At 42.6% G+C, this 57,671-nt stretch carries 47 protein-coding genes, 14 tRNA genes, 3 rRNA genes, 1 pseudogene and 1 CRISPR repeat array (2 of these 66 only partly in view); of the genes and pseudogenes, 7 read left to right on the top strand and 58 right to left on the bottom strand.

Annotation, left to right across the window (positions count from 1 at the left end; translation table 11 throughout):
* The 26 genes from M9H69_RS01280 to tgt all read right to left on the bottom strand — a co-directional run.
* Positions 1–667 carry the 5' portion of an ABC transporter permease gene (locus M9H69_RS01280; protein ID WP_198006247.1) on the bottom strand. Its footprint begins 635 nt before the window's first position, so the window shows 667 of its 1,302 coding nt (coding positions 1–667); it begins with the start codon at positions 665–667; its stop codon lies beyond the left edge, outside the window.
* The gene (locus tag M9H69_RS01275; RefSeq protein WP_009730765.1) at positions 636–1,319 is read right to left on the bottom strand and encodes an ABC transporter ATP-binding protein; all 684 of its coding nucleotides are present in this window, start codon (positions 1,317–1,319) and stop codon (positions 636–638) included. The genes M9H69_RS01280 and M9H69_RS01275 overlap by 32 nt, the downstream gene beginning before the upstream one ends.
* A gap of 175 nt (positions 1,320–1,494) precedes the next feature.
* Positions 1,495–2,415 (bottom strand): helix-turn-helix domain-containing protein, encoded by a 921-nt coding sequence (locus M9H69_RS01270; RefSeq protein WP_250315708.1) that lies wholly within the window; start codon positions 2,413–2,415, stop codon positions 1,495–1,497.
* A 123-nt stretch (positions 2,416–2,538) separates the two neighbouring features.
* Complete coding sequence (gene adhE, locus M9H69_RS01265) at positions 2,539–5,190, bottom strand: bifunctional acetaldehyde-CoA/alcohol dehydrogenase (protein WP_250315707.1); 2,652 nt, start codon at positions 5,188–5,190, stop codon at positions 2,539–2,541.
* A gap of 298 nt (positions 5,191–5,488) precedes the next feature.
* Positions 5,489–5,899: an MORN repeat-containing protein gene (locus tag M9H69_RS01260; protein WP_250315706.1), complete on the bottom strand. Its 411-nt coding sequence runs from the start codon at positions 5,897–5,899 to the stop codon at positions 5,489–5,491.
* The gene (locus M9H69_RS01255; protein WP_250315705.1) at positions 5,886–6,329 is read right to left on the bottom strand and encodes a low molecular weight protein-tyrosine-phosphatase; all 444 of its coding nucleotides are present in this window, start codon (positions 6,327–6,329) and stop codon (positions 5,886–5,888) included. Before M9H69_RS01255 ends, M9H69_RS01260 begins: the two co-directional genes overlap by 14 nt.
* Positions 6,330–6,376: 47 nt before the next feature.
* Positions 6,377–6,697 carry a preprotein translocase subunit YajC gene (gene yajC / locus M9H69_RS01250; protein WP_001069056.1) on the bottom strand — a complete coding sequence of 107 codons (321 nt, stop codon included), beginning with the start codon at positions 6,695–6,697 and terminating at the stop codon, positions 6,377–6,379.
* A 118-nt stretch (positions 6,698–6,815) separates the two neighbouring features.
* The gene (gene tkt / locus M9H69_RS01245; protein ID WP_250315704.1) at positions 6,816–8,792 is read right to left on the bottom strand and encodes a transketolase; all 1,977 of its coding nucleotides are present in this window, start codon (positions 8,790–8,792) and stop codon (positions 6,816–6,818) included.
* Between the two features lie 118 nt (positions 8,793–8,910).
* A complete protein-coding gene (locus M9H69_RS01240; protein ID WP_250315703.1) occupies positions 8,911–9,534 on the bottom strand; it encodes a ribonuclease P in 624 nt (207 codons plus the stop codon).
* A 55-nt stretch (positions 9,535–9,589) separates the two neighbouring features.
* Entirely contained in the window at positions 9,590–10,576 is a 987-nt protein-coding gene (gene jag, locus M9H69_RS01235; protein ID WP_250315702.1) for an RNA-binding cell elongation regulator Jag/EloR, read from the bottom strand.
* Positions 10,577–10,590: 14 nt separating this feature from the next.
* Positions 10,591–11,418, bottom strand: a complete 828-nt coding sequence (locus tag M9H69_RS01230) for a membrane protein insertase YidC (RefSeq protein ID WP_250315701.1) — start codon at positions 11,416–11,418, stop codon at positions 10,591–10,593.
* Positions 11,393–11,764 (bottom strand): ribonuclease P protein component, encoded by a 372-nt coding sequence (gene rnpA, locus M9H69_RS01225; RefSeq protein WP_000748120.1) that lies wholly within the window; start codon positions 11,762–11,764, stop codon positions 11,393–11,395. Before rnpA ends, M9H69_RS01230 begins: the two co-directional genes overlap by 26 nt.
* 148 nt (positions 11,765–11,912) lie before the next feature.
* Complete coding sequence (locus M9H69_RS01220) at positions 11,913–13,103, bottom strand: acetate kinase (RefSeq protein ID WP_250315700.1); 1,191 nt, start codon at positions 13,101–13,103, stop codon at positions 11,913–11,915.
* Between the two features lie 57 nt (positions 13,104–13,160).
* Positions 13,161–14,108 carry a class I SAM-dependent methyltransferase gene (locus M9H69_RS01215; RefSeq protein WP_250315699.1) on the bottom strand — a complete coding sequence of 316 codons (948 nt, stop codon included), beginning with the start codon at positions 14,106–14,108 and terminating at the stop codon, positions 13,161–13,163.
* Positions 14,109–14,166: 58 nt separating this feature from the next.
* Entirely contained in the window at positions 14,167–14,757 is a 591-nt protein-coding gene (locus tag M9H69_RS01210; RefSeq protein WP_250315698.1) for a class I SAM-dependent methyltransferase, read from the bottom strand.
* A 32-nt stretch (positions 14,758–14,789) separates the two neighbouring features.
* Complete coding sequence (gene comGG, locus M9H69_RS01205; protein WP_195217483.1) at positions 14,790–15,203, bottom strand: competence type IV pilus minor pilin ComGG; 414 nt, start codon at positions 15,201–15,203, stop codon at positions 14,790–14,792.
* Entirely contained in the window at positions 15,181–15,642 is a 462-nt protein-coding gene (gene comGF / locus M9H69_RS01200) for a competence type IV pilus minor pilin ComGF (protein WP_000250702.1), read from the bottom strand. The genes comGG and comGF overlap by 23 nt, the downstream gene beginning before the upstream one ends.
* Positions 15,605–15,907, bottom strand: coding sequence for a competence type IV pilus minor pilin ComGE (comGE, locus tag M9H69_RS01195; protein WP_167266658.1), 303 nt, complete (start codon positions 15,905–15,907; stop codon positions 15,605–15,607). Before comGE ends, comGF begins: the two co-directional genes overlap by 38 nt.
* Positions 15,870–16,304, bottom strand: a complete 435-nt coding sequence (comGD, locus tag M9H69_RS01190; protein WP_250315697.1) for a competence type IV pilus minor pilin ComGD — start codon at positions 16,302–16,304, stop codon at positions 15,870–15,872. Before comGD ends, comGE begins: the two co-directional genes overlap by 38 nt.
* Positions 16,267–16,590, bottom strand: coding sequence for a competence type IV pilus major pilin ComGC (gene comGC, locus M9H69_RS01185; RefSeq protein WP_000735798.1), 324 nt, complete (start codon positions 16,588–16,590; stop codon positions 16,267–16,269). Before comGC ends, comGD begins: the two co-directional genes overlap by 38 nt.
* Position 16,591: 1 nt before the next feature.
* Positions 16,592–17,608, bottom strand: coding sequence for a competence type IV pilus assembly protein ComGB (comGB, locus tag M9H69_RS01180; RefSeq protein WP_213988901.1), 1,017 nt, complete (start codon positions 17,606–17,608; stop codon positions 16,592–16,594).
* The gene (gene comGA / locus M9H69_RS01175; RefSeq protein WP_213988900.1) at positions 17,556–18,497 is read right to left on the bottom strand and encodes a competence type IV pilus ATPase ComGA; all 942 of its coding nucleotides are present in this window, start codon (positions 18,495–18,497) and stop codon (positions 17,556–17,558) included. Before comGA ends, comGB begins: the two co-directional genes overlap by 53 nt.
* Before the next feature lie 64 nt (positions 18,498–18,561).
* Complete coding sequence (locus tag M9H69_RS01170) at positions 18,562–18,927, bottom strand: DUF1033 family protein (RefSeq protein ID WP_000286396.1); 366 nt, start codon at positions 18,925–18,927, stop codon at positions 18,562–18,564.
* Between the two features lie 153 nt (positions 18,928–19,080).
* Positions 19,081–20,232: an N-acetylglucosamine-6-phosphate deacetylase gene (nagA, locus tag M9H69_RS01165; protein ID WP_084876957.1), complete on the bottom strand. Its 1,152-nt coding sequence runs from the start codon at positions 20,230–20,232 to the stop codon at positions 19,081–19,083.
* A gap of 140 nt (positions 20,233–20,372) precedes the next feature.
* On the bottom strand, positions 20,373–22,190 hold the full coding sequence (locus M9H69_RS01160; protein WP_250315696.1) for an acyltransferase family protein: 1,818 nt from the start codon (positions 22,188–22,190) through the stop codon (positions 20,373–20,375).
* 131 nt (positions 22,191–22,321) lie between these two features.
* The gene (gene tgt / locus M9H69_RS01155) at positions 22,322–23,464 is read right to left on the bottom strand and encodes a tRNA guanosine(34) transglycosylase Tgt (RefSeq protein ID WP_250315695.1); all 1,143 of its coding nucleotides are present in this window, start codon (positions 23,462–23,464) and stop codon (positions 22,322–22,324) included.
* A gap of 116 nt (positions 23,465–23,580) precedes the next feature.
* Here tgt and M9H69_RS01150 point away from each other — a divergent pair, with 116 nt between their 5' ends.
* Positions 23,581–24,438 carry a DUF975 family protein gene (locus tag M9H69_RS01150; protein ID WP_250315694.1) on the top strand — a complete coding sequence of 286 codons (858 nt, stop codon included), beginning with the start codon at positions 23,581–23,583 and terminating at the stop codon, positions 24,436–24,438.
* A gap of 179 nt (positions 24,439–24,617) precedes the next feature.
* On the opposite strand, the gene M9H69_RS01145 is transcribed toward M9H69_RS01150, so the two are convergent.
* From M9H69_RS01145 to M9H69_RS01010, 28 genes are all read right to left on the bottom strand, one after another.
* The gene (locus M9H69_RS01145) at positions 24,618–25,832 is read right to left on the bottom strand and encodes a LysM peptidoglycan-binding domain-containing protein (RefSeq protein WP_250315693.1); all 1,215 of its coding nucleotides are present in this window, start codon (positions 25,830–25,832) and stop codon (positions 24,618–24,620) included.
* Between the two features lie 165 nt (positions 25,833–25,997).
* Complete coding sequence (locus M9H69_RS01140) at positions 25,998–26,618, bottom strand: HAD family hydrolase (RefSeq protein ID WP_250315692.1); 621 nt, start codon at positions 26,616–26,618, stop codon at positions 25,998–26,000.
* 3 nt (positions 26,619–26,621) lie between these two features.
* On the bottom strand, positions 26,622–27,902 hold the full coding sequence (locus tag M9H69_RS01135; protein WP_250315691.1) for an MATE family efflux transporter: 1,281 nt from the start codon (positions 27,900–27,902) through the stop codon (positions 26,622–26,624).
* A 60-nt stretch (positions 27,903–27,962) separates the two neighbouring features.
* Complete coding sequence (gene thrC / locus M9H69_RS01130) at positions 27,963–29,447, bottom strand: threonine synthase (protein ID WP_250315690.1); 1,485 nt, start codon at positions 29,445–29,447, stop codon at positions 27,963–27,965.
* Between the two features lie 74 nt (positions 29,448–29,521).
* Positions 29,522–30,799, bottom strand: coding sequence for a gamma-glutamylcysteine synthetase (locus M9H69_RS01125; protein WP_250315689.1), 1,278 nt, complete (start codon positions 30,797–30,799; stop codon positions 29,522–29,524).
* Positions 30,800–30,979: 180 nt separating this feature from the next.
* Positions 30,980–31,063: transfer RNA gene (locus M9H69_RS01120), tRNA-Leu, on the bottom strand.
* A gap of 9 nt (positions 31,064–31,072) precedes the next feature.
* Positions 31,073–31,144 (bottom strand) — tRNA-Gln (locus tag M9H69_RS01115).
* 13 nt (positions 31,145–31,157) lie between these two features.
* Positions 31,158–31,230 (bottom strand) — tRNA-His (locus M9H69_RS01110).
* A 14-nt stretch (positions 31,231–31,244) separates the two neighbouring features.
* Positions 31,245–31,315: transfer RNA gene (locus M9H69_RS01105), tRNA-Trp, on the bottom strand.
* An 11-nt stretch (positions 31,316–31,326) separates the two neighbouring features.
* Positions 31,327–31,407 (bottom strand) — tRNA-Tyr (locus M9H69_RS01100).
* 17 nt (positions 31,408–31,424) lie between these two features.
* A tRNA-Phe gene (locus tag M9H69_RS01095) sits at positions 31,425–31,497 on the bottom strand.
* A 3-nt stretch (positions 31,498–31,500) separates the two neighbouring features.
* Positions 31,501–31,574: transfer RNA gene (locus M9H69_RS01090), tRNA-Met, on the bottom strand.
* An 11-nt stretch (positions 31,575–31,585) separates the two neighbouring features.
* A tRNA-Ser gene (locus tag M9H69_RS01085) sits at positions 31,586–31,675 on the bottom strand.
* Between the two features lie 6 nt (positions 31,676–31,681).
* Positions 31,682–31,753 (bottom strand) — tRNA-Glu (locus M9H69_RS01080).
* Positions 31,754–31,764: 11 nt separating this feature from the next.
* A tRNA-Ile gene (locus tag M9H69_RS01075) sits at positions 31,765–31,838 on the bottom strand.
* 34 nt (positions 31,839–31,872) lie between these two features.
* A tRNA-Gly gene (locus M9H69_RS01070) sits at positions 31,873–31,943 on the bottom strand.
* A gap of 5 nt (positions 31,944–31,948) precedes the next feature.
* Positions 31,949–32,021 (bottom strand) — tRNA-Val (locus tag M9H69_RS01065).
* 4 nt (positions 32,022–32,025) lie between these two features.
* Positions 32,026–32,141 (bottom strand): 5S ribosomal RNA (rrf, locus tag M9H69_RS01060).
* Positions 32,142–32,217: 76 nt separating this feature from the next.
* Positions 32,218–35,120: ribosomal RNA gene (locus tag M9H69_RS01055) — 23S ribosomal RNA — on the bottom strand.
* A gap of 122 nt (positions 35,121–35,242) precedes the next feature.
* A tRNA-Ala gene (locus M9H69_RS01050) sits at positions 35,243–35,315 on the bottom strand.
* A 51-nt stretch (positions 35,316–35,366) separates the two neighbouring features.
* Positions 35,367–36,915, bottom strand: a 16S ribosomal RNA gene (locus M9H69_RS01045).
* Together the 16S, 23S and 5S rRNA genes with 14 tRNA genes alongside form the textbook arrangement of a ribosomal RNA operon.
* A gap of 244 nt (positions 36,916–37,159) precedes the next feature.
* Positions 37,160–37,231, bottom strand: a tRNA-Glu gene (locus M9H69_RS01040).
* A gap of 116 nt (positions 37,232–37,347) precedes the next feature.
* Positions 37,348–37,782, bottom strand: a complete 435-nt coding sequence (locus tag M9H69_RS01035) for a cytidine deaminase family protein (protein WP_250315688.1) — start codon at positions 37,780–37,782, stop codon at positions 37,348–37,350.
* A 12-nt stretch (positions 37,783–37,794) separates the two neighbouring features.
* Entirely contained in the window at positions 37,795–39,255 is a 1,461-nt protein-coding gene (gltX, locus tag M9H69_RS01030) for a glutamate--tRNA ligase (RefSeq protein ID WP_250315687.1), read from the bottom strand.
* Between the two features lie 134 nt (positions 39,256–39,389).
* On the bottom strand, positions 39,390–40,739 hold the full coding sequence (locus M9H69_RS01025; protein ID WP_000018247.1) for a glucose-6-phosphate isomerase: 1,350 nt from the start codon (positions 40,737–40,739) through the stop codon (positions 39,390–39,392).
* A 169-nt stretch (positions 40,740–40,908) separates the two neighbouring features.
* Positions 40,909–41,598, bottom strand: a complete 690-nt coding sequence (locus M9H69_RS01020) for a gamma-glutamyl-gamma-aminobutyrate hydrolase family protein (RefSeq protein ID WP_250315686.1) — start codon at positions 41,596–41,598, stop codon at positions 40,909–40,911.
* Between the two features lie 139 nt (positions 41,599–41,737).
* Entirely contained in the window at positions 41,738–43,504 is a 1,767-nt protein-coding gene (locus tag M9H69_RS01015) for an ABC transporter ATP-binding protein (protein WP_250315685.1), read from the bottom strand.
* A gap of 1 nt (position 43,505) precedes the next feature.
* Positions 43,506–45,212, bottom strand: coding sequence for an ABC transporter ATP-binding protein (locus M9H69_RS01010; RefSeq protein WP_250315684.1), 1,707 nt, complete (start codon positions 45,210–45,212; stop codon positions 43,506–43,508).
* Between the two features lie 206 nt (positions 45,213–45,418).
* Between M9H69_RS01010 and M9H69_RS01005 the strand changes: the two genes are divergently transcribed.
* The 6 genes and pseudogenes from M9H69_RS01005 (at position 45,419) to csn2 (ending at position 54,036) form a co-directional block, all read left to right on the top strand.
* Positions 45,419–46,435 (top strand): NAD(P)H-dependent glycerol-3-phosphate dehydrogenase, encoded by a 1,017-nt coding sequence (locus M9H69_RS01005; protein ID WP_250315683.1) that lies wholly within the window; start codon positions 45,419–45,421, stop codon positions 46,433–46,435.
* Between the two features lie 22 nt (positions 46,436–46,457).
* Positions 46,458–47,357, top strand: coding sequence for a UTP--glucose-1-phosphate uridylyltransferase GalU (galU, locus tag M9H69_RS01000; protein WP_250315682.1), 900 nt, complete (start codon positions 46,458–46,460; stop codon positions 47,355–47,357).
* 681 nt (positions 47,358–48,038) lie between these two features.
* Positions 48,039–52,154, top strand: coding sequence for a type II CRISPR RNA-guided endonuclease Cas9 (gene cas9 / locus M9H69_RS00995; RefSeq protein WP_250315681.1), 4,116 nt, complete (start codon positions 48,039–48,041; stop codon positions 52,152–52,154).
* A complete protein-coding gene (gene cas1 / locus M9H69_RS00990) occupies positions 52,154–53,020 on the top strand; it encodes a type II CRISPR-associated endonuclease Cas1 (protein WP_000539863.1) in 867 nt (288 codons plus the stop codon). The genes cas9 and cas1 overlap by 1 nt, the downstream gene beginning before the upstream one ends.
* Positions 53,017–53,361, top strand: a complete 345-nt coding sequence (gene cas2 / locus M9H69_RS00985; protein ID WP_002876413.1) for a CRISPR-associated endonuclease Cas2 — start codon at positions 53,017–53,019, stop codon at positions 53,359–53,361. The genes cas1 and cas2 overlap by 4 nt, the downstream gene beginning before the upstream one ends.
* Positions 53,351–54,036, top strand: a pseudogene (gene csn2 / locus M9H69_RS00980) (type II-A CRISPR-associated protein Csn2). Before cas2 ends, csn2 begins: the two are co-directional and overlap by 11 nt.
* An 89-nt stretch (positions 54,037–54,125) precedes the next feature.
* A CRISPR array of direct repeats spans positions 54,126–54,888; the repeat unit is 37 nt; unit sequence TGTTTTAGAGCTGTGTTGTTTCGAATGGTTCCAAAAC.
* A gap of 41 nt (positions 54,889–54,929) precedes the next feature.
* Here the strand turns inward: csn2 and M9H69_RS00975 are convergent.
* From M9H69_RS00975 to dapD, 4 genes are all read right to left on the bottom strand, one after another.
* Positions 54,930–55,610 carry a rhomboid family intramembrane serine protease gene (locus M9H69_RS00975; protein WP_250315680.1) on the bottom strand — a complete coding sequence of 227 codons (681 nt, stop codon included), beginning with the start codon at positions 55,608–55,610 and terminating at the stop codon, positions 54,930–54,932.
* Positions 55,594–56,133 (bottom strand): 5-formyltetrahydrofolate cyclo-ligase, encoded by a 540-nt coding sequence (locus M9H69_RS00970; RefSeq protein WP_061599199.1) that lies wholly within the window; start codon positions 56,131–56,133, stop codon positions 55,594–55,596. Before M9H69_RS00970 ends, M9H69_RS00975 begins: the two co-directional genes overlap by 17 nt.
* A gap of 11 nt (positions 56,134–56,144) precedes the next feature.
* Complete coding sequence (locus M9H69_RS00965) at positions 56,145–57,275, bottom strand: N-acetyldiaminopimelate deacetylase (protein ID WP_195216995.1); 1,131 nt, start codon at positions 57,273–57,275, stop codon at positions 56,145–56,147.
* Positions 57,276–57,344: 69 nt separating this feature from the next.
* Positions 57,345–57,671, bottom strand: partial view of a 2,3,4,5-tetrahydropyridine-2,6-dicarboxylate N-acetyltransferase gene (gene dapD, locus M9H69_RS00960; RefSeq protein WP_250315679.1) — the 3' end only. The gene runs 372 nt beyond the window's last position; only the last 327 of its 699 coding nucleotides appear in the window; its start codon lies off the right edge, out of view; its stop codon occupies positions 57,345–57,347.

Below are 57,671 nucleotides of genomic sequence, written 5' to 3'. Positions count from 1 at the left end.
CACGCACAATATAAGTTTGAAAACCTGCCAACTTGCTACCTTCAGCAGCATTTTCTACAATGGTTGCCGATACTGGTTTTCCAATAACATCACTAGCCGTCAGATTGTTTCCTGTTTGTTCGTTCCAATTTTTGAGCAAACTCATCGGAATCGTCAATCCTTGTTCGTTAACATCCGTATAAAGGGAGCCTGCTAGCACTTTTTCTTTTTCATTGCTACTAACAGAAATACTTGTGTCTTCATACAAACTCACGACTTGAGCATAAGACGGCATGGCTTGGCTAAAATCTACTTCGTGTCCGTCTATGCTAATTTTTGACATGGTCATGCCAAAAGGACTTTCTAGATATTTAATATTTTCTTTCCCAATCGTATCCACGATATAGTCCTTATCATCTTGGTTCAAAAAACCTCTGCCAGCAGCACTAGAATTCAGCGCAATCTGAACTTGAGAAGGGAGCTTCCCCCCGTTGGTATTTTCATCAATCATCGAAATCAAGGCATTTCCTAGCCCAAACGAAACCAATACACCTACAAAACCAATCGAGGTCGCTACTGCAATCAGTAAGTTACGCCATTTTCTTTCCATAAAGTTACTTAAAGAAAGTTTGAATTTGTTTTTAAAGGACAATCCTTTATTTTTTGACTTCTTCAACGACTTCACCATCCTTCATTTTGATAATCACATCTGCATATTCAGTAACCTCTGGGTTATGAGTAACAATCAGTACTGTTTTCCCGGCTTGGGCCAAATTTTTGAACACTTCCAAAACCATCTCCTGAGATTGAGAATCGAGTGACCCAGTTGGCTCATCAGCTACAATCATATCTGGTTGATTTACCAAAGCACGTGCAATGGCTACACGTTGCTTTTGCCCGCCAGAAAGCTGTTTTACATTCTTAGCTATAAAAGGCTCCATCCCTAAACTATGAAGTTGCTCCTGAGCGATCCTTGTCATTTCTTTATCCGATAAATCTTTGACATAGAGAGGCAACTTGACATTATCCAGAACAGATTGATGGGGGATGAGATTGAAATTTTGAAAGACAAACCCAATGTTGTCTTTGCGAAATTGAGTCAATTCAATCTCCGATAGTTCTCTGAGAGACTCCCCTTTAAAATCTAAAACTCCCTCGTACTCTCTATCTAAACCGCTGATAATATTTAATAGACTGGTTTTGCCACAGCCTGACGGACCATAAATCGCTGTAATTTTCCCCTCAGCAATCTGCAGGTTAATATTTCTTAGAGCCTGCTCTTTATGTTTGCCGTCCAAAGCGTAATATTTTGAAATATTTTTCATGGATAAAATGGACATTATAATCTCCTTTAATCACTTGTGATATCGTGTACCGATACAAACTACAATAAACATTGCTAATATAAATTAATCTAACAGAATCAGATTCAAAAAAATTTCTTCTTTTTTCGAATCCATTGTAACAAAAAAGCGACATTTCCCCAATGACAGAAATGTCACTCCTATAAACTCTTTAAAGATATCTTTCTAGATCCTCGGCCCATTCATTATCTAAACTAACGAGTAACTTCTCATTGCCAAACATCCTTGCCATCATTTTTGCTTCTTCATACTTTTGTTTGGCTGTTTCATAATCCGTCTGAATATAATATTTCCACTCCACCATCAAGACAATCGGTTGTTTTTGAAAATCTCGTGTTTTTTGCCCTATTTTATTTAAGGTCTCGACTGCCCTCTTAAAATAATGAAGCAACCCCATAATCTCTATACAAGTTAAAGAAGCTAACAAGGAGTCTCTAAGTAAGTCCAAACAATCGAACCCTATCTTATCAACCTGAGAACTTAATTTGTCATGAAAATAAAGAATGGTTTCATGCTCAGATTCTTTTATCTCACCCACATTTAAACCATCCATTAACTGACAGTTGAAATACAGTCTCAATTTCAACAAGTCCTCGGCTTTATATACATCTCTGGATAGTAAGTCTCGTAAACCATTCTCAAGCACACTATCACCATACAAGGAATTACCAGTCGCTCTCACTGCATCTATAGCTTGAAGACAATCCACTACCACTTTCTCATCACGTGGCAAATCATCATAAAAATATTCAAAAATCTCATCAAAATATTCTTCCTTCTGTTCCTGTAACTCTTTATCTCCATAGTCAGGATGATGAAGAAGAAAGTATTTTAATTCTTGGTAACGCTTGGGTAATTCCTTATAGTCTGGCATCAGAATATAGGTTGGAATATCTAGCCTATTCGCTATATATTCTAGTGTTTTTATCGTAGGACGAAATTCTCCCTTTTCAATGCGCACCAACTGACGAACGGATAATTCAGACTCATCCCCGCAAAAGACTGGACGACCAAGCCCTTTCTCCTCTCTAAGGATCCGTACCTTCTCTCCTAATTCATTTACTTCTCTCATTTTTCCCTCGCATCACAACAAACACTTTGATATTCAAACAAACATATGCCTTTATTATAACATTTTTCAAAAAATGTACAAAAAAAGAGACAGGATTTCTCCTGTCTCTAGGCTGATAAACGATTATTTGCGACGTCCTGGACGTTCTGCATAACCATAGTAAGCATCTGCCATGATTTCTTCCATGTCAGCTACCATTGGCAAGCGAGGGTTAGCAGGTGAACATTGATCTTCATAAGCAAGCAAAGCAATTTCATGCAAGCTGTCTTTCCAAGCTTTTTCATCAATTCCTTGATCCTTGAAGTTCATCTTGATACCTACTGCAACACCAAGTTCGTAAACAGCTTTAGCGTATGCTTCAACTGCTTCTTCTGGAGTTGAGTGAGGCAAGCCAAGCATTTTCGCGATGTCTTGGAATTTCTCATCAGCTTTCCAGTAGTTGTATTTAGGCCATGTAGTCGTCTTAGATGGACGAGTACCATTGTAACGGATAACATATGGAAGCAAGATAGCGTTTGTACGTCCGTGAACAGTATGGTGAACCGCACCGATCTTGTGGGCCATTGAGTGGCTCATACCAAGGAAGGCATTGGCAAAGGCCATACCAGCCATTGTAGATGCATTATGCATTTTTTCGCGAGCTTCTGGATCAGCTGTCTTAACAGATTTTTCCAACCATTCAAAGACAAGTTTGATTGTTTGAAGGGCGATACCGTCTGTATAGTCGTTAGCGAAGTTTGAAGTGTAAGCTTCAGTCGCGTGAGTCAAGACGTCCATACCTGTATCCGCAGCGATGAAGTCTGGAACTGACTCAACCAAAGCAGGGTCAACAATGGCAATAGTTGGTGTCAATGAGTAGTCAGCCAATGGGTATTTGCGGTTGTTTTTCTTATCAGAGATAACGGCAAATGGTGTTACTTCTGAACCTGTACCTGAAGTTGTTGGAATACCGATATATTGTGCTTTTTTACCAAGTGATGGGAAGCGGAAGGCACGTTTACGGATGTCCATGAATTTTTGAACCAAGTCACGGAAGTCGATTTGTGGTTGTTCGTAGAAGAGCCACATTACTTTCGCTGCATCCATTGGAGAACCACCACCAAGAGCAATGATTGTGTCTGGTTCAAATGCTCTCATTACTTCAGTACCACGTTCTACAGTTGTGATATCTGGGTCTGGTTCAACGTCTGAGAAGACTTGGACAGTTACACGGTTGCTGCGTTTGTTCAATTGGTCAATAATGCGTTGAACAAAGCCAAGTTTTTCGATAGATTTATCTGTAACAATCATAACGCGTTCAATATCTTCACATGTTTGAAGGTATTGGATAGAATTGCGTTCGAAGTAAATTTTTGAAGGAACTTTAAACCATTGCATATTATTTCTACGTTTCCCTACTTTCTTGATGTTTAGAAGGTTGATCGCACTCACGTTATCACCAACTGAGTTGTGTCCATATGAACCACATCCAAGTGTCAATGATGGAATGAAGGCATTGTATACGTCACCGATACCACCGAAAGTAGATGGAGAGTTCCAGATAATACGCATTGCTTTGATTTCTGTACCAAAGCGTTTAGCAAGAGCTTCGTCTTTTGTATGGATGGCTGCTGAGTGACCAAGTCCGTTAAACTCAACCATTTGACGAGCTTTTTTAAGACCGTCTTCTGTATCTTCAGCTTTTAGGACAGCGATAACTGGTGATAATTTTTCACGAGTCAACGGTTCTTTTGGTCCTACTTCTGCGCATTCTGCAGCCAAGATGTTTGTTCCTTCTGGAACACTAAATCCTGCTTGTTCAGCAATCCATGCTGCTGGTTTACCAACGATGTTTGCATTTAGTTTAGCGCCTGCACAGTTTTTGCTGTTTGCTTTAGCTCCGAAGCAGAATTCTTCAAGAAGAGCTTTTTCTTTCTTGTTTACAAAGTAAGTGTGGTATGATTTGAATTCTTCTACAAATTCGTCATAGACTTCTTTATCAATGATAACTGCTTGTTCTGACGCACAGACCATACCATTGTCAAATGATTTAGACATCACGATGTCATGAGCAGCTTGACGAAGGTCAGCAGATTTTTCTACATAAGCAGGAACGTTTCCGGCACCTACTCCAAGAGCTGGTTTCCCACATGAGTAAGCCGCCTTAACCATGGCATTCCCACCAGTTGCAAGGATAGTCGCAACACCTTCGTGGTTCATAAGAGCTCCTGTTGCTTCCATAGATGGCTCTGTAATCCATTGAACACAGTTTTCAGGTGCACCGGCTGCGATGGCTGCATCACGAACGATTTGTGCAGCATGAGCAGAAGATTCTTGAGCTGATGGGTGGAAGGCGAAAACAATTGGGTTACGTGTCTTCAAAGCAATGAGTGATTTAAAAATCGCTGTTGAAGTTGGGTTTGTTGTTGGAGTGATACCACAAATAACTCCGACCGGCTCCGCAATCTTCGTCAAACCTGTAATTGGATCATCTTCGATAACTCCAGCTGTTTTAACTCCACGCATATTGTTCACTACGTGTTCACAGGCAAATAGATTTTTTGTCGCCTTATCTTCAAATACACCACGACCAGTTTCTTCAACTGCGTGTTGTGCAAGGATACCGTGCGCATCAAGTGCTGCAACAGACGCTTTTGCTACGATGTAGTCAACTTGCTCTTGGTTCAACTTACGCATTTCATCAAGCGCAACCAAGGCTTTTTTCACGAGACCGTCGACATGCTTTTCAGCAGCAAGTTGTTTTTCCTCTGGTGTTACTGTTTTTTTATCAGCCATATTATCCTCCATAGCCTTTAAGGATGTTATCCTTTGTTAATTTTTTCACAAGTTCATTATAACTCTTTTTTTATACTTTGTAAACAGTTTCATAAGCATTTCACAAAGAAATTTCTTAAATTTGTGATTTTTTTCTCAACCCACCTGTGCAATAGAGTTTTATCTGGATGATTGTGAAATTATGAAAAATATTTTTTTATTTCACAAAGTTTTTCTAGTTGATAGTTATTTACCGAATTTAATCACAGAAAGCGCTTTCTTTCTCGCTTTTAAAAATAGCCTCCTCATCTGGAGACTACTATTTTTGTTGGAAAACGCCTTGTTTAAAGGTTCCTTCATAGACAACTTCTTGCTCTGTCGTCAACTTTCCTTGACCTTCAGCCTGGCCATTTACAAAATCACCTTCGTATTTCCAGCCATCTTTTGATTGGAACATTCCTTTTCCATTAAAGGCTCCATTATTGAAATCACCTGTATATTGGTCCCCATTTTCAAAGGTCATGGTCCCCTGACCATTCATTTTCCCTCGTACCAGGGTACCATCATAAACAAGTGCACCACCATCAAGTGTCAGGACACCCTTTTTGGGTGTATTTAGTAGAAATACCGAAAGGGCACAGAGTGCAATTACGACTACTGCAATGAACTCTAGCCTAGGGCGAGTTAGGTAAACTCTATACTTTTCATAGATTTGTTTAAGCTTTTCCATTGTCACTCTCATTTTCTAATCGATCTAGCCAGCTTTTACAGCCACTTGTGATGCGAGCATAGGTTTCCTCAAAATCTCCTGTATACCAAGGATCTGGAACACTTTCAGATGCAAAAGGGTAGATCTTATGCTGCAATTCCTGAGGACACATTTGACGCAGATCTGAAACGTTTGAAGCATCCATCCCGATAATGTAATCAAATGACTCAAAATCTTCTCTACGAACCTGGAGTGATGTTTTGTCTTTGTCATAAGGAATCTGATATTGCTGGAAAATCCCTTGCGTTCCCTCATGAATCGGATTGCCATGTTCCCAAGACGAAGTCGCACGACTCTCAATCTGGTAATCGCTCGTCATGGATTTCATCACAAACTCTGCCATGGGGCTACGGCAGATGTTTCCTAGGCACACAAATACTATTTTTCTCATCCCTTTTCCTCTTACTTCATAGAAAAACGGGAGTGACAGGTCCCGTTTTATTCTTCGATTGCTCCACTTTCGTCAACAACTGTTCCTTCTGGTGTCACAGCCTCTTTGAGCGGCAAAACGGTCTTGATAGCAGCCAATTCAAAAGTCAAATAAACGCCATCTACATCAAGTACGATTGTTCTCTTCTCAGTGTCTACTTCATCCACTGTTCCGTAAAGGCCGCCAATTGTAATAACTTCATAGCCTTTTTGAAGCTTGTTCAAGCTTTCCATACGCTTTTGCGCTTGTTTCTTTTGAGAACGTTGCATAAAGAACATCAAGGCCATCATACCTACAAGCATGATTAAAAAAGTAATATTTGGATTCATTGTTTTCTCCTTTGTCTTTTACATAGGACTACTATATCAAATTTCAGCTACTTTTACAAGGTTGTGCCTTACTTTTATGATGATAAAAAAATCAGAGCTTTCACTCTGATTTCTGCGATTATTTCAAGTTTTGAACAACTTTGACTAGATTTTCAACTGTAAATCCGTACTCCGCCAATACTTTTGGTGCTGGGGCAGATGCTCCGAAGGTATCAATTCCAAGAACTGCACCATCAAGACCGACATATTTGTACCAGTTTTGAGTTGCACCCATTTCGACTGCAACACGACGGCGGACTGCATTTGGAAGGATTTCTTCCTTGTAAGCTGCATCTTGTTTATCAAAGACATCTGTAGATGGCATGCTGACTACGCGGACTTTTGCGCCTTGACTAGCCAATTCTTTGGCAGCTGCGACAGCCAGATTGACCTCTGAACCTGTCGCAATCAAGATCGTGTCAAAATCTACTGTATTTTCATAGACAACATAGGCACCTTTTGCAACTTTATTAAAATCTGTCCCTTCTTCAACAGTCAAGTTTTGACGTGTCAAGACAAGGGCAGTTGGTGTTTTCTCACTTGTCACTGCAAGGTACCAAGCCGCTTGAGTTTCACGCGCATCTGCTGGGCGGAAAACATTGAGATTTGGCATGGCACGAAGACCTGCTAAGTGTTCAACTGGTTCGTGAGTTGGACCATCTTCCCCGACTGCAATAGAATCGTGGGTAAAGACATAAGTCACAGGAAGTCCTTGTAAGGCTGACAAGCGGACAGCCGCCTTCACATAGTCAGAGAAGACGAAGAAAGTACCACCGTATACACGAAGTCCACCGTGAAGGGCCATCCCGTTCAAGATCGTTCCCATTGCAAATTCACGAACACCAAACTGAATGTTGCGGTTCAAGCGATTAGCGTCGTCTTGAAGTCCGTCCGTTTTGATATAAGTCATGTTTGAGTGAGCAAGGTCAGCTGATCCACCTAAGAAAGTTGGTAACTTGGCAGCTACAACATTCAAGGCATCCTGACTTGAATTACGAGTGGCTTGAGAGAAGCCGTTTTCTAGAGCTGGGAAGTCTGCTGGAGTAACTTTAACTGGATCACGTCCGTCGATAATAGCTTCTACTTCTGCAGCCAGTTCTGGATGCGCTTCTTTATAGTCAGCAACTAATTTTGTCCAAGCTTGATAAGCTGATGCGCCACGATCTGCAACATTTTCTTTGAAATCAGCATAAACTTGCTCTGGGATTTCAAATGGTTCATAGTCCCAACCAAGCGCTTGGCGAGTTGCTGCAGTTTCATCTGCTCCAAGAGGAGCACCGTGTACCGCATTGGTTCCTTGTTTGTTTGGAGAACCGTATCCAATAACAGTCTTCACTTCAATCAAAGATGGTTTGCCTGAAGCTTTAGCTGTTTCGATAGCAGCATGGATAGCTTCCAAGTCTGTTCCATCTTCAACCAAGGCTGTATGCCAACCGTAGGCATTGTAACGGTCACGAACACTTTCTGTGAAGGAATCTTTTGTCTCACCATCCAAGTTAATGTCATTTGAATCATAAAGAACAACCAACTTGTCAAGTTTTTGCAAACCTGCATATGAAGCTGCCTCGCTTGAAACACCTTCCATCAAATCTCCGTCGCCACAGATCACATAAGTATAGTGGTCAAAGATATTGAAGCCTTCGCGGTTATACTTGGCTGCAAGGAAACGTTCTGCTTGGGCAAAACCAGTAGCAGTAGAAATCCCTTGTCCTAGAGGACCAGTTGTAGCGTCAACTCCTGCAGTATGGCCAAATTCTGGGTGACCTGGTGTTTTTGAACCCCATTGGCGGAAGTTCTTGACTTCATCCATGCTAACATCTTCAAAACCAGAAAGGTGAAGAAGGGCATAAAGAAGCATAGAGCCGTGACCTGCTGAAAGAATAAAGCGGTCGCGGTTGATCCAGTTTGGTTGAGCAGGATTGATACGAAGTTGTTTTGTAAAGAGGCTATAGGCCATTGGAGCAGCCCCCATAACCACCCCTGGGTGACCTGAGTTGGCTTTGTTGATGGCGTCAATACCTAGAAAACGAATTGCATTAACAGATAGATTTGACATAGAATTTCCTTTCTCTTTGAGGTGATTAATGAATCACACATCCTATTTTACTATTATATGAAAAAATGCATAGAATAGCAATAAAACAATTTGCGTTCATCTGACACATTTGATTTGTCTATCCCCTCGTCACCTCATAGTACGGGAGCAAACGAGTATAAGCGTCTTCTAGCTCCTCCAATATCGCTTCTACTGACTGATTTTCAATGAAGGAAACATCTGACTTGACTAAGACTTTACGAACTTCTTGATTTCTCAGCTTCTCTCGTAAAGTACGGCGATTCTCCCCAGTAGCCTCCACCTTATGACTTTCTCCATTTGAGTAGACTAGATAATAAATTCCTTCTACCGCTGGAAGCTCTAAAACCTTGGCTTGCTTGTCTAAGGTCTGTTCATCTTTCTTTCGCTCGATGAAACTGACTTCCAAAGAAATCCCAAAGTCAGCAGGTGTTCCATACAAACGAAGAGCCATCATAGGTTCTGTCACTTGTCCGTCTCTCTGTAGATAGACCCAGAAATGTGGCCTTAAGCGTTGTGCTTGATTCATCCACTGGCTAGTCTGTTGGAGTTGCCATTCTGAATGACTTGCTTGAAAGGTTTTGGCCAATTCTGTAAAAGACTTCCGAGCCTCTTGGCCTTTGTGACGCAATTCCAGCATCTTCTCTCTTTCATCACCAGCTTTATCAGGATTACGATACTGGACCCCTGCAAATGATAGATATTCTCTAACTGCTTTCAGCATATCTGAATCTTTCCTTTCCTAGCAAAAAATCAGGATGAACCTGATTTTGCTTTGCTTATTCTGCATCTACGACAACATAGCGATTTGGCTCGTCACCTTCAGAGTAACTCGTCACGCCATCCATGCGTGAAATAATGCGATGGATAATCTTGCGTTCGCTATTTGACATTGGATCTGTTTGTTGGCTACGTCCTTCTTCTAAAACGCGAGTCGCCAATTTTTGAGCGTAGGTTTGCAAGACTTCTGCACGGTGTTCAACGTAATCATTGACATTGATTGTGATGTAGAACGTTCTCGAATAGCGATTGTAAAGGTAATTTTGCGCTAATAATTGGAGAGCTTTCAAAACTTTTCCATGGTAGCCGATAATACGACCTGGTTCGTTGGTATCAATTTGAAGATTGATAATGCGACGGTTATAGTCACTTGAAATGATACCTTCGACATCTATATCATTCAAAATCGTTTGAACATAACTAGCGACCTCAGCTACTACTTGTTCGATGTCATAACTTGGTTCTACTTTCAAGCCTAAATCCTCCAAAGATTGGCTTGTTGCTTCCTGCGTTTCAGTTTCTTTTTCTGGAGCAGATTCCACTTCCTCGGTAGTATCCTCTGGTTCCAAATCATTTAAAATTGAAATATGACCTGTTTCTTCCAAAATCGTGTTGGCATGCTTTTCATTTTTCAGGATTTCAGCCTTGACCTCTTCAGAAACACCTTGACCTTCTTCTTCAATCTTCTTAATCGCTTCAACTACATGTCCCAAATCAACAGTTGCTTCACTTACTGTTTTCACGGGTTCATTCTTTTCATTGACTTCTTTTGGAACCCCTTTAATAGCCTGCTGATTGGCTTTGATCACTGTCGTTTCACTAATCGCTTCGATATCAACTTGAGCTGGCTTCTTACCAAACAAGCCTAAGAATCCTTTTTTCTCTTTCGAAACGACCTTGATGTGGGCCTTCATTCTTGGAATGTCTAATTCTTTCAATCCTTTTTGGATTGCTTCTTCAACCGTTGAACCTGTAAATAATACCATTACCAGATTCCTCCTTATTTTTTCTTTTTCTGTGCTTTCTTCAAGGCTCTTCTCTTCTTGCCTTCTAAATCTCTTTCTGCTTGGACTACCGCTTCTCTTTCAGCAATAATCTTGAAAGGATTGTTCAAGAAATAGGTTTGCAAAACTTGATAAGCATTGGATACTGCCCAGTACAAGGCGACTCCACTAGGCGCAGAGATGGCAAAGATAAAGATCAGTACCGGCATCCCGTACATCATCCCTGTCGTAGCCCCACTTTTTTCAGACAAAGCTTTATTCGATAACCAGCTACTCAAGAAGGTAAAGACCGCCGCCAAAATCGGAAGGACAAAACTTGTATCTACTCCTCCCAAATTAATCCATAAAAAGTGACCTGTTTTCAAAAAGTCTACTCGACTCAAGGCTTGAAAGAGTGCCAAGAGGACCGGCATTTGTATTAAAATCGGCCAGAGAGAGGATGAATGCTTGATCCCTAACTCTTTATAAACCTTGCGCATCTCCTGGTCTAGCTTGGTTCTACTTTCCATATCACGACCCGGATATTGCTCTCGCAAAGCCTTGATGCGTGGTTGAGCCTCTTGCATTTTTCTAGAGGCAACCATCTGTGTCTGAAAGACCGGCAATAAAATCGTCCGGATCAAGATTGTGAAGAGGATAATCCCCACTCCGATACTAATGTCAAAGGACAAAAAGCGGATAATTTCAGCAAAAAAATAGACGAATTTACTCCAAAAATCTGTCGAATCCGCTGTTATATCGTTAGCTGTACTATTTGTTGCACAGGCCGTCATGATAAACAAGGACAAGCCCAACAAACTAGTCAACTGTAGTTTCTTTTTCACTCCCATTTCCTTCCTGATAAATCTTTGATAACTTTAATACGTGGAGTAGGTTTTTCTCCATCTCTGCATATTCCAAGGTTTCCACCCCTTTTCGGGCAATCACGACAAAATCGACATGCTCTACTAAACTCCCTTTTACACTTTGTAGAATGTGCCGGATTCGTCTCTTGATTTGATTTCTGGTAACTGCATTCCCCAGCTTTTTGCTGACGGACAGTCCTACTCGAAAATGGTTTTGCTGGTTTTCCAATTGGTAGACAACAAATTTTCGATTGGCAAAACTTGTTCCGTCCTTGAAAATCGCCTTAAAATCTTTCTCTCTTTTTACACGAAAGCTTTTCTTCAAAACTCAACTCCATCTATTAAATTACTACTATTATACCATATTTTTTAAAAAAGCCAATAACAGCAAGGTTTTAGACATTTTCTACATAAAAAAGCTGGAAAATCTCTTTCCCAACTTCTTTTCACAATCAAATTTTACGTGTATTTACTTATTTTTTCAAGCGCTCAACATCGCGTGCAATCACTAATTCTTCATCTGTTGGAATAACCAAGACACGGATTTTCGCTGCATCCGTTGAGATGTCTCCCATTACACCAAAGACATTCTTTTCTGGATCTACATCACAACCAAACCAAGAGATACCTGAAATGACATCCTCACGGAAATTTGCTGCATTTTCACCGATACCTGCTGTGAAGATAATCGCATCTGCTCCATTTAGGACTGCAAGATATTGGCCAATATGTTTTTGGATACGATCAACATACATTTCATAAGCCAAAGTCGCATCATGGTCTCCTGCTTCCATGGCAGCCATCACATCACGCATGTCGCTTGACTTGCCCGAAACTCCCATGAGCCCTGATTCACGATTGAGAACGCGACTAATATCTTCTGGGTTATTGAAATCCTCTGTATATTGCATGAGATAAGGGATGATAGCAGGGTCAATATCTCCTGTACGAGTTCCCATCATCACACCTCCAAGTGGTGTGAATCCCATAGAAGTATCCACAGACTTCCCACCCTTAACAGCTGTGATAGAAGCCCCGTTACCAATATGGCAGGTAATCAATTTCAAGTCTTCTAGAGGGCGACCCAAAAGTTTCGCTGCTTCTCCTGCGACAAACTGGTGGCTTGTACCATGAGCACCGTATTTACGAACCTTGTTTTCTGTGTAGTATTTAGTTGGTAGAGGATAGCGATAAGCCTTTTCTGGCATGGTTGTGTGGAATGAAGTATCGAATACAACAACACTGGTAATATCTGGAAGCAATTCCTTAAATGCACGAATTCCAGCTGCGTTGGCTGGATTGTGAAGAGGAGCCAAGAGTCCCAACTCCTCAACTTTTTCTATCACATCTCCCTCAACAACTGTTGATTCCTTGAAATATTCACCACCTGCAACGACGCGGTGTCCGACACCTGTAATCTCGTCGTACCCTTTGATGATGTCAAAACGAATCAAGTCATCCAATAAAATTTTAACGGCTTGTGTATGGTCTTCAATATCAAGAATTTGTTGCTCCGAACGACCGTCAAATTTTACTGTTGAAATTGAATCTTTCAATCCAATACGTTCAATCAAGCCTTTAGCCAAAACTTTCTCTTCAGGCATTTGATAAAGTTGCCATTTCAAGCTTGAGCTTCCTGCATTGATTGCAATTGTTTTTGTCATAAGATGATACCTCTTTTTAAGCGTTTTCATCTATTATAACAAATCTCAATTCAAATTTCATGAATATTGACTCCAATTTTGAAACTTTTCTTTAAAGTCTACCAATTCCTGAGAGTCACGTAGATTATTCAGTGGATACACGAAAGGTTCTACAGCTTTTAATCCTTTCTTTTGTAGAACAAAAATAGCCTTAGAATTGCTATCTTGACTAAAGAGATTTTCTGGTAGTGTAATCATGGCTGCAAGTTGGGCCTCCTCTTTCAACCACCCTTTCAGCAAATCACTTTGAGGACTGGTCAATAAATCACTCGGAGCTAGAAAAATAGCATAACCATCTGACTTAAGGTACTTGAGGCCTTGCTCCATCAGCAAATGGTGGGCATAGGTATGTTCTTGGCTAGAAGCTACATGATAGCGTGAAGCGATAGTGTCGTCTGGGTAATAACCGATAGGTAAGTCACTGATGACCACGTCGCTTTCTTTGAGCATTTGCGGACGAACGGCGTCACCTTGAACAAATCCTGCCTGCAAACCGATCACATCTGCCATACTAGCCGCCAGATCAATTAGCAAATCATCCACTTCGACTCCCAAGTAATCCACCTTTTTAGCAAGAGAAGTCAAGAAAGTAGCGCCCAGAATCCCCATGCCAGAACCCATTTCGAGGATGCTAATTTCCTCTTGATCAAACAACTCTTCCACAATAAGTACCAAGAGGAGGGCAATGGTATCCGGTGTAAACTGGTGATTGGCCTGTAAAGGCTCCGTTTGTCCTGCCTTCATCAAGAGAAACTGGTAGGTCTTGAGCCACTCTTCCTTGCGAAGTGCTAGGCGTTTAAGGGCTTGATTATTCTCCTTGACCTGCTCTAGCTTGGTCTCGCCATCTAGGTAGATACTATTTTGCTCTACCAAGGCGTCATAAAAGTTGGTCGCCAAATCACTTTGGATGACTTGGACATTCTCTAGTAAATACGTATAAGCTTGTTCAATTTTTTCAAAATCCATATTCCTATCTTATCAAAATTCCCCTATTTTTTCCATCTGAAGAGAAAAAATCACTGCTTTAGTCAGCGAGTGATTTTTGGGCTACAGTTAAAAAAAGTTCTGCGTAATCTCCTAGGAAAAGACCTTCAGCACTGTACAGAATCTGACTGCCAATGCTCGAAAAACCAAACTGGGCGAGCTTGGTTTCCAGTTCAGCCAATTCAAAGCCGTGGTGGTTGGTATCTGTCTTGACAAAATCAGCGATGAGGACTTGTCCATTCTCCCTAAGATGATGGTGAAACATAGCAAGAGTCGCATCTAGATCAGGCATATGATGAAGAACTCGACTGACAACAATCAGGTCAAATTGTTGCTCCAAAGGATTCACCAGTAAATCCTGTTCCAAAAACTGGATATTCTTGATGTCTTGTTGCTCTGCTTTCAAACGGGATTGCTCCAGCATTTTCTCTGAGATGTCTACAAGGGTAACAGACTTGGCTTGCTTAGCTAGAGGCAAGGCTAACAGACCTGTCCCACCACCAAAGTCCAATATTTCCTTGTCTGATAGAAAATCAATCTGTTTTTCAATTGCTTGACAAACCAAGTTTGCAAGAAAGATATTTTTGGGCGAATCAAAGGTTTCTGCTTTGTGATTAAAATCGTGTTTCATGCTTTTAGTGTAACACAAAGAAGTTGAATTGCCTAGGAATTGGCTTTCTTTTCTGCCTTATCTTCTGTTTTTTGTTGATTTTGTTCTGGGTTTGAATCAGTCGCTACCTGTTGCTTTTTATCCGTTTTCTTTTCCTTGGGTTTCATCGAAGGAAAGAGAAATTCATAGTTGCTCTTATTCATACGAACACTTGTTGCAAAACCTGTTTTCGTATTTTGATAAGTAACTTTTCCCAGGTTAAAGACTCGTTCCCCACTTTCTTGTTCAACCTTATCTTTACTTCGCTTGGCCATGGCAAAAGCTACCAACTTTTCTTTGTTTAGGGCAAAGTCTTTGTGATGGGCTACTTGCCGATTCAAATAAAACTGCAACAAAAGACTAAAGATGGCTGCCATGGTGACTGCATATAAAAGAACGCCTGCCTTAACTTTTTGCTTTTTCCACACGATAGATGAACTCCCTTTCTAAGCCCTTTTGAAATTGGAAACGAAAGCGAACTAATTGATTTTCTTCTGTAATTTGAGCTGATTTAAGCCCATAAACCATAGGTTGGTAGCCCCTTCCGCTGGTATCCGTTTTCCGAAAATCATCCGATTTAGACTTCCCTATAGAGATATCCTTACCATCCTGTTTCATGTAGAGGCGATTGTCTTCCACCTTTTCAAACTGCGAACGCTCTAACTCAGCCTCTAGCTGGTCCACAAACAAGAGCCACTCCTTTTGCTCGCTTTGCTGCTGGTAACGAACTTCTGAAATGAGGAGCTGACTCATAGCTTGAAAAAGGAGCAAACCTCCGCTAATGACGATAAGGGCAAGCAGAGATTCTAAAAGAGTAAAAGCTCTTACCTTACTGCTCTTTAAGATCGAGCAATTTCTCTGAACCATGGTAGACCTCCAATCCTTTTTCACTAGCAAATACCTGAATCTCAACTCCATTTATGTTTACCTGATTTTGCCCTGTTTGCAGAGCCATCTTCGCCACACGCAAGACTTCTTCCTTTTGCAAGATTTCTGCCTCTAACCGTCGATTTTGTTGGATTTGTCCCAAAAGAAGGGTCGCAATGCTGGCAAAGATAGCTAGAGCGACCAACGCTTCCAGTAAAATCACTGCCTTAATTTTTTGTTTCCTTAATGCGTTTAATTTTTCCATTTCCTAGATATAATTGATAGCGAATCGCTCCTTTGCTGGTCTGAAATTCAACCTTAGCCAGAGAGGAATTGCCCCCAGCTCGATCAAATATAATGCTTTGTCCTGATGGTCCCTGAATTCCTTTTGGAATTGTCAACTTTTGACTGCCATTGCTGATCGTCTGTCCATCTAAATTCAAGCTGGTCTTTTGCTGACTGGCTAGACTGCGTTTTTGCGTTTCCCGATAGAGTTCTTCAAACTCCATAAAGAAAATTTGCTCCTCCACCGCTGCAAAACTGGACTGAACTGAGCCGGACAAGCCCAAGGCAAGGATACTCACAAGTCCCAAAACAAGGAGACTTTCCAGCATAGTAAAGGCCTTAATCTGCAACAGTTTGACTTGTTTTTTGTTTTGCATGGTAGTCTTTATAAGCTTTGGCTTGCTCTGCTGTGATACGACCGTCCGCTTGTAATTTGCTGAGACTGGCATCATCATTTTTATCCAAACGATAAAGTTCTGCCTGGCTTTCCACAACCTTGACAACAGCAGCTTTTCCTTTATCATCTACGGCATCCTTTTGCTTGGTCAAATTGGGTACAAAGAGCAAGAGAAGAACGCTGATGATGAGCAAGACGACTAACATTTCTACCAAAGTGAAAGCTTTAACCTTGGCTTTTTTTAAATTTGTCATAAGTTTTTTCATTTTAAAAATTTACCTCCATATTTTGATACATGGGCATGAGCATTGCCGCATAAAGTAAAACGATAATCAGGGCCACAAAGATAAAAACCAGTGGCTGTACTAAGTTCATGGTGCGGTTGACTCGGGTAAAAAAGGCTTCCCAAGTTTTTTCAGCATAGATTTCCAACTCACTCCCCAGCTTGGACTTGACTTCTCCATACTCTATGATGAGACTCAACTCCTTTTTAAAGAAAGGATAGGTCGCTATGGTTGGAGAAAATTCGCGGCCATTTTGCAGAGCTTGAGCCAGATCTTGACCGATTTCTTTAAAGAGCTGGGAACCTTGTTCCCGCATAATCTGAAAAATCTGCGTCAGATCCATTCCCTGCGAAATCATATTGCCCCATTCACGCGCGTAATAGGCTGTCAGATAAGTCTGGACAAAGATTCCCAGAAAGGGAATCCGCGCTAACATCGAAAAGACCCGCATCTTGGAACTTCTTTTGTAAAAAGTGAGGGCTAAAAGTAAAGATAGAGAGCAAACCAACACTAGTCCCAGAAAAATTTGTGGCAGATTGCCAATGATTTGAGTAGCGATATTGCTACTGTCCAGTTGGGGGAGCAAATAGTTTCTTAATCCCAGCATGATTAGCAGGAGAAATCCCAGCAAAATCAAGGGATAGGTCGCCACTTCAATTAACTTTTTCTTGACCTTGGCCAGATTGTCCAGATATTCTTCTATCTTTCCCAGACTCAGGTGGAGATTTCCATGAACTTCAGCTAGGGATAACTGAGTGACAATGGCACTTGAAAACCCCAAACTTTCCATCATTTCTGAGAAGGATTTCCCCTGAGACAAGCCTTGGTGCATCTGGGCCACATAGTCCTTTTCCAGCAGGGCACTTCTGCCCAAAAAAGAAATAATTTCCACCAAATGAAAGCCACTGGAGAAGAGGTTGTTAAACAAGGTGATGATTTTCTTCTGCTTAGCTGTAGCTAATTTTTTCCGTTTCAGCCTGAAGACTTGTGATATGTCCATCTTTAAGAAGCTGGTCAATCTGCTCATTCCAGTTAGTTGGCTGGTGTTCCTGATAGTCTTTGTTTGCAAAGTCAACGATTCCTCCTCCCCCGATTAATCTCTGGTAGCAGACGCCTTGCAGGACAACTGATAGTTCCTCCTCCGTCACACCCAACTCCAGAAGGCGTTCATAAACTCCTCGGATACTCTTGGCATGAATGGTTGAAAAGACTGTCGCCCCTGTCAAACTGGCTCTGACCACTGCACGCGCCGTCTCGCTATCCCGAATTTCACCGATAATCAGGAGATCCGGACGATGCCGGAGAGACAGTTTGATCAGATTTTCATAGGTCAGCCCAATCGTTTCATTCAACTGTAACTGGAGCATCTCTTCTTGCTTGATTTCGACAGGATCTTCGATGGACATGACCTGTTGCCCCATAAACAGAGACTTGGCTAATTCGTGCATCAGAGTCGTCTTGCCACTTCCGACTGGACCAGCAAAGAGATAGAGTCCCCGTTGCCGGTACTGCTCACCCAGTTCGTTCATATCCTGAAACCAGAAATGCAGGTCCTGCTCCTCATCGTGCAACAAACGAATGACCAAACTCTCATGTCCCCGATAATCTCCTACGGTAGACAAACGCAGAGAAGACTTCTTCTCCCCATGCTGATAGTCACAAGACCCCAGCTGACTACGCCTCTTCTCTCCTACGTTCATACCCGCCACAAACTTAAAATGACTAATCACAGCAGCTAAAACATCAAACTCATAGGAGTCAACTAGACAGCGTTCGTCTCCAACCCGCATGTGAAGCTCGTAGGACTTTTCCTTGGGGATAAAATAGATATCCTGAGCCTTCTTTTCTTTCGCAGTAGCAATAATTTTCTGTGCAATTTCTTGTACCATACCGCCCTCCTTATCTAACTATTCGCAAAAAAATAAAAAAAAAGCAACTTAAAAAGTTACTTTTTTATCTCCATTTCATGCGGCAAGAACGATGCTTTTCTTGACCTGTTTGTTTTTCGTAGCCTGGACGTAGCTTTTCATCAGGGATGACTTGCTCATCCTGTAAAAGTGCCAAAGAATGGTACTGCTGCAAATACTCATCACACTCATCACACCAGCGTTTATCAGCAGGATCCCAAAAAATAGTCATCAAATCACTCCGACTCTTATAAAGAGGATTCTTCTTTTCCAGCTCAAACCAGCATGATTTATAATATTTTAGAGCATCATAATACTTGTCAAAAGATTGACTCATAATGACATCTTCTTCCCAGCCTTCTATGAACCACCACGGTTCAAAGTCCCCATACATTTCTATAACACGATACATTATTACTACTTCCTTTGTATCGTATATTATATCTAATTTTTTATTACAAGAAAAGGATTTTGCTTGCCTTTCCCTTTAGGAAGACTTCTTTAAATACCTTTTCAGCCTATCATAAAAATAGGAGTCCTTTATTGACCCCTATTTTTTATCTTCTTAGGCTTGATAACGTTTCACACCATCTAGATAAGTTGCTACCAATTCCAAATCTTTATCTAGTACGATAAAGTCAGCGTCGTAGCCTTCACGGATTTGACCACAGACATCATCAATGTGAACAGATTTTGCTGGGTTGAGGCTGGCCATCATGACTGCTTCATGCGGATTCGCAATGCCCCATTCGACAACATTCTTCAAACCATCTTTGAGTTTGAGGATAGAACCTGCCAAATTGCCTGTAGATTTGAGGCGTGCAGTTCCATTGGCAACAACTACTGGGAATTCTCCCAACATGTAGTCACCGTCTTCCAAGCCACCAGCTGTCATACAGTCTGTGATAAGGGCAATATTTTCAGTTCCTTTTTGCTTGAGCAAAATGTCACAGGCCTTTGGATCTACGTGGTGACCGTCACAAATCAATTCTGCGTAAGTATGTGGCAATTCATACATGGCTCCCACCATACCGAGCTCACGGTGAGTCAAACCACGCATTCCGTTGTAGGCATGTACCCAAACGCTTGCTCCAGCATCGACTGCTTTTTTAGCTTCATCAAAAGTCGCATTTGAGTGTCCAAGAGCAACCGTTACGCCCTCTCCAGTGATAGTTCGTACAAAGTCTTCTACACCTTCGCGTTCTGGCGCAAGGGCGATTTTATTGAGCAAGCCATTGGCAGCTTTTTGCCAAGCACGAAACTCATCCATACGAGGGTCTTTCATATAGGCAGGGTTTTGGGCTCCCTTGTATTTCTCTGTGAAATATGGGCCTTCAAAATAGATCCCACGAATCTTGGCTCCACTTGCTTCCTGGTAACGAGCACCGATATTTTCAGTTACCGCAAGCAACTGCTCGTAAGAGGAAGTCAACGTCGTTGGCAAGAAGCTGGTAACACCCGTGCTAAGTAGTCCTTCACTCATTGTATGAAGGGTACCTTCGATGTTATTATCCATGACATCCACACCGCCAAATCCATGAATGTGGGTATCCACAAGTCCTGGTGCAATGCTATAACCGGTATAGTCAATCACCTCAGCTCCTTCAGGAATCTCTTCTACATGTTTTCCAAACTTGCCATCCACAAGTTCCAAGTAACCGCCACGACGAATTCCGTGTGGGTAGAAAAACTGATCCGCTTTAATATAATTAGGCATAATGATAACCTCCTTGATAGATTGATTCTAGAATTTATTATGTCAATTACATTATAAACCTTTCTTTTTCATTTGTAAATGGTATAGACCTATTTTCTAGAGATATTTTAAAAGAGCTGGATATCTCCAACTCTTTGATTTTATTTTGATTTCACAGGTAGTTCTTGAGTGGCCTTAACAGCAGCTGCAATCGTCTCTGCGTAAAGTTTAGCACCTTCTTCAATCATGTTGCTATCATTTCCAAAGTGGACTTGGTCAGTTCCAGCCCAGATTTCAGGGTATTCCTTAGCGACCTTATTCCAGTCAGCGATGCTCACATATGGATTCTTTTCAGCTAATTCTCTCGCATAAGCCGCATACTGCTCCACTGATGCATAAGTGTCCTTGCTCTTGTCTCCCTCATAAGGTGTCACCAGTATCAGATGGTGTCCTTTCGGTAGATTGTTCACGATGCTGTCCAAATCATTCTTATAGCCTTCAGGATTGTTGACCCCCGTTGCAATGACAACTGTTTTTAAAAGCGCCTTGTTCTGGCTATTATTGAGCATGATGTCATTGGCTTGCTTGGTCGTTCGACTAACCTGGGCATTGATATTTGCATCAGGAAGTGCTTCTTTTAAGGCTGTATTGGCACGTAAAGTCACTGAATCCCCAATCAGACTCGTTCCCTCAGAAATTCCCAGGCGACTGGCTTCAGCTTGTTCAGCAAGAGTCTTTGTTTGTCCTATATTGGTCTGAGCTTGCTTGAAACCATTGACCATCAAGTCTGTCTCAAAAGCTCCAACCTGAGGAGCCATAGCTACGATAATCAAGGTAAGTAAGGAAAGGACGCCCACAACACTAGCACTAATGGGTCTGATATAATGCAGTTTAGTGATTTTTCTAACCAAAGCATTGGTCTTACCGGCAATCAATGGCTCAATAATATAGAAGGATAAGATAGCGAAGAAATAGGAAAAGATAACGGTTAAAATAACAGCGGGCAGATTGCTCATCAACTGAGAAAAGATAATATAGAAAGGCCAGTGGAAGAGGTAAACCGCATAACTGGTATCCGCTAAAAATGTGATAATCCGAGGTTCTTGTATCTCAGGCGTTTTCTCATGCAAGACACGCGCAGCAAGAATCATGGTCACGGCCGCTAAACTTGCCAGTAAGAAACCAAATAGATAAGCGAACAGGTAGGTAAACTTGACAAAGAAGGTCAAGAGTACTAATACCAAGAGGCCTGCAGCAAACACCAGTAGATTCTGACGAAGATCCCACGTCCGATCAAACTGCTTAACTAAATCGCTCGTCTGACGAACACCCACAACCGTCGCCAAAATACTTCCTAAAAAGAAGGGATAGATATGGGTTAAACTTGAAAAGTAGACAGACGAATGGGAACTAGCCATTAGACTACCAATAAACATGGAGAAAAAGCTAATGATGAAAGCTCCCGCAGAAAGGAGAAATACCATCCCTCTCAATTGACTACTAGATTTTGAACGTTTCGATAAGAACCAAACCGCTAAGCCCCAAAGGATATAGTAGTGAACCTCAACAGCTAGACTCCAGTTGTGAACAAAGAGATGCGGAATGAACTGGGATTCGTAACTTCCCCCTGTTAACATCTCATAGAAGTTGGTCATAAAACCAAAAACTCCAGCAATCTGACCGCCAATTCCAGCAACATAGTCTTGGCGAACTAAGAGGGTAAAGGGCATGGTCACCAAAACCATCAGAACCACAGGTGGTACGATGCGGTAAAACCGTCTCTTAAAAAAGCCCAGTAAATCAATCTGGCGTGCCTTCCCAAATTCTTCTAAAAGGAGAGAAGTGATTAAAAATCCTGAAAAAGTGAAAAAGACATCTACCCCAAAGAAGCCTCCAGGAAAGATCGTTTGAAAGAAGTGGTACAAGAGCACCAAAAGTAAACCTGTAATCCTAATCAAGGAAAACCATTTAATACGCATACGAGTTTATTCCCCACTCAATTAGATCGTAAAAACATCTAATTTTTATTCCATAATACACCTTATTTTATCAAAAAAAGAAGAAAAATCCTAAGAGAAAACTTAGGATTTTGGCATTCTATTTTTACACTTTAAAAATTGCGTCCTGACTTGTTGTAGCCATATTTTTCCACAAAATACTCACGGAATTCCAAGAGATTATCATCCATGATGGCTTGACGCACTTGCTTCATCAGATTGAGCAAGAAGTAGAGATTGTGGTAGCTAGTCAAGCGGATGCCAAAGGTTTCATCAGCCTTGAGCAGGTGACGAAGATAAGCGCGTGTGTAGTTCTTACATGTGTAGCAATCACACTCAGGATCCAGCGGTATGAAGTCCTCCGCAAACTGGGCATTCTTGACAACCAAACGACCTTGGCTGGTCATACAAGTCCCGTTACGAGCGATACGAGTCGGCAAGACACAGTCAAACATATCCACACCACGAATAACCCCATCAATCAAGCTATCTGGCGCTCCCACTCCCATCAAATAGCGAGGTTTGTTTTCAGGTAGCAGTTGAGTTGTGAAGTCCAAGACTGCATTCATTTCTTCGTGGGTTTCTCCCACTGCTAAACCACCGATAGAGTAGCCAGGGAAGTCCATGCTGACAAGGTCGTGAGCTGACTGACGGCGAAGGTCTTCAAATCCTGCCCCCTGTACAATTCCAAACAAACCTTGGTCATGTGGACGACGGTGAGCCTTTAAGCCACGTTCGGCCCAACGGCTAGTACGCTCGATGGATTTCTTAACGTAGTCGTAAGGTTGGTAGAACTGAGGACATTCATCAAAAGACATCATGATGTCTGAGCCCAGATTATTCTGAATGGAGATGGCTTTTTCTGGCGATAGGAACATCTTGGAACCATTGAGATGGTTTTTAAAGGTTACTCCTTCTTCGGTGATATTACGGCTATCTGCTAGGGAATAAACCTGGAAACCACCACTATCCGTCAGGATTGGCTGGTCCCAGTTCATAAATTTGTGGAGACCACCTGCGCGAGCGATGAGTTCATCTCCAGGACGAAGCCAGAGATGATAAGTATTAGACAGGATAATTCCTGATCCCATCTCCTTCAACTCCTCTGGTGACTGGGTCTTGACCGTAGCTTGGGTCCCAACCGGCATAAACATAGGCGTCGGGAAGGTGCCGTGTGGAGTGATGATTTCTCCCAGACGAGCTCCTGTGTGTTTTTCTTTCTTAATCAAACGGTATTTGATTGGTGAATCTGACATTTTTTACCTCCGAAGCTGGGAAAAACAGTCCCAGTTCATACTTTGCGCCCAAAGGCATACTGTATGATTTTATCAAAAAAAGCTGGAACTGTCACGAACTATGGTATAATGAGAGAATGAAATACCCAAAAATTGATTTAAAAACTATTCGTCTGCAGGCTAGGCAATTTCAGGCTGAAAATCCCCGCCTCCTTCTGGTCTATCTCCTTCCTAGTATGCTGGTCATCTTGTCAGGCTTTCTCAACCCCTTGGCTCGTCTCCAAGAAAGTGTTTTAGAGCAATCCTTTTTCAGCATGCTGGCGCAAGTTCTCCAAGCCTATCTCTTCCCACTAGTGGTTTCTTTTGTGAGTACGATTTTTCTAGCAGGTGCTGCCTTTGCGACACTCAGACTTCTCAAGGTTCCTGATACGGAACTCTCAGTAAAATCAAGCCTGGCCCTCTTTGCTGAAGAGTGCTTCTCGCAAACCTTCTTGACCCTACTTATCAAACGTTTCTACCTTTTTTTATGGAGCATTCCAAACTTAGTAGGCGTTTATTTCCTCTTTTATAGCAATCTCTTGGCTCGTAGATTTGTTGCCCTACATCCTGAGTTTCCAAAACTAGACCTCTCGTCGCTTGAAACCGAGCAATTCCTTATGACCTTTGGTCTCTACTTTTTCGCGAGCCTCATCTTGATGATTGTAGGAAATGCCCTCTATATCCCTCAACATTACGCTTACTCGCAGGTAGAATTCCTCCTCTGCGACACTCTGGATTTAGGACAGGCTAAACCCAGTCAAATTCTGAAAACCAGCCGTTTCTTGATGAAGGGTTACAAATTCCAACGCTTTGTCCTCGACTTACAACTACTTCCTTGGTACTTTCTCAATTGGATCACTTTTGGAATTGCTAGCTTTTCACTCCTTCCCTATATCCAAAACAATCACATCTTCTTTTACAGAGCCCTACTAGCCCGTAAACGTCGAAATGGATAAGAGCATACAAAAACCAGCGTCTTTAAGGACGCTGGGTTTCTTATTTCAAAAGCAACATACTCAGCAAAGTCAAAATAGCGGGTCCACCTTGCTTCAGAATAATCTTCTTATTATCCTGAAGAATTTACACACAAAAAAGAAGCGGGAACTCAATCAGTTCCCAACTTCCATTTTAATGATTAGTTCATTGAAACGTGAACGTGGTCATAGTGGTTTTCGGTCACACTTCCACGGTCTGGCATTGGATTCCACGTGTAGGCTGGTCCATATTTGCTATCGTATGGAGCGTAGAAACGTTGCTTCCAGATGATGTAGTTGATACCACGGCTAGCCATATTTTTGACTGCATATTCTGCAATTTGATCTCCAAGTGCTGAACTCACTGGAACCATAAAGTCGATGGCCAAACCTTTACCGTGGTCCCCACTGTCACCAGGACGGTAGCCACTAAAAGATGTAATCCCAAACAAGTTAGCGATTTCTTCTTTAAAGGCTGCAGTTTGTGGTTGAAGACCAGCATTCTCAGACTTAGCTACAGCAAGTCCTGCATAGTCAGGAGCCGCTGGAGCTGCATAAGTTCTTGAAGGAGTTTGGCTTTGCTCTGCTTGATAAGTCGAAGTTGCAGTGTCAGAAGTTGCTGTTGATGCTGCTGTTTCTTCTGTTGCACTTGTTCCTCTTGTATCAGCAGGTGTTTCAGTTGCTGGCGCAGCTGCTATTGGTGCTTCTGCTGGAGTTGTTGTTGCCGTTTCTTCGGTAGCTGGAGTCGCTACTTGAGGAGCTTCTTCTTCAGCTGGGCGAGTTGTTTCTGCTACTGGTGCTTCCGCTGGAGTCGTTTCAGCTGTTTCTTCAGCTACAGGTGTTTCTATAGATGGTGTCTCTTCAACAACTGTCGCTGTCTCAGAAACTTCTGAACTTGGCGCTACTTCTGCTGGTTTTTCAGTCTCTGTTGCAGTTGGAGCTTCCTCAATTGGTTGAGAAAGGTCTTCTACTTGAACTGTTTGTTCATCGACTGTCACTTGATTCGTCGTCAAATCAGCTGTCGCAGTCGTCACTTCTTCACTAGCATCTGCTTGAGGAGTTTGGATTTCAACTTCCGTCACCTCTTCTGCCTCATTGACAGTTGTAGTGAGGACAGTATCTGGGAAAATCAAGTCCATATTAGTGATTTTGTTCAAATTAGCAAGAACCGTCACGTCTACTCCCAAAGCTTCTGCAATGGTGCTCAAAGTATCACCATACTGTACTGTATAGCTTGTTTTGTTGTCCGTTTTAGTCAAATCGTTTTTGATTTGCTCAACGGTACGAGCAGTCCAAAGGATCTCCTCTGCTTGGGTTGCCAATACTGGGGCAAATGACAAGGCTACTGTTGAGGCAAAAATAATTCTTTTCTTCATTCGTTCATATTCCTTTCAAATGAGTACCCGTCTATCATAACACAAAAAAAGCAGAAAAAAAGCCCTCTCGGGCCTATTTAATAGAACTGTCTATTCCTTGTAACAAACCCGATTACTTGAAACAGTTTGTTAGGTCTCTGTCACACAACTGACACAATCTTCTCGTTACTTACTCTCAAAAATATGAGGAATATCTGCTAGTGCTTGAATCATGTGATTGCCTTCAAAAGAAGATTCTAAAAAGTTAATGCTTTGAATACCACTATTCTGGGCAAATTCCACATCCAAAGTCCGATCCCCCATATAATAGGTAGTCCTAGGATCCAACTCATATTTGTCTAGCAGATATGTCGCCGCTTCTGGACTTGGTTTCCGTGAAAAGCCACTCTGACTGGTCAGAATTTCTGTAAAATAGGATTCCAATCCTAAGTCTCTTAGAATGGTATAAGCATTGTCTCCCTTATGTGTATAAACAAACTGCAGAATCCCTGCTTTATCTGCCCAAGCCAACACTTCACGCGCACCTGCCATCAAAACTACCTGGGCATTCTTCTCAGCTAGGCTCTGGGCGCGCACCTGATTGAGCACTTCCGCATCCAAATTTCGCTCTTCTGCCACCTTCTCCAGCAAATCCTGCACCGAATACTTGAGGATAAAGTCTCTCACTTTCTCCTTATCATAAGGAATAGAAAACTGACCAAAGGTTTCCTCAATCCCTGACAAAATCGCTTCGTAAGAGTCCAATAAGGTTCCGTCTAAATCCCAAATAAAAGCTGTTTTTTGCATTTCCTATCCTTTCAAACTCATATAACGCTGGTAACGGTAGCGTAGAAATAACCAACGAAAACCATTATCCAAAAGGGTTCCTGCCCAAATACCAGGCAAACCCCACCCAAGAACAATCCCCATCAGATAGGCTGTCCCAATACGGATACACCACATCCCTATACTTGTCGCATAAAAGGGAAGGCGAGCATTTCCCAATCCCTGCCAAACCGCCGTATAAATAACTGTCCCTGTCGCCATGGGAGTCCCTAGTAGTGAGAACAGTGCCACCAAAACGCTAGCTTCAACCGCTACAGGATTGGTCGTATATAGATGAGTCAGTGGTATCCCTAAGGCATAGATACTAAATGTCAAGGGCATCATGAGGAGCAGAGAAAGCCAAAAGGTTTGTTTGCTCAAATTATCTACTCTTTTCCAATTATCCTCTCCAACTGCTCGAGCCACCAGCATGACCGTTGCCGTAGCGACGCCAAAGGCAGGCATATAGTTAAACTGGGTCAAAACCTCCCCGATTGCATTTCCCGCTACTGCCTCCGTCCCAAAAGAAACGACCAAAGCAATGATCACTACATCTCCAGCCCTCATCATAAGCCGCTCCCCAGCTGCTGGCAAAGCCAAGGTCAGTAAGTCTTTATCCAGTCCAAAAGTCGGTTTCGTATAAGGCAGTTTTAATTGTGACCACAAAATCACAAGACCAACCAAACGAGACAAGATAGTCCCCCAAGCAACACCCGCTATCCCCATATCAAGGATAAAAATAGCTAGACTGGAAAAGAGAATATTCAAGGCATTGGATAAAAGACTGACATAGAGGGGGAGACGAGGATTATGCGTTGCACGAATCAAGGCTCCTAAACTGGTCATTAATCCCAAGAGAACAATCAATCCACCCACCAAAGATAGATAGAGTCCTCCACTTTCGGCCACATCCTGTTCAGTCCCCAAAAGTCCTATCATCTCTTGTCCAGCGAAGATAGACAAAGCTCCTAAAAGGAGACTTAATAGTAAAGTAATCTTCAACGCCTCAGTCACATGATAGGCTAGCTTAGACTGATCCTTCTGCCCCAAACTTTTTGAAATAACGCTGGAAATAGCAGCTCCCAAAGCGATGAAAATCGCCTGGTAAATCGTGATAATATTGCCAGCCACTGAAACACCCGAAATAGCGATTAAGCCCAAGTGAGCGACCAAGTAACTGTCCACCATCCCCATGAGCATCTGTAAAAAGTTTTCACCCATAGCTGGCAATGCAATATTAAGAATGTCTTTATTTTTCTTAAACAATCTCTCCTCCTGATGAAAAGAAACTCAGTTGGTTTCCCAACCGAGTTTACTCTCTCTGTCTTAAAGTCCTAGATAAGCCTCAACCGCTGCTTGCATGTCAGCAGCTGCCACTGTTGTTTTATGACGAACTGGAGCCGTTTCTAGGCCATCAACTGCTGGTGGCACTGCCACTCCTGAGATTTCATGTAATTGAGTCAAGGCTTCAAAGTCAGTCAAGCCTGCTTTTCCTGTTACCGCTTCTACGGCAACCACTGGGAACTTGTATGGACTAGCTGTTGAAGCAATCACTGTCTTAGCCGCATCGCCAGTAGCCGCTTGGTATTTTCTATAAACTGCTGAGGCAACAGCTGTGTGTGGGTCCTCGATGTAAGCATCTGTTTGATAAACACGTTTAATTTCTGCCACAGTTTCTTCCTCAGTCGCATATTCAGCTGCAAAGAGACCCAGAATCTCTGCATCAAAGTCTGTCAATTCATATTGTCCTTGTGTATTCAAGGCATTCATGAGTTCAGTTGTCTTAACCGCATTATTCCCCAAAAGATGGAAAATCAAACGCTCCAAGTTTGAAGATACCAAGATATCCATAGATGGACTAGTCGTTACCTTAAACTCACGTTTCCTATCGTAAACACGTGTTTTAAAGAAGTCAGTTAAAACATTATTGTCATTTGAAGCACAGATCAATTTGCCAACCGGCAGACCGATTTGCTTAGCATAAAAGGCAGCCAAGATATTGCCGAAATTCCCTGTTGGTACTGTGAAGTTGATCTTATCGCCAGCCACAATCTCACCAGACTTAACCAACTGAGCGTAAGCATAAACATAGTAGACAATCTGTGGTACTAAACGACCAATGTTCATAGAGTTAGCTGATGAAAATTGCAGTTTATTGGCAGCCAACTTTTCACGAAGAGCTACATCGTTAAACATATGTTTGACGTTAGTTTGCGCATCGTCAAAGTTACCATCAATGGCGATAACATGAGTATTGTCGCCAGTCTGAGTGGTCATTTGCAACTCTTGAACCTTGCTGACACCATCTTTTGGATAAAAAACGATAATCTCAGTCCCAGGGACATCTGCAAACCCCGCCATAGCAGCTTTCCCAGTATCACCTGATGTAGCTGTCAAAATGACGATTTTGTTCTCCAAACCATGCTTTTTAGCGGCTGTCGTCATAAAGTACGGTAAGATGGACAAGGCCATATCCTTAAAGGCAATCGTTGAACCATGGAACAATTCCAAGTTGTATTGCCCATCTAGTTTCACCAAAGGGGCAATAGCTGGAGTATCAAATTTACTATCGTAGGCATTGTTGATACAGTAATCCAACTCCTCTGCTGTAAAGTCATCCAAAAATGCTGACAAGACAAGCTTAGCCACTTCTTGGTAAGAAGCATCTTTTAATTTTTCAAAGTCCAAATCCACCTTTGGATAAGTAAGCGGTGTAAACAGACCACCATCCGTCGCCAAACCTTGCAAAATAGCTTGGCTAGCAGTTACTCTATTATTCGCATCACGCGTTGATTGATAAACTAATGTCATAATCTCTATCCTTTATCTATAGTCCATTCCATTATATCATGATTTTTCAGAAAATTCTCCCTTTATAAGAGAAATTATAGTCCCAATTCTTCTTTCAAAGGCTGCAAATAGGTCATTTCTTGCTTGCCTCTCTTCTCCAGACCTTCCTCAGCTAGAAGGAGTAAGCCTTTTGAAAACTCGACAATTGCAGTTTCTTCCTCAACTGTGAGCATTTTCTTAGAAAATTGTCGCCTCAATGACTTATAATCATGACCAAATGTGGTAAAAAATGGTGCAGATTGCAAGTAAGCTTCTAACTTGTCTAAATTAAGCAACAAACCCAAGTGAAAGGCCGTCGCAGCAAAAGTACGATTCAAGGGTTGCGTACATACACTACGAAACTCAATAGTACCTCGAGTTGTCAAATCTTGGTACTGGTAACTACGGTGAGTTTGGAAGTCCTTCTCCTGAGGATAAAGAAGGATTTCCCTCCCATCAAGGGCGAAGGCCTGAATTTCCGGAGTCCCTAAGTAATCTTTTGCACGGATTGGATAAAAATAATAGGTTTCGCCATCACGTTCCGCAGTAAAGATTGCAGAATGATCTAGATAATCAAAAAAATCATTCTCGTCTTTGAAGAGTCTGGCATTGACGCCTACATTTTCAGAATAAATCCCGTGCATAGACTCTTCCCAAAAAATATCCCTGGAAATCTTGGTATCCCAATCTTCCCCTGAAAACTCTGAATTGGCAAACAAATAAGCTTTGGCAGCTTCAATCTGAGTAAAAGCGTTGATAACACGCAGATAGTTGGACCTTGAAACGTCCAGTTGAACCTGACTCCCGCAGATAAAGGCTCCATACTCAGGGAATTGATGTAAGTCTGATTTAGTAACATTTCTACTCAAATTCAAATAATCCATCAACATCTGATAGCGGGGATAAGCTACTGGACAATTCTCATTCTTCTCCCAGTATGGATGGATTCCCGAACCAACTACGGCATGATTTACCTCTCCCAACTTTTTCTGAATCAGATCCATATAATCTCGAAAACGCTCTTCAACCTCTTGGATGGATTTAGCCCTCCCAAAAGCAAACTCAATTGTCGTATAAGAAACTTCAAACAAGATAGTATCCTGACTGACCGGATCAAGCAACTGAATTGGATTCCCAAAGTCATCTACTTTTTCAATCGTAAAACCCAGAACTGATGGTAAATACCGAAAGAGATCCTTAACAACTTCACTATCTGTAGCATTACCCTCTAAATTGATAACAGGATACTCCAGCTCAATTCCCACAAATAAATCAGGTTTCTCTTTTATATTTTCTAAGTAGCGTTTCTTAAGCAAATCAATCGAACGAGACATCAAACACCAACACTTTCATAATCAAAATAAATTGTGAATAAGTAATATTATACCAAAAAACAAGTTAAAAGATTAGAAAATCACGCAAAAATAATTACTGAACCATTATCCCACTATTAACAAGATACAATTTAGTAAGAAATAAAAAAACAAGGTCAAAAAACCTTGTTCTTATTACTATACCGGCGGCCGGGGTCGAACCGGCACGTCCTTGCGGACACTGGATTTTGAGTCCAGCGCGTCTGCCAATTCCGCCACGCCGGCAAATAGTAACTGGGGTAGCTGGATTCGAACCAACGCATGAGGGAGTCAAAGTCCCTTGCCTTACCGCTTGGCTATACCCCAATAATATAAAATAGGCGAGTGATGGGGATCGAACCCACGCATGCCAGAGCCACAATCTGGTGTGTTAACCACTTCACCACACCCGCCATAATTTTATTAACACGGGCAGTAGGAATTGAACCCACACTGAAGGTTTTGGAGACCTTAGTTCTACCTTTAAACTATGCCCGTAACTAAAGCAATGGAAGGGGAGGGATTCGAACCCCCGAACCCGAAGGAGCGGATTTACAGTCCGCCGCGTTTAGCCTCTTCGCTACCCTTCCAAGTTATAAATAAGATATGGCGCGAGACGGAATCGAACCGCCGACACATGGAGCTTCAATCCATTGCTCTACCAACTGAGCTACCGAGCCAAATTGCGGGAGCAGGATTTGAACCTACGACCTTCGGGTTATGAGCCCGACGAGCTACCGAGCTGCTCCATCCCGCGTTAATATAAAAAGGAGGATGTGGGATTCGAACCCACGCACGCTTTTACACGCCTGACGGTTTTCAAGACCGTTCCCTTCAGCCGGACTTGGGTAATCCTCCAACAAATAGTCCGTACGGGATTCGAACCCGTGTTACCGCCGTGAAAAGGCGGTGTCTTAACCCCTTGACCAACGGACCATATCCATAGATGGGCACGAGTGGACTCGAACCACCGACCTCACGCTTATCAGGCGTGCGCTCTAACCACCTGAGCTACGCGCCCAAGTTAAAAAACTTGGTATTTGAACAAAGTTCAAAGCGGGTGACGAGAATCGAACTCGCGACAACAGCTTGGAAGGCTGTAGTTTTACCACTAAACTACACCCGCTAAAATGGGAGTTAACGGGATCGAACCGCTGACCCTCTGCTTGTAAGGCAGATGCTCTCCCAGCTGAGCTAAACTCCCTCGAGCTAAGCGACTTCCATATCTCACAGGGGGCAACCCCCAACTACTTCCGGCGTTCTAGGGCTTAACTGCTGTGTTCGGCATGGGTACAGGTGTATCTCCTAGGCTATCGTCACTTAACTCTGAGTAATACCTACTCAAAATTGAATATCTATCAAATAATTAGAAAACCTCACGCTTCGTATCCTCAGCTACTTTGGATAAGTCCTCGAGCTATTAGTATTAGTCCGCTACATGTGTCGCCACACTTCCACTTCTAACCTATCTACCTGATCATCTCTCAGGGCTCTTACTGATATATAATCATGGGAAATCTCATCTTGAGGTGGGTTTCACACTTAGATGCTTTCAGCGTTTATCCCTTCCCTACATAGCTACCCAGCGATGCCTTTGGCAAGACAACTGGTACACCAGCGGTAAGTCCACTCTGGTCCTCTCGTACTAGGAGCAGATCCTCTCAAATTTCCTACGCCCGCGACGGATAGGGACCGAACTGTCTCACGACGTTCTGAACCCAGCTCGCGTGCCGCTTTAATGGGCGAACAGCCCAACCCTTGGGACCGACTACAGCCCCAGGATGCGACGAGCCGACATCGAGGTGCCAAACCTCCCCGTCGATGTGAACTCTTGGGGGAGATAAGCCTGTTATCCCCAGGGTAGCTTTTATCCGTTGAGCGATGGCCCTTCCATACGGAACCACCGGATCACTAAGCCCGACTTTCGTCCCTGCTCGAGTTGTTGCTCTCGCAGTCAAGCTCCCTTATACCTTTACACTCTGCGAATGATTTCCAACCATTCTGAGGGAACCTTTGGGCGCCTCCGTTACCTTTTAGGAGGCGACCGCCCCAGTCAAACTGCCCGTCAGACACTGTCTCCGATAGGGATCACCTATCCGGGTTAGAGTGGCCATAACACAAGGGTAGTATCCCAACAACGTCTCCTTCGAAACTGGCGTCCCGATCTCTTAGACTCCTACCTATCCTGTACATGTGGTACAGACACTCAATATCAAACTGCAGTAAAGCTCCATGGGGTCTTTCCGTCCTGTCGCGGGTAACCTGCATCTTCACAGGTACTAAAATTTCACCGAGTCTCTCGTTGAGACAGTGCCCAAATCATTACGCCTTTCGTGCGGGTCGGAACTTACCCGACAAGGAATTTCGCTACCTTAGGACCGTTATAGTTACGGCCGCCGTTTACTGGGGCTTCAATTCATACCTTCGAGTTACCTCTAAGCACTCCTCTTAACCTTCCAGCACCGGGCAGGCGTCACCCCCTATACATCATCTTACGATTTAGCAGAGAGCTGTGTTTTTGATAAACAGTTGCTTGGGCCTATTCACTGCGGCTGACCTAAAGTCAGCACCCCTTCTCCCGAAGTTACGGGGTCATTTTGCCGAGTTCCTTAACGAGAGTTCTCTCGCTCACCTGAGGCTACTCGCCTCGACTACCTGTGTCGGTTTGCGGTACGGGTAGAGTATGTTTAAACGCTAGAAGCTTTTCTTGGCAGTGTGACGTCACTAACTTCGCTACTAAACTTCGCTCCCCATCACAGCTCAATGTTATAGAACTAAGCATTTAACTCAATTCACACCTCACTGCTTAGACAGACACTTCCATTCGTCTGCTTTAGTTAGCCTACTGCGTCCCTCCATCACTACATACTCTAGTACAGGAATATCAACCTGTTGTCCATCGGATACACCTTTCGGTCTCTCCTTAGGTCCCGACTAACCCAGGGCGGACGAGCCTTCCCCTGGAAACCTTAGTCTTACGGTGGACAGGATTCTCACCTGTCTTTCGCTACTCATACCGGCATTCTCACTTCTATGCGTTCCAGCGCTCCTCACGGTACACCTTCTCCACACATAGAACGCTCTCCTACCATACCTATAAAGGTATCCACAGCTTCGGTAAATTGTTTTAGCCCCGGTACATTTTCGGCGCAGGGTCACTCGACTAGTGAGCTATTACGCACTCTTTGAATGAATAGCTGCTTCTAAGCTAACATCCTAGTTGTCTGTGCAACCCCACATCCTTTTCCACTTAACAATTATTTTGGGACCTTAGCTGGTGGTCTGGGCTGTTTCCCTTTCGACTACGGATCTTAGCACTCGCAGTCTGACTGCCGACCATAATTCTTTGGCATTCGGAGTTTATCTGAGATTGGTAATCCGGGATGGACCCCTCACCCAAACAGTGCTCTACCTCCAAGAATCTTTATGTCGACGCTAGCCCTAAAGCTATTTCGGAGAGAACCAGCTATCTCCAAGTTCGTTTGGAATTTCTCCGCTACCCACAAGTCATCCAAGCACTTTTCAACGTGCCCTGGTTCGGTCCTCCAGTGCGTCTTACCGCACCTTCAACCTGCTCATGGGTAGGTCACATGGTTTCGGGTCTACGACATGATACTAAAGCGCCCTATTCAGACTCGGTTTCCCTACGGCTCCGTCTCTTCAACTTAACCTCGCATCATATCGTAACTCGCCGGTTCATTCTACAAAAGGCACGCTCTCACCCATTAACGGGCTCGAACTTGTTGTAGGCACACGGTTTCAGGTTCTATTTCACTCCCCTCCCGGGGTGCTTTTCACCTTTCCCTCACGGTACTGGTTCACTATCGGTCACTAGGGAGTATTTAGGGTTGGGAGATGGTCCTCCCAGATTCCGACGGGATTTCTCGTGTCCCGCCGTACTCAGGATACTGCTAGGTGCAAAGACTATTTTAAATACGAGGCTCTTACTCTCTTTGGCTGATCTTCCCAAATCATTCTTCTATAATCTTTGAGTCCACATTGCAGTCCTACAACCCCGAAGAGTAAACTCTTCGGTTTGCCCTCCTGCCGTTTCGCTCGCCGCTACTAAGGCAATCGCTTTTGCTTTCTCTTCCTGCAGCTACTTAGATGTTTCAGTTCACTGCGTCTTCCTCCTCACATCCTTAACAGATGCGGGTAACAGGTAGTACCTGTTGGGTTCCCCCATTCGGAAATCCCTGGATCATCGCTTACTTACAGCTACCCAAGGCATATCGTCGTTTGTCACGTCCTTCTTCGGCTCCTAGTGCCAAGGCATCCACCGTGCGCCCTTATTAACTTAACCTTATTTTCTGACCTTTCAGTCATAAACTCTTTTAATACTACAGCGTTTCGGTTTATTTTCTTGTTACTATTTGATATAGATATTCAATTTTCAATGTGCATTACTTGGTGATCCCTCACCAATGGAGCCTAGCGGGATCGAACCGCTGACCTCCTGCGTGCAAAGCAGGCGCTCTCCCAGCTGAGCTAAGGCCCCACAAGACCTCTCAAGACTAAACAAGACCAATGCGCAGTTCCTTATCCTTAGAAAGGAGGTGATCCAGCCGCACCTTCCGATACGGCTACCTTGTTACGACTTCACCCCAATCATCTATCCCACCTTAGGCGGCTGGCTCCTAAAAGGTTACCTCACCGACTTCGGGTGTTACAAACTCTCGTGGTGTGACGGGCGGTGTGTACAAGGCCCGGGAACGTATTCACCGCGGCGTGCTGATCCGCGATTACTAGCGATTCCGACTTCATGTAGGCGAGTTGCAGCCTACAATCCGAACTGAGACTGGCTTTAAGAGATTAGCTTGCCGTCACCGGCTTGCGACTCGTTGTACCAGCCATTGTAGCACGTGTGTAGCCCAGGTCATAAGGGGCATGATGATTTGACGTCATCCCCACCTTCCTCCGGTTTATTACCGGCAGTCTCGCTAGAGTGCCCAGCTGAATGATGGCAACTAACAATAGGGGTTGCGCTCGTTGCGGGACTTAACCCAACATCTCACGACACGAGCTGACGACAACCATGCACCACCTGTCACCTCTGTCCCGAAGGAAAGCTCTATCTCTAGAGCGGTCAGAGGGATGTCAAGACCTGGTAAGGTTCTTCGCGTTGCTTCGAATTAAACCACATGCTCCACCGCTTGTGCGGGCCCCCGTCAATTCCTTTGAGTTTCAACCTTGCGGTCGTACTCCCCAGGCGGAGTGCTTAATGCGTTAGCTGCGGCACTAAACCCCGGAAAGGGTCTAACACCTAGCACTCATCGTTTACGGCGTGGACTACCAGGGTATCTAATCCTGTTTGCTCCCCACGCTTTCGAGCCTCAGCGTCAGTTACAAGCCAGAGAGCCGCTTTCGCCACCGGTGTTCCTCCATATATCTACGCATTTCACCGCTACACATGGAATTCCACTCTCCCCTCTTGCACTCAAGTTAAACAGTTTCCAAAGCGTACTATGGTTAAGCCACAGCCTTTAACTTCAGACTTATCTAACCGCCTGCGCTCGCTTTACGCCCAATAAATCCGGACAACGCTCGGGACCTACGTATTACCGCGGCTGCTGGCACGTAGTTAGCCGTCCCTTTCTGGTAAGATACCGTCACAGTGTGAACTTTCCACTCTCACACTCGTTCTTCTCTTACAACAGAGCTTTACGATCCGAAAACCTTCTTCACTCACGCGGCGTTGCTCGGTCAGACTTCCGTCCATTGCCGAAGATTCCCTACTGCTGCCTCCCGTAGGAGTCTGGGCCGTGTCTCAGTCCCAGTGTGGCCGATCACCCTCTCAGGTCGGCTATGTATCGTTGCCTTGGTGAGCCGTTACCCCACCAACTAGCTAATACAACGCAGGTCCATCTGGTAGTGATGCATTTGCACCTTTCAATGAATTATCATGCGATAATCCATTTTATGCGGTATTAGCTATCGTTTCCAATAGTTATCCCCCGCTACCAGGCAGGTTACCTACGCGTTACTCACCCGTTCGCAACTCATCCAAGAAGAGCAAGCTCCTCTCTTCAGCGTTCTACTTGCATGTATTAGGCACGCCGCCAGCGTTCGTCCTGAGCCAGGATCAAACTCTCATTAAAAGTTTGAGTTCTCACTCATTTCTGTCACTGACAGATTTATTGTTTTTTTTCATTGTTCAGTACTATAACCTTAGTTATAGTGCCCTGCACATTGGTTCGTCTTGTTCAGTTTTCAAAGGTCTTTGTCACTCAATCTCTCTCAAGCGACAACTATATTAGTATATCACAGCCACTCTCGCTTGTCAACACTTTTTTGAAACTTTTTTGAACTTTTTTCATCAAGTGTTCCATCCGCAACATACCATAGTCCGTACGGGATTCGAACCCGTGTTACCGCCGTGAAAAGGCGGTGTCTTAACCCCTTGACCAACGGACCTTGAGCTTTTCAACTCTTTCTATTATACCTACTTTTCCTACTTTGTCAAGATCTTTTTTCCTCTTTATCGAAATTCTGAAAAAATAAGGGAAAAGAGCCAGTAAAACTGACTCCTTCTATTTATCTTGCCAATTAGTCGCACGTTCCTCTCCCCACCAGTATGGGACCAACTCGGCAACTTTGATTGTTTTTCTTGTTTTGTAGTCCATCATGAACTCTGCTTCTTTATTTTCAGCATTCAATTCTAAGAGAAATTCTCTACATGCGCCACAGGGCATACCTGAACTTTCACCATAGGGTGGTTTGTCTCGAAAGGCGAGGATTTTCTTAACTTTAGTTTGTCCTGAAAATTGATACATATTGAAGAGAGCTGCTCGTTCTGCACAGAGATGAAAAACGCCACAAGTGCCCTCCATACAAAATCCTGCGAATATCTGACCATCTTCTGCTTCTACTGCGGCAACGACATGGTTAGCATAAACAAAGTCAGAAACTTCATGGGGATTGTATAAGGTTCGCGCTTCTTCATACATCTTTTCCCATGTATCCATCGGAAGTCCTTTTTATTTAGAAATCTCTTTGAGCATATTATCAATATGCTGGATAGATTTCTCACGACCTAATAGGTAAATCGTATCTGGAAGTTCTGGTCCATGCATTTCACCTGATACTGCAATACGAATCGGCATGAAGAGGTTTTTCCCTTTAATACCTGTTTCTTTTTGAACTGCTTTGATTTGCGGGAAGATGTTTTCTGTCACAAATTCCTCATCTGTCATTGCTTCTAATTTCGCTTTGAAGGCTTCTAGAACAACCGGAACGGTTTCTCCTGCCATGACCTCGCGCTCAGCGTCTGTCAACTCTGGGAAATCTGCAAAGAAAAGATCTGTCAATGGAACAATTTCATCCACTGACTTCATTTGTGGTTTGTAGAGTTCCACCATTTTTTCAGACTTGTCAGTCAAACGCCCTGCTTCTTCTAGGAATGGTTTTGCCATCTCAAAGATAGTTGCTAAGTCAGCTCTCTTGATGTAGTCGTTGCTCATCCAGTCTAGTTTCTTCTGATCGAAGGCTGCTGGTGACTTGCTGAGACGATTTTCATCAAAGAGTTTAATCAATTCCTCACGTGAGAAAATTTCATCTTCGCCACCTGGGTTCCAACCAAGAAGAGCGATAAAGTTAAAGACTGCTTCTGACAAATAGCCTTTTTTACGGTAGTCTTCGATAAACTGAAGGGTATTGGTGTCGCGTTTAGACAATTTTTTACCAGTTTCAGAGTTGATAATCAAGGTCATGTGACCGAACTCAGGTGCATCCCAACCAAGCGCTTCATAAACCATGAGCTGTTTGGGTGTGTTGGCGATGTGGTCATCTCCACGGATAACATGAGAAATTTGCATATCGTGATCATCGATAACGACAGCAAAGTTATAAGTTGGGTAGCCATCCTTCTTCTGGATCACCCAGTCACCGCCGATATTGCCACCTTCAAATTCGATATCGCCTTTGACCATGTCATGCCATTTGTAAATACCAGCTTCATTGACGGCTAAGCGAACGGTTGGGATAATACCAGCTGCTTCACGTTTTGCAATGTAAGCCGCCTTTTCTTCTTCGCTCATGCCAAGATATTCATTGATGTAGCGTGGTGTTTCGCCAGCTGCTTCTTGGCGTTCGCGCTCAGCTGCCAACTCTTCTTCTGTAACGTAAGATTTGTAGGCTTTTCCTTCAGCTAGCAATTGGTCGATGTATTTTTGATAGAGTTCCAAACGCTCTGATTGGCGATAGTTTTCATGAGTTTCTGGACTTTCATCCCAATCCATGCCTAACCAACGAAGGTTTTCAAGTTGTGAACGCTCTCCGTCTTCGACATGGCGTTTACGGTCGGTATCTTCGATACGAATAATAAAAGTTCCACCATGATGGCGTGCGTAAAGGTAGTTGAATAATGCTGTACGGGCATTTCCGATGTGTAGTAGTCCTGTTGGGCTTGGTGCGTAGCGTACGCGGATATCTTTTGACATAGTTTCTCCTATAAAGTCTCTGGGCGTCTGCCTTTTTGCTTTCTATATTATATCACAAGTCTCGCCTAAGTCCAATGTCTACGAATAAAGAGAGTAAAAAGAGTGGTCAAGCCACTCTTTTCTTCTATTACAGACTATAGACGTGCGTTAAGCTCTTTGCTCAATTCTTCAAATCCTGGTTTTCCAAGAAGGGCAAACATGTTGCGTTTGTATGCTTCAACACCTGGTTGGTCAAATGGGTTGATGGCATTCAAGTAACCTGAAAGAGCAATTGCCAATTCGAAGAAGTAAATAGTATAACCAAGAGTGAAGGCATCTTGCTCTGGAAGGGTTACGTACATGTTTGGTACATCACCGTCTGTGTGGGCAAGAAGAACACCGTCAGTTGCTTTTTTGTTTACAAAGTCAACGTCTTTTCCTTGAAGGTAACCAAGCCCATCAAGGTCTTCTTCCAAAGTAGGAATGATCACGTTCTTACGTGGTTTGTCAACACGGACAACTGTTTCAAACATGATACGAGTTCCTTCTTGGATAAATTGACCCAATGAGTGCAAGTCAGTTGAGAAGTTTGCTGAAGTTGGGTAAATACCTTTTTGGTCTTTCCCTTCTGACTCACCAGCCAATTGTTTCCACCATTCTGAGAAGTATTGAAGTGATGGCTCGTAGTTTACCAAGATTTCAGTAGCGTAGCCTTTACGGTAAAGGATGTTACGAACTGCTGCGTATTGGTAAGCTTCATTTTCAGTAATCTTGTCTGAAGTGTAGTCTTTACGAGCTGCATTCGCACCTTCCATAAGGGCTTTGATGTCAGCTCCTGATGCTGCGATTGGAAGCAAACCAACTGCTGTCAAGACTGAGAAGCGTCCACCGATGTCATCTGGAACAACAAATGTTTCCCAACCGTTGGCATCTGCTTCAACCTTAACAGCACCTTTTTGGCGGTCAGTTGTAGCGTAGATACGTTTGTTAGCTTCTTCTTGACCGTATTTCTTAACCAAGAGTTCTTTAAAGACACGGAAAGCGATGGCTGGTTCTGTTGTTGTACCTGATTTAGAAATCACGTTTACTGAGAAGTCTTTGTCAGCTACGTACTCTACCAAGTCAGCAAGGTAAGTAGATGAAATTGAGTTTCCAGCGTAAAGGATTTGTGGCGCTTTACGCTCTTCTTTTGTTTGTAAGTTAGCAAAGTGGTGGTTCAAGAAGTCAATAGCTGCTTTGGCACCAAGGTATGATCCACCGATACCGATCACCACCAAAACATCGCTATCTGACTTGATTTGCTCAGCAGCTTTCAAGATGCGGTCGAATTCTTCGCGGTCGTAGTTTTCAGGAAGGTCCAACCAACCCAAAAAGTCGCTACCAGCACCAGTTCCTTTACGAATCAATTCGTCTGCAGCTGTTACTTGTGCTTGCATGTATTCCACTTCATGTGGGGCAACAAATTTGTCTAAAACTTTTGAATAATCAAATTTAATATGTGACATGATAATCCTCCAATATTTCTTCTTTTCTATCATAACGCTTACCTTCGATTTTTTCAAGCTTTTTTATTGAATTTGCCCAATTTTTATCAGAATTCAAACGTTTGCGTAAAAATGCTAAAATACAAAAAATCTGAAGGGACGAATAAAAAACGGCTAGAGTCTCTAACCGTTACAGTTCATTCAATAAATACTCAAATAGTTCTAAATTGCCATCTTCTTCATTAACCAGAAACTCTGGATGCCACTGTAAACCGATAATGCGATGTTCGTCGATAGACTCAATCGCTTCAATGGTCTGGTCTCTTGGATCAATAGCAGTTACACGGAAATTAGGTGCCAAATCTTTAATGCTTTGACGATGGACGGAATTGACCTGACTTTCTTTTCCAAATAGCTTAGCCACCACACTTCCTTCTACTGTCTCAATAGAGTGAGATGTTCCGAAAGGCAGTCCTTGCCAGTGACCTTCGATTTCTTGATTGAGGGTCCCACCAAAGGCAACATTGACAAGTTGAACACCGCGGCAGATTGCTAAAATGGGCTTGTCCTGACGAAGAGCTTCTTTCAAGAGGGCCAGTTCAAACTCATCTCGCACTAGGTTGTAATCATCGCTCTCAATGGTTTTTTTCTCTCCATAAAACTGAGGATGGACATTTTGTCCACCTGTCAAGATGAGTTTGTCAATCATTTCCACATAATCTCGCACAACGGACTCATCCCCTACAGGAATCACTAAAGGAAGACCTCCGACCTGACGAATGCTCTCTGCAAATTTACAGGATACAGATGAATGAATGTTTTTCCCTTCTGCATCTACTGGACATAGATTTGCAGCAACTCCTACAACCGTTCTAGCCATGATGTGTCTCCTTTCGATTTTCTTGCGACAGTCTTATCTTATCACTCCAACCTTTTCCTGTCTAATATGTTTTTTTAAAGACCGTGATAAGTATTTTTTATGGACAAGAAAAAGCTGCCCAATGAAGACAACTTCTTTCTTATTCAAAGACGAATTGATTGTGATAGAGTTCTGAGTAGAAACCGCCGAGTTTGAGCAACTCATGATGATTCCCACGTTCAATGACCTCTCCATCTTTGAGGACAATAATCTGGTCGGCATTGAGGATGGTCTTGAGACGATGGGCAATGACAAAACTGGTTCGTCCTGCTACAATCGCCTCCATGGCATGTTGGATCTTGCTCTCTGTTACGGTATCGACATTGGAAGTCGCTTCATCTAAGATTAAGACTTGAGGATCAGTCATCAGAGTTCGAGCGATGGAAATCAATTGTTTCTGCCCAGTCGAGAAGATATTTTGCTCATCATCAATAAGGGTATCATACTTATCAGGCAGGCTTTCGATATAGTCATGAATATGAGTTGCCTTGGCAGCTGCTTCGACCATTTCCTGACTGGCATCTGGCACACCGAAGCGGATATTATCCCGAATCGTTCCGCTAAACAAGACCGAATCCTGCAAGACAATCCCGACCTTGCTCCGCAGGCTGTCCAAATCGTAGTCACGAATGTCTTTCCCATCAAAGGAAATGCTACCTGCATCCACATCGTAGAAACGATTGATGAGGTTCATGATGGTCGTTTTCCCTGAACCTGTCGGACCGACAACTGCTACCATCTGCCCCTTAGGAGCTGAAATGGTGACATCTTTTAAAATCGGCTTGTCTGGCACATAAGAGAAATCAATGTGACTGATTTCAACACCTTCTCGTAATTCCGTAAAGGCTGGTGCATTTTGCGGACGAACCTCTTCTTCTGCATCAAACATTTCTTGGATACGATCCGCTCCGGTAAAGGCCAACTGGAGGCTCCCCCAACTCGCAGCCACCTGGATAATCGGCTGGTAATACTGCTGAGAAAATTGGGTAAACATGACGATCAAACCTAGGGCTGTCGTTGTTTCGATACTTGGATCGTTCAGCAAGACAGCCGAACCTGCAAAAATGACGATGGCTGTGTTGACCAAGCTCATCCCATTCATAACTGGGAAGAGGATGCCTGAGAACATTCTCCCTTTAAAGGTTGCCTTGCGTACGCGCTCATTTTGCTCCACAAAGCCTGCTACGATGTCGTCTTGAATACCTTGTACGATAACAGCTTTCTGCCCAGAAATGCTTTCGTCCATGTAGGCGTTGAGTTTCCCAACCTCTTTTTGCTGGAGATTGGTGTACTTGCGGGCCATTTTCACGATGAAGACCAACATGAGAAAGGCCACTGGAGTACTGGCTACTGTTATCAGGGCTAGCGTCACATTTCTTGAAAACATGACAAAAATCAAACCGATGTAAAGAGCAATATTGCTCATGACCTGAACTAGGCTTTCATTGAAGGCTTGAAGGATGTTGTCCAAGTCACTTGTGAAGCGAGAAAGAATATCGCCATCCTGATGGCGGTCAAAGAAAGAAACCGTTAAACGAGAAAGTTTGCCAAAGAGGCCCTTACGCATCTCATTTGTCGACTCAGCAATCACACGGGTCATCAAGGTCATGTAAATCAAACTGGATACCACTAGGGCGAGGACAACCAGAGCTAGATTCAGCATCAGAGCTGATAAACTCTGCCAGGCTAGTTCGGAAGTTCCATTTTGATAAGCTAGAACTAGGTTAGCGAGCTCCGTCACTGCTTGACCTGAAAAAACTGGAAAGAGGGCTTGGGCAATCGTCGCAACTGCAACCATCAGAATCACAATGACAAAGGAGAACTTGTAAACTTTAAAATAATTCCAGAAAAATCGAACGGTTTTCATTTTATTCCTCCTTTCCCTTTTGTGTTTCGTAGATTTCGCGGTAGATGGCATTGTTAGCTACCAAGTCTGCATGCCGTCCTTCTCCAATCAAACGCCCTTGATCCAAGACCAAAATCTTGTCTGCATGGACGACTGAACTGATCTTTTGAGCGATGATAATCGTCGTCGTCCCTTTCAGATCTTTGTTCAAAGCTTCCTGTACGAGTCTTTCTGACTTAGCATCCAAGGCCGAAGTCGAATCGTCAAAAATCAGGATACGGGGATTGCTGACAATCCCACGGGCAATGGACATCCGTTGTTTTTGTCCACCAGAAAAGTTGGTGCCACGTTCTTCGACCTGACTCTCAAATTTGTTTTCCATGCGTCCGATAAATTCACTGGCTTGGGCAATCCGTGCCGCACGTTCCATTTCTGACACGCTGGCATTGCCTTTTCCTTGACGGAGATTATCTGCAATGGTCCCGCTAAAGAGAATAGCACGTTGCAAGACAATGGAAACTGTTTTACGCAAGGTTCCCTCGCTGACGTCTCGAATATCCTTGCCACCAATCTTGATAGATCCCTCCTGTGGATCAAAAAGTCGCGGAATTAACTGAGCTAGGGTGGACTTCCCTGCTCCAGTCGCCCCAACCACACCCACCATCTGACCAGGCGCAATTTCAAAGGTTACATTCTTCAGCATAGGCTCATCGTCATTGGGATAGGTGAAGGTTACATTTTCAAAAGAGAGACTTCCTTCTAACTCTTCGTCTGGGAGATCTTTAAAGGTCATCGCTGGCTCGGTATCTAGAATTTCGCGGATACGACGCAAGGAAATCATGGCACGACTGACAGAATTTCCTAAAAATCCAACCATGATGATGGTAAAGATAATCTGGCTTAGATAGTTGATAAAGGAAGCAATCGAGCCCACAACAGATGGATCTGACTGAGCCATACCTGCCACCAACCAGATAGAGAGGAAGACTGCCCCATAGCCGACTAGCATCATAACGGGTTCTATAACTGAGAAGGCATAACCGATATAAAGATTTTGGCCGAGAAGTTCATCAGAAACATCGGTAAATTTGTCAAATTGTGCTTTTTCTTGTACAAAGGATTTGACTACGCGCACACCACGTAGATTTTCCTTAGCGATAGCATTGATCCGTTCAAGAAGGGTTTGAAACTTAGCAAATCGTGGCCCCATCATCCCCATCATGATGGCAGTTAGTGCAAAGATTAGGAGCACCATGAGGACAATTACCCACCAAAGTGATGGAAGAGTGTGAACCGCCAAGATAAAAGAACCGATGAAGAGAAGAGGAAGACGGAAGAGGATTTGAAAAGCCATCATCACCACGTTCTGAATCTGGTTGATATCATTGGTCATACGGACGACAAGGTTACCCGCATTAAACTGCTCGATATTGGCATAAGAAAAAGTCTGGATCTTGCGAAAAGCGTCTTCCCGAAGGTCCGAAGACACTCCTTGAGCAATGTAGGCTGCAAGCGTTACATTGACCCCACCTGCAACCAGACCGACTAGGGCTACTCCTATCAGCCAAGCGCCAATACTATAAATAGCCTCATTTTGCCCGGCCAACAAAGCCTCTAACACCTCTTGCAAATAGCGCGGTTGCAAGAGCGAACTCGCAACCATCAAGCCTGTCATCATTAAGGATGCCAAGGCTTGCCATTTATAGGTTTTTATTTTTTTAATGAGCATATTTCCTCCTAATAAAATAGATAAAGGGAGCGACATCTTGCGTCAGCTCCTTCTCATTCGTTCATATTGATGCTATTCTAGCAAAAAAGAGGAATCTTGTCAAAGAAGTCTCCTTATTATAAATTAGTGCGCTTTCATATACAGGTGATGCATGAAAAGGCTTTTTATGGTAAAATGAAAGGAAGAACTCTTACAAGGAGGAAAAGATGAAGAAACAAACCATCGCTGTCTTGGGTCCTGGTTCTTGGGGGACCGCCCTTTCGCAGGTCCTAAACGACAATGGACACGAAGTTCGAATTTGGGGAAATATTTCTGACCAAATTGATGAAATCAATAACCAACATACAAACAAACGCTACTTCAAAGATATCCTACTCGACGAAAAGATCAAAGCCTATCATGACTTGGAAGAAACACTAAAGGATGTGGATGCTGTTTTATTTGTGGTCCCAACAAAAGTAACGAGACTGGTTGCCCAACAAGTAGCAAAGGTGCTTGATCACAAGGTTGTCATCATGCATGCCTCCAAAGGATTGGAACCAGATAGCCACAAACGTCTATCAACCATTCTTGAGGAGGAAATCCCAGCTGACCTTCGCAGTGATATCGTCGTTGTTTCAGGGCCGAGCCATGCTGAGGAAACCATTGTACGCGATATCACCTTGATTACAGCAGCCTCTAAAGACCTCGAAACTGCTCAGTACGTTCAAAATCTCTTTAGCAATCACTACTTCCGTCTCTATACTAATACGGATGTTATCGGGGTTGAAACCGCTGGTGCTCTTAAAAATATCATCGCAGTTGGCGCTGGCGCACTACATGGTCTAGGGTTTGGCGACAATGCCAAGGCGGCCATCATCGCACGTGGCTTGGCAGAAATCACCCGTCTAGGAGTCGCTCTTGGGGCAAATCCTCTAACTTATAGCGGGCTTTCTGGAGTTGGGGATTTGATTGTAACGGGAACATCTGTCCACTCTCGTAACTGGAGGGCCGGTAATGCTCTTGGCCGTGGAGAATCCCTCGCAGACATCGAAGCAAACATGGGCATGGTCATTGAAGGCATTTCAACAACTCGAGCAGCTCACGAACTGGCTCAGGAATTGGGTGTCTACATGCCAATCACACAGGCTATTTACCGAGTTATCTACGAAGGTGTCAATATCAAAGAAGCAATCAACGACATCATGAGTAATGAATTTAAAGCAGAAAACGAATGGTCATAGACCTTCATAGAAAGGAACATTTATGAAACAAAAAGTCAGAAAAGCAGTCATCCCTGCCGCTGGATTGGGAACTCGTTTCCTCCCAGCAACTAAGGCCTTGGCCAAGGAAATGTTGCCAATCGTGGACAAGCCAACTATCCAGTTTATCGTTGAAGAAGCCCTCAAATCTGGTATCGAAGACATTTTGGTTGTGACTGGTAAGTCAAAACGTTCCATTGAGGACCACTTCGACTCAAACTTCGAATTGGAATACAACCTCAAAGAAAAAGGGAAAACAGATCTTTTGAAGCTAGTTGATGAAACAACTGGCATGCGCCTACATTTTATCCGCCAAACGCATCCACGTGGTCTCGGAGATGCTGTTTTGCAAGCCAAGGCTTTCGTTGGAAATGAACCCTTTATCGTTATGCTTGGTGATGACTTGATGGATATCACCAACGAAAAAGCTGTTCCGCTCACCAAACAACTCATGGATGACTACGAGCGTACCCACGCGTCTACTATCGCTGTTATGCCAGTCCCTCATGACGAAGTATCTGCTTACGGGGTTATTGCTCCGCAAGGCGAAGGAAAAGACGGCCTTTACAGCGTTGAAACCTTCGTTGAAAAACCAGCGCCAGAGGATGCTCCTAGCGACCTTGCTATTATCGGACGCTACCTCCTCACGCCTGAAATTTTCCAAATCCTCGAAAACCAAGCTCCGGGTGCAGGAAATGAAATTCAGCTGACAGATGCAATCGATACCCTCAATAAAACACAACGTGTATTTGCTCGTGAGTTCAAAGGGGCTCGTTACGATGTCGGAGATAAGTTTGGCTTTATGAAAACATCTATTGATTACGCACTAAGACACCCCCAAGTCAAAGACGACTTGAAAGATTATCTCATCCAGCTTGGAAAAGAGTTATCTGAGGGGGAATAGAAGAATATTCCATATAAAAAAGAGCTAGGATAGTTAATTATCCCAGTTCTTTTTATTTTATATTGCTATTCTTTAGAACATCTACTTAAAAAGGAATCCGTATTTCTCAGTTCACTTACTTATAAACTCCATCGAATTGATATCGAATTTTATGAAAGCGCTACGATATTATTTGTTTTTTTATAAAAATAGGAGTACAATGAGTTAGTATAATAAAATAAAAAGCACCGAATCGGTGCGCACTTTTTCAAGTTGTGTACGGACAAAGCCTTATTTTAACTTGCTGTGTTGTTTCGAATAGTTCCAACAGCTTTATTGTACTATACTTGTCAAAGATTATCAAGTGAAATGTAAATCATTTTACAGATACGACAAAAAGCTTGTTTATCCTCATTTGAAACAATACAGTTCTAAAACTAAAATATAACTTATAATCAATTTTAGCACATTTTTACCGATACTTCATCATTATTCTATTGAAATTTTTAGTTAGAATGATTCAATTAAATGAAGTTGTATTTTAAGGAGATTGTTTTGAAGAAATTCAAATTTACTAAAGATAATTTAGCTATTCTAACTGAGTTAGTAAAGTTTATGAAGGGGTGCATTGACTTAATCAAAGCTCTCATTTCTTAATTTTTAAATTATATCTTAATACAAATACAACGGAGGTTTTTATACATGGAAAACAAAAATTACTCTATCGGACTTGATATCGGAACAAACAGCGTCGGATGGGCCGTCATTACGGATGACTATAAGGTGCCATCGAAAAAGATGAAGATTCTGGGCAATACTGATAAACACTTTATCAAGAAAAATCTGATTGGAGCTTTATTATTTGATGAAGGGACTACTGCTGAAGATAGACGTCTAAAACGAACCGCGCGCCGTCGCTATACACGTCGAAAAAATCGTCTTCGCTATCTTCAAGAAATCTTTTCTCAGGAAATAAGCAAGGTGGATAGTAGTTTCTTTCATCGATTAGATGACTCCTTTTTAGTTCCTGAGGATAAAAGAGAAAGTAAATACCCTATTTTTGCTACCTTGACAGAAGAGAAAGAATACCATAAGCAATTTCCAACTATTTATCATTTTAGAAAGCAACTGGCGGACTCAAAAGAAAAAGCTGACTTGCGCTTGATTTATCTAGCATTAGCTCATATGATTAAATACCGTGGGCATTTTTTATATGAAGAAGCTTTCGATATTAAAAACAATGATATCCAAAAAATCTTTAGCGAATTTATAAGCATTTACGATAACACCTTTGAAGGAAGTTCACTTAGTGGGCAAAACGCACAAGTAGAAGCAATTTTTACTGATAAAATTAGTAAATCTGCCAAGAGAGAACGCGTTCTAAAACTCTTTCCTGATGAAAAATCCACTGGTTTGTTTTCAGAATTTCTCAAGTTAATTGTAGGAAATCAGGCTGATTTTAAAAAACATTTTGACTTAGAAGAAAAAGCTCCACTACAATTCTCTAAAGATACCTATGATGAGGATTTGGAAAACTTACTCGGACAAATTGGAGATGATTTTGCAGACCTTTTCCTAGTTGCTAAAAAACTCTATGACGCCATTCTTCTATCAGGAATCTTAACTGTTACAGATCCTTCAACCAAGGCTCCACTGTCAGCATCTATGATTGAACGCTATGAAAATCACCAAAAAGACTTGGCAGCTTTAAAACAATTCATCAAAAACAATCTTCCAGAAAAATATGATGAAGTTTTTTCTGACCAATCTAAAGATGGGTATGCTGGATATATTGATGGTAAGACCACACAAGAAGCATTTTACAAATATATCAAAAATCTTCTCTCTAAATTCGAAGGAGCAGATTGTTTCCTTGAGAAAATTGAACGTGAAGATTTCTTGAGAAAACAACGCACCTTCGATAATGGTTCTATTCCTCATCAAATTCATCTTCAAGAAATGAATGCCATTCTCCGTCGGCAAGGAGAACATTATCCATTTTTGAAGGAAAACAGAGAAAAGATTGAGAAAATCTTGGCCTTCCGCATTCCATACTATGTTGGCCCATTGGCTCGTGGCAATCGAGATTTTGCTTGGCTTACTCGAAATTCTGATGAAGCAATAAGACCTTGGAATTTTGAAGAAATTGTTGATAAAGCAAGCTCTGCAGAAGACTTCATCAATAAAATGACCAACTATGACTTGTATTTGCCGGAAGAAAAAGTTCTACCTAAGCATAGTCTGTTGTATGAGACATTTGCTGTCTACAATGAATTAACAAAAGTAAAATTTATTGCAGAGGGATTGAGAGACTATCAATTCCTTGATAGTGGGCAGAAGAAGCAAATTGTCAATCAATTATTCAAAGAGAAAAGAAAAGTAACTGAAAAAGACATCATTCAGTTTCTACACAATGTTGATGGCTACGATGGAATCGAACTAAAAGGAATTGAAAAACAATTTAACGCGAGTCTCTCTACTTATCATGATTTACTCAAGATTATCAAGGATAAAGAGTTTATGGATGATTCTAAAAATGAAGAGATTCTTGAAAATATCGTCCACACGCTAACTATCTTTGAAGATCGTGAGATGATCAAGCAACGTCTTGCTCAATACGACTCTCTCTTTGATGAGAAAGTTATTAAAGCACTAACTCGTCGACATTATACTGGTTGGGGAAAACTCTCTGCTAAGTTGATTAACGGTATTCGAGATAAACAAACCGGCAAAACGATTCTTGATTATTTAATGGACGACGGCTACAGCAATCGCAACTTTATGCAATTAATCAATGATGACGGGCTTTCTTTCAAAGAAATTATCCAGAAAGCACAAGTGGTTGGTAAGACAAATGATGTGAAACAAGTTGTCCAAGAGCTTCCAGGAAGTCCTGCTATTAAAAAGGGAATTTTACAAAGTATCAAGATCGTTGATGAACTTGTCAAGGTTATGGGACACGAACCTGAGTCCATTGTGATTGAGATGGCACGAGAAAATCAGACAACTGCCAGAGGGAAAAAGAATTCCCAACAAAGATATAAGCGAATTGAAGATTCATTAAAAATCTTAGCATCTGGACTTAACTCCAAAATTCTAAAAGAACATCCAACAGATAATAATCAACTTCAAAATGATCGCCTCTTCCTTTACTATCTCCAAAACGGGAAAGATATGTATACTGGAGAAGCCCTTGATATCAACCAACTAAGCAGTTGTGACATTGACCACATCATCCCACAGGCCTTTATAAAAGACGATTCTCTTGACAACCGTGTCTTGACTAGTTCAAAAGAGAACCGTGGGAAATCTGATAATGTCCCATGTCTTGAAGTAGTTGAAAAGATGAAGGTTTTTTGGCAACAATTGTTGGATTCCAAATTGATTTCCTACCGTAAATTTAACAATTTAACCAAGGCTGAACGAGGCGGGCTAAACGAGCTTGATAAAGTTGGCTTTATCAAACGCCAACTAGTTGAAACACGCCAAATCACAAAACATGTTGCACAGATTTTGGATGCTCGCTTCAATAAAGAAGTGACTGAGAAGGATAAGAAGAACCGTACCGTCAAAATCATCACTTTGAAATCCAATCTAGTTTCCAACTTCCGTAAAGAATTTAGGTTATACAAGGTGCGTGAAATCAATGACTACCACCATGCGCATGACGCCTATTTAAATGCAGTAGTTGCTAAGGCTATCCTTAAGAAATATCCTAAACTAGAGCCTGAATTCGTCTATGGTGACTATCGAAAGTACGATCTTAAGAGATATATTTCCAGATCCAAAGACCCTAAAGAAATCGAAAAAGCAACTGAAAAGTATTTCTTCTACTCAAACTTGTTGAACTTCTTTAAAGAAGAGGTGCATTACGCAGACGGAACTATCGTAAAAAGAGAGAATATCGAATACTCCAAAGATACCGGAGAAATCGCTTGGAATAAGGAAAAAGATTTCGCTACAATCAAAAAAGTTCTTTCACTTCCGCAGGTGAATATTGTGAAGAAGCGAGAGGTGCAAACAGGTGGCTTCTCTAAAGAGTCCATTCTTCCTAAGGGAAATTCTGATAAGCTAATCCCTCGAAAAACAAAGGATATTCTTTGGGACACTACTAAATATGGGGGATTTGATAGTCCGGTTATCGCCTACTCAATCTTGCTCATTGCCGATATCGAAAAAGGGAAAGCGAAAAAACTGAAGACTGTCAAGACTCTAGTTGGTATTACCATCATGGAGAAAGACGCTTTTGAGAAGAATCCAATAGCTTTCCTTGAAAATAAAGGCTATCATAATGTATGTAAAGAAAATATCCTCTGCCTGCCTAAGTATAGTTTATTTGAACTGGAAAATGGTCGCAGACGACTACTTGCAAGTGCGAAAGAACTTCAAAAAGGCAATGAAATAGTGCTTCCAGTATATTTAACAACCTTGCTCTACCATTCTAAAAATGTCCATAAACTAGACGAACCAGGACATTTAGAATACATTCAGAAACACCGAAATGAATTTAAGGATTTGTTAAATCTTGTATCTGAGTTCTCTCAAAAATATGTCCTCGCGGATGCAAATCTAGAGAAAATCAAGAACTTATATGCAGACAATGAGCAAGCAGATATAGAAATTCTAGCAAATTCGTTTATCAATTTGTTGACCTTTACTGCTTTGGGTGCTCCTGCTGCCTTTAAATTTTTTGGCAAAGATGTTGATCGAAAACGATACACAACTGTATCCGAAATCCTCAACGCCACCCTCATCCACCAATCCATCACTGGTCTCTACGAGACTCGGATTGACTTGAGCAAACTAGGAGAAGACTAATGGGATGGAGAACCGTTGTTGTCAATACACACTCTAAGCTCTCTTACAAGAACAATCACTTGATTTTTAAAGATGCCTCTCGGACAGAGTTGATTCACCTGTCCGAGGTGGACATCCTACTTTTGGAGACGACAGATATTGTTCTCTCTACTATGTTGATTAAACGCTTGGTGGATGAAAATATTTTGGTCATCTTTTGTGATGATAAACGCTTGCCGACAGCATATTTAATGCCTTACTACGGTCGGCACGATTCCAGTTTACAACTCTCTCGTCAAATTACTTGGAGCGAGGAGGCTAAAGCACAAGTTTGGACCACCATTATTGCACAAAAGATTCTCAATCAAGCTTTTTATCTGGGGAGTTGTGGTTTTCTAGAAAAATCTCAGTCCGTCATTGATCTCTATCATGGGTTGGATTTGTTTGATCCTAGTAACCGTGAGGGACACGCAGCTCGTATTTATTTCAACACCTTGTTTGGAAATGATTTCAGCCGTGAGCAAGATAGTGATATCAATGCTGCCTTGGACTACGGCTACACCTTGATTTTGAGTATGTTTGCGCGTGAGATTGTGTTGTCTGGCTGTATGACCCAGTTTGGCTTGAAACATGCCAACCAGTTCAATCAATTCAACCTTGCTAGCGATATTATGGAGCCTTTCCGTCCGATTATTGATAGAATTGTCTATGAAAATCGAAACAGTTCTTTTATCAAAATCAAACGAGAGCTTTTTACTATTTTCTCAGATACCTTCCACTACAATGGTAAAGATATGTACCTGTCCAATATCGTCAGCGACTATACTAAGAAAGTCATCCAAGCTCTCAATCAACCCGAGAAAGGAGTTCCTGAGTTTAGGATATGAGTTATCGATATATGCGTATGATTTTAATGTTTGATATGCCAGTTGATACCGTAGAGGAACGTAAGGCCTATCGAAAATTTCGGAAGTTCCTCATAGACGAGGGATTTATCATGCACCAATTCTCCATCTATAGCAAGCTCTTGCTCAACAACTCTGCTAATAACGCCATGATTGAACGCCTTAAAACTCATAATCCTAAAAAAGGCAATATTACCCTCTTAACCGTTACAGAAAAGCAGTTTTCTCGCATGATTTACTTAAATGGCGAGCGAAATACCAGCGTAGCAAACTCCGATGCCCGTTTAGTTTTTCTAGGAGAGGAGCCTAGAGATGAAGATTAATTTCCCGCTATTAGACGAACCATTAGCTATTGAAAATGCAACCTTTTTAGTGTTGGAAGACCAGTTTACCTTTTCAACTATCGTCAAGCAATTCTACCAATATACTGATGATGGGGAGTTGAAGTTGTTTGATAGAAATTTAAAATCTCTGAAAGAGGCTGAGTTACTAGTGATAACGGATGTCTTAGGATACAATCTCAACTCACCCGCCATGCTCAAGTTGATACATGCGGATCTTGAAAATCAGCTCAATGACAAGCCAGAAGTCAAGTCCATGACAAGCCAGAAGTCAAGTCCATGATTGAAAAGTTGGTTGCTACGATTACAGAATTGCTGGCATTTGAGTGTTTGGAAAACGAATTGGACTTGGAGTATGATGAAATTACCATTCTAGAGTTAATCGATGCACTTGGTGTCAAAGTCGAAACCCTGAGTGATACACCTTTTGAAAAGATGCTAGAAATTGTCCAAGTTTTTAAATATCTTTCTAAAAAGAAACTCCTTGTTTTCATCAATGCATCTGCCTATCTATCAAAGGATGAGTTAGTAAATTTGATAGAGTATATCCAACTCAATCAACTAAAAGTTTTATTTGTCGAACCTCGAAAAGTCTATGATTTCCCGCAGTATGTGCTGGATCAAGACTATTTCTTGAACCCTGAAAATATGGTATAATAAGGGTAACAATTGGGACCTGACGAACTGAAGTCCGGCTGGGACGAATGGCGCGATTACGAAATTTCGTAAGAAAAATTTTTCTACGAGGTTTTAGAGCTGTGTTGTTTCGAATGGTTCCAAAACTTGAATCAATTCGGTATTTAAGGTCTTCCTGTTTTAGAGCTGTGTTGTTTCGAATGGTTCCAAAACTTTTCTAGTTCGCAGTTTTACAAGAATGCAGTTTTAGAGCTGTGTTGTTTCGAATGGTTCCAAAACGCCTGCAACATATAGATTTGCACTTTGATTGTTTTAGAGCTGTGTTGTTTCGAATGGTTCCAAAACATTAAACCTCTTGTCAAAGATCGTCGCTATGTTTTAGAGCTGTGTTGTTTCGAATGGTTCCAAAACTCCTAACATACTTGAACTTTCCCCAGTGTTGTTTTAGAGCTGTGTTGTTTCGAATGGTTCCAAAACAATAGTCTTTTAAGCGGAGCACAGAACGCTGTTTTAGAGCTGTGTTGTTTCGAATGGTTCCAAAACTAGCTACACAGACAAGGAAATTCAGCACTTGTTTTAGAGCTGTGTTGTTTCGAATGGTTCCAAAACTAACAAGAGGGGAGCGTGTGAGCTCGTCGTGTTTTAGAGCTGTGTTGTTTCGAATGGTTCCAAAACTTGCTCGGGATCCTGACGCACTTATCGATTGTTTTAGAGCTGTGTTGTTTCGAATGGTTCCAAAACAGGTAGAGACGTCTTGCTTCCTCTTCCTAGGTTTTAGAGCTGTGTTGTTTCGAATGGTTCCAAAACCCATCTTCTCCCCATTCCCCATTTTCATCAGTTTTAGAGCTGTGTTGTTTCGAATGGTTCCAAAAAAAGCTACTCATTTTTTGAGTAGCTTTTTAACTATTCCATCCCTACACATAGCTCATTCCCTTATAGCAAAGGAAAATGGCTAGTGCGATAAAAAGTACAGTTGCTCCGATTCGCTGGCTGGTACTATACATCCTTTTTTCCCATTTGACTGGAAAGATGATCGCTAGAAAAGCCCCGCCTACTGCGCCACCAATATGCCCTGCTAGGCTGATTCCTGGGATCAGAACACTTCCAATGATATTTATCACGAAAAGTGTCAGATAGGATTGCCCCAACTGCTGAATATAGGGGTTGCGAGTTGCGTAACGCAAGACGATGATCGCAGCAAATAGTCCGTAAAGAGAAGTGGAGGCCCCTGCTGCTACAACTTTCGGTGTGAAAGCAAAAACAAAGAGATTGCCCATCATTCCTGATAAGAGATAGAGAAAGAAGAACTGCTTAGAACCGAAAATCTCCTCCACTTGTTGTCCAAGAAAGTAGAGCGAAATCATATTGACAATGAAATGCTCCCATCCAATATGCACAAATATAGCCGAAAAAAGGCGCCAAATCTGCTCAGGGAACAGGCGAATGATTGGTCCATACATAGCTCCAAACTGAAGCAAGGTATCTGCTCGTTCAAAATTTAAACCTGTAAGAACCAACATCAAAAGAAATACCAATGCCGTTACTAGGAGGAAGAAACTAGTCACAGGATAGCGTTTATCAAAGATTTCCTTCATAGATTAGCACCTCCTGGACGGGAATATCATGGTCTTCCAAGTTAAACTTCTGAACCTGACAAGGATAGATTGTACTCAGGCTCTGCCCAACAAAATGTTCCAGATAGCGGTCGTAGTAGCCTCCACCATATCCAATCCGATAGCCCTCTGTTGTAAAAGCCAAGCCCGGAACATGAATTAAATCAATCTGAGACGGTTCCACCACTTCCAAGTCTCCTTGCGGTTCCAGTAAGCCAAAGGAAGTTTTTACCAACTGCTGCGGATGATAGACCACAAACTCCATTCGCCCCTTGGGATAGGTTTTGGGTATCAGAACTTTTTTGCCATCCTTCAGCGCCTGCTCAATCAATTCTTGCGTTTGAAATTCATGAGGGAAGGAGAGATAGGTTGCGATGGTCTTAGCTTCTTGGTAAAAGGGGTGACGTAAGAAACGCTCGGTTAAAGCTCGATCCATAGCCTGTTTTTGTTCCTGAGATAGAGCCTTCATTTCTTGCAAAATTTTCTTGCGTAGTTCTGCTTTCATAGACAATTCCTCTACTCTGCTTCCTTCTTTTTCAGGAAACTAGAGACCGCATCTACCCCAATGGCTAAGGCTTCTTCCTTGGGGCTCATCTGAGGATGGTGAAGGGCGTAGGGACTATCGATACCTAACCAAAACATAACCCCATCAACCTTCGAAAGGAGATAACCAAAATCTTCACCTGTCATAGCAGGCTCGATATCAATCAACTCAATCCCGTCTTTTTCTTCAAAGAATGTCATCAGTTCACGCGCCAAGGCTGGATTGTTCTCAACAGGTAGGTAGCCTCCTTGCTTGAGTTCCACTTCAACTTCCATATCAAAGGCTGCTGCAACACCTTCTGCTACTGTCTTGACTCTTTTTTGTACTAATAGGCTCATGTCCTGAGTCAAGGCGCGAATGGTTCCGTGTAAAAATGCTGTGTCTGTAATGACATTGTTGGTTGTTCCAGCTTGGAAAACACCAAAGGTCACCACTGCTCCCTCGATTGGATTGACATTGCGGCTGACAACTGACTGTACTTGAGTTACAAAGTAACTAGCAGCCACCAAGGCGTCATTGGCCTCATGCGGAAAAGCTGCGTGTCCTCCTTTTCCTTTGAAACGAATCTTCACCTCACAAGTCCCTGCAAAGAGTGTATGAGTATTGGTCGCGATCTGTCCGACCTTCAAATCTGGACGAACATGAAGGCCATAGAACTGGTCTGGTAGCCAGTCCCCAAAAGCACCATCCTCATACATGAGCATACCACCGGCTTCATTCTCCTCAGCAGGCTGAAATAGGAAGAGCAGATTATTCTTGGGTTGCTCCTCAAGTGAGCGCTCAAGACAGCCTAAGGCAATAGTCATATGAAAATCATGGCCACAAGCATGCATGCGACCTTGGTGTTGAGAAGCAAAAGGCAGGCCTGTTTGTTCGACGATAGGCAGGCCATCAATATCTGTCCGCCAACCAATGGTCCGCTCCGGCTGACTTCCCTGCAAATATACCAAAATTCCTGTTCGCCACGTACGAACTTGAACAAAGTCCTTGCCCGCAATCAATTTCTCAATCACATCCAGTAAATAAGCCTGAGTCTCGAACTCCTCCAAGCCAATCTCTGGAATCTGGTGTAAATCTCGTCTAGTCTGAATCAAATCTAACATCTATCGATCCTCCTTTTGATAGAAGAAAGAGGCTGGAAAAAGGGTTCCGCCTCTTTTTTACTTTTACAATTACAAGGTACGAAGCGCATCCTCAAGCGCTGTTTTTTGTTGGGTTTGGGCATCAATTTCTTTGATGATACGAGCTGGAATACCTGCTACTACCACGTTTTCTGGAACATCTTGGGTAACAATAGCTCCTGCGGCAACGACTGAACCGCTACCGATTTGTACTCCTTCAATAACCACTGCATTGGCACCGATAAGAACATTGTCTCCGACGCGGACTGGTTCAGCACTAGCTGGCTCAATCACACCTGCCAAAACTGCCCCTGCACCAACGTGGCTATTTTTTCCAACGATAGCGCGGCCACCAAGGATGGCACCCATATCAATCAT

Origin of the sequence: Streptococcus oralis (assembly GCF_023611505.1) — a bacterium.
Classification (GTDB): Bacteria; Bacillota; Bacilli; order Lactobacillales; family Streptococcaceae; genus Streptococcus; species Streptococcus oralis_CT.
The sequence above is the reverse complement of the archived record's forward strand: the minus strand, read 5'-3'. Positions and strand labels throughout refer to the sequence as shown.

Coding starts and splice junctions, on each gene's coding strand:
- M9H69_RS01275 (WP_009730765.1), bottom strand. CDS start 1,319: ATGTCCATTTTATCCATGAAAAATATTTCAAAATATTACGCTTTGGAC.
- M9H69_RS01270 (WP_250315708.1), bottom strand. CDS start 2,415: ATGAGAGAAGTAAATGAATTAGGAGAGAAGGTACGGATCCTTAGAGAG.
- adhE (WP_250315707.1), bottom strand. CDS start 5,190: ATGGCTGATAAAAAAACAGTAACACCAGAGGAAAAACAACTTGCTGCT.
- M9H69_RS01260 (WP_250315706.1), bottom strand. CDS start 5,899: ATGGAAAAGCTTAAACAAATCTATGAAAAGTATAGAGTTTACCTAACT.
- M9H69_RS01255 (WP_250315705.1), bottom strand. CDS start 6,329: ATGAGAAAAATAGTATTTGTGTGCCTAGGAAACATCTGCCGTAGCCCC.
- yajC (WP_001069056.1), bottom strand. CDS start 6,697: ATGAATCCAAATATTACTTTTTTAATCATGCTTGTAGGTATGATGGCC.
- tkt (WP_250315704.1), bottom strand. CDS start 8,792: ATGTCAAATCTATCTGTTAATGCAATTCGTTTTCTAGGTATTGACGCC.
- M9H69_RS01240 (WP_250315703.1), bottom strand. CDS start 9,534: ATGCTGAAAGCAGTTAGAGAATATCTATCATTTGCAGGGGTCCAGTAT.
- jag (WP_250315702.1), bottom strand. CDS start 10,576: ATGGTATTATTTACAGGTTCAACGGTTGAAGAAGCAATCCAAAAAGGA.
- M9H69_RS01220 (WP_250315700.1), bottom strand. CDS start 13,103: ATGACAAAAACAATTGCAATCAATGCAGGAAGCTCAAGCTTGAAATGG.
- M9H69_RS01215 (WP_250315699.1), bottom strand. CDS start 14,108: ATGGATTTTGAAAAAATTGAACAAGCTTATACGTATTTACTAGAGAAT.
- M9H69_RS01210 (WP_250315698.1), bottom strand. CDS start 14,757: ATGAAACACGATTTTAATCACAAAGCAGAAACCTTTGATTCGCCCAAA.
- comGF (WP_000250702.1), bottom strand. CDS start 15,642: ATGGTTCAGAGAAATTGCTCGATCTTAAAGAGCAGTAAGGTAAGAGCT.
- comGE (WP_167266658.1), bottom strand. CDS start 15,907: ATGGAAAAATTAAACGCATTAAGGAAACAAAAAATTAAGGCAGTGATT.
- comGD (WP_250315697.1), bottom strand. CDS start 16,304: ATGCAAAACAAAAAACAAGTCAAACTGTTGCAGATTAAGGCCTTTACT.
- comGC (WP_000735798.1), bottom strand. CDS start 16,590: ATGAAAAAACTTATGACAAATTTAAAAAAAGCCAAGGTTAAAGCTTTC.
- comGB (WP_213988901.1), bottom strand. CDS start 17,608: ATGGACATATCACAAGTCTTCAGGCTGAAACGGAAAAAATTAGCTACA.
- comGA (WP_213988900.1), bottom strand. CDS start 18,497: ATGGTACAAGAAATTGCACAGAAAATTATTGCTACTGCGAAAGAAAAG.
- M9H69_RS01170 (WP_000286396.1), bottom strand. CDS start 18,927: ATGTATCGTGTTATAGAAATGTATGGGGACTTTGAACCGTGGTGGTTC.
- nagA (WP_084876957.1), bottom strand. CDS start 20,232: ATGCCTAATTATATTAAAGCGGATCAGTTTTTCTACCCACACGGAATT.
- M9H69_RS01160 (WP_250315696.1), bottom strand. CDS start 22,190: ATGCGTATTAAATGGTTTTCCTTGATTAGGATTACAGGTTTACTTTTG.
- tgt (WP_250315695.1), bottom strand. CDS start 23,464: ATGTCAGATTCACCAATCAAATACCGTTTGATTAAGAAAGAAAAACAC.
- M9H69_RS01150 (WP_250315694.1), top strand. CDS start 23,581: ATGAAATACCCAAAAATTGATTTAAAAACTATTCGTCTGCAGGCTAGG.
- M9H69_RS01145 (WP_250315693.1), bottom strand. CDS start 25,832: ATGAAGAAAAGAATTATTTTTGCCTCAACAGTAGCCTTGTCATTTGCC.
- M9H69_RS01140 (WP_250315692.1), bottom strand. CDS start 26,618: ATGCAAAAAACAGCTTTTATTTGGGATTTAGACGGAACCTTATTGGAC.
- thrC (WP_250315690.1), bottom strand. CDS start 29,447: ATGACATTAGTTTATCAATCAACGCGTGATGCGAATAATAGAGTAACT.
- M9H69_RS01125 (WP_250315689.1), bottom strand. CDS start 30,799: ATGTCTCGTTCGATTGATTTGCTTAAGAAACGCTACTTAGAAAATATA.
- M9H69_RS01035 (WP_250315688.1), bottom strand. CDS start 37,782: ATGGATACATGGGAAAAGATGTATGAAGAAGCGCGAACCTTATACAAT.
- gltX (WP_250315687.1), bottom strand. CDS start 39,255: ATGTCAAAAGATATCCGCGTACGCTACGCACCAAGCCCAACAGGACTA.
- M9H69_RS01025 (WP_000018247.1), bottom strand. CDS start 40,739: ATGTCACATATTAAATTTGATTATTCAAAAGTTTTAGACAAATTTGTT.
- M9H69_RS01020 (WP_250315686.1), bottom strand. CDS start 41,598: ATGGCTAGAACGGTTGTAGGAGTTGCTGCAAATCTATGTCCAGTAGAT.
- M9H69_RS01015 (WP_250315685.1), bottom strand. CDS start 43,504: ATGAAAACCGTTCGATTTTTCTGGAATTATTTTAAAGTTTACAAGTTC.
- M9H69_RS01010 (WP_250315684.1), bottom strand. CDS start 45,212: ATGCTCATTAAAAAAATAAAAACCTATAAATGGCAAGCCTTGGCATCC.
- M9H69_RS01005 (WP_250315683.1), top strand. CDS start 45,419: ATGAAGAAACAAACCATCGCTGTCTTGGGTCCTGGTTCTTGGGGGACC.
- galU (WP_250315682.1), top strand. CDS start 46,458: ATGAAACAAAAAGTCAGAAAAGCAGTCATCCCTGCCGCTGGATTGGGA.
- cas9 (WP_250315681.1), top strand. CDS start 48,039: ATGGAAAACAAAAATTACTCTATCGGACTTGATATCGGAACAAACAGC.
- cas1 (WP_000539863.1), top strand. CDS start 52,154: ATGGGATGGAGAACCGTTGTTGTCAATACACACTCTAAGCTCTCTTAC.
- cas2 (WP_002876413.1), top strand. CDS start 53,017: ATGAGTTATCGATATATGCGTATGATTTTAATGTTTGATATGCCAGTT.
- M9H69_RS00975 (WP_250315680.1), bottom strand. CDS start 55,610: ATGAAGGAAATCTTTGATAAACGCTATCCTGTGACTAGTTTCTTCCTC.
- M9H69_RS00970 (WP_061599199.1), bottom strand. CDS start 56,133: ATGAAAGCAGAACTACGCAAGAAAATTTTGCAAGAAATGAAGGCTCTA.
- M9H69_RS00965 (WP_195216995.1), bottom strand. CDS start 57,275: ATGTTAGATTTGATTCAGACTAGACGAGATTTACACCAGATTCCAGAG.